Origin of the sequence: Halomonas sp. B23F22_20, assembly GCF_043496985.1 — a bacterium.
Taxonomy (GTDB): domain Bacteria; phylum Pseudomonadota; class Gammaproteobacteria; order Pseudomonadales; family Halomonadaceae; genus Halomonas.
This window is the reverse complement of record NZ_JBIEKH010000006.1, coordinates 112,082-167,855: the sequence shown is the minus strand read 5'-3', so window position 1 is coordinate 167,855 and position 55,774 is coordinate 112,082. Positions and strand designations below refer to the sequence as shown.

General features: G+C 68.1%; 50 protein-coding genes (2 of these 50 cut by a window edge). 20 read left to right on the top strand and 30 right to left on the bottom strand.

Features of this window, described 5'->3' with window-relative positions; genetic code table 11:
* From ACGTN6_RS06635 to ACGTN6_RS06610, 6 genes are all read right to left on the bottom strand, one after another.
* Positions 1–1,717: the 5' portion of a CocE/NonD family hydrolase gene (locus tag ACGTN6_RS06635; protein ID WP_394590566.1), read on the bottom strand. It extends 311 nt beyond the left edge of the window; only the first 1,717 of its 2,028 coding nucleotides appear in the window; its start codon is at positions 1,715–1,717; its stop codon lies off the left edge, out of view.
* A gap of 15 nt (positions 1,718–1,732) precedes the next feature.
* Entirely contained in the window at positions 1,733–3,040 is a 1,308-nt protein-coding gene (locus tag ACGTN6_RS06630) for an ATP-grasp domain-containing protein (protein WP_394590565.1), read from the bottom strand.
* 218 nt (positions 3,041–3,258) lie between these two features.
* Positions 3,259–4,746: a PAS domain S-box protein gene (locus tag ACGTN6_RS06625; protein ID WP_394590564.1), complete on the bottom strand. Its 1,488-nt coding sequence runs from the start codon at positions 4,744–4,746 to the stop codon at positions 3,259–3,261.
* 236 nt (positions 4,747–4,982) lie between these two features.
* Positions 4,983–6,164 carry a toxic anion resistance protein gene (locus ACGTN6_RS06620; protein ID WP_394590563.1) on the bottom strand — a complete coding sequence of 394 codons (1,182 nt, stop codon included), beginning with the start codon at positions 6,162–6,164 and terminating at the stop codon, positions 4,983–4,985.
* 33 nt (positions 6,165–6,197) lie between these two features.
* Positions 6,198–7,133, bottom strand: coding sequence for a cobyrinic acid a,c-diamide synthase (locus ACGTN6_RS06615; protein WP_394590562.1), 936 nt, complete (start codon positions 7,131–7,133; stop codon positions 6,198–6,200).
* 135 nt (positions 7,134–7,268) lie between these two features.
* Entirely contained in the window at positions 7,269–8,366 is a 1,098-nt protein-coding gene (locus ACGTN6_RS06610) for a cache domain-containing protein (protein ID WP_394590561.1), read from the bottom strand.
* 98 nt (positions 8,367–8,464) lie between these two features.
* On the opposite strand from ACGTN6_RS06610, the gene ACGTN6_RS06605 reads away from it, so the two are divergent.
* Positions 8,465–9,316: a helix-turn-helix transcriptional regulator gene (locus ACGTN6_RS06605; protein WP_221195655.1), complete on the top strand. Its 852-nt coding sequence runs from the start codon at positions 8,465–8,467 to the stop codon at positions 9,314–9,316.
* 64 nt (positions 9,317–9,380) lie between these two features.
* On the opposite strand, the gene ACGTN6_RS06600 is transcribed toward ACGTN6_RS06605, so the two are convergent.
* Both ACGTN6_RS06600 and speB read right to left on the bottom strand, forming a co-directional pair.
* Positions 9,381–10,793: an APC family permease gene (locus ACGTN6_RS06600; RefSeq protein WP_394590560.1), complete on the bottom strand. Its 1,413-nt coding sequence runs from the start codon at positions 10,791–10,793 to the stop codon at positions 9,381–9,383.
* 52 nt (positions 10,794–10,845) lie between these two features.
* Entirely contained in the window at positions 10,846–11,760 is a 915-nt protein-coding gene (gene speB / locus ACGTN6_RS06595) for an agmatinase (RefSeq protein WP_394590559.1), read from the bottom strand.
* A 134-nt stretch (positions 11,761–11,894) separates the two neighbouring features.
* Here speB and ACGTN6_RS06590 point away from each other — a divergent pair, with 134 nt between their 5' ends.
* Positions 11,895–12,827: a LysR family transcriptional regulator gene (locus tag ACGTN6_RS06590; protein ID WP_394590558.1), complete on the top strand. Its 933-nt coding sequence runs from the start codon at positions 11,895–11,897 to the stop codon at positions 12,825–12,827.
* 98 nt (positions 12,828–12,925) lie between these two features.
* Here the strand turns inward: ACGTN6_RS06590 and ACGTN6_RS06585 are convergent, their stop codons facing one another.
* The 6 genes from ACGTN6_RS06585 to ACGTN6_RS06560 all read right to left on the bottom strand — a co-directional run bounded on the left by ACGTN6_RS06585 (position 12,926) and on the right by ACGTN6_RS06560 (position 21,337).
* The gene (locus ACGTN6_RS06585; RefSeq protein ID WP_394590557.1) at positions 12,926–14,149 is read right to left on the bottom strand and encodes an MFS transporter; all 1,224 of its coding nucleotides are present in this window, start codon (positions 14,147–14,149) and stop codon (positions 12,926–12,928) included.
* A gap of 164 nt (positions 14,150–14,313) precedes the next feature.
* Complete coding sequence (gene aguA / locus ACGTN6_RS06580; RefSeq protein ID WP_394590556.1) at positions 14,314–15,432, bottom strand: agmatine deiminase; 1,119 nt, start codon at positions 15,430–15,432, stop codon at positions 14,314–14,316.
* 70 nt (positions 15,433–15,502) lie between these two features.
* On the bottom strand, positions 15,503–16,414 hold the full coding sequence (locus ACGTN6_RS06575) for a LysR substrate-binding domain-containing protein (protein ID WP_183385974.1): 912 nt from the start codon (positions 16,412–16,414) through the stop codon (positions 15,503–15,505).
* A gap of 196 nt (positions 16,415–16,610) precedes the next feature.
* Entirely contained in the window at positions 16,611–18,506 is a 1,896-nt protein-coding gene (locus tag ACGTN6_RS06570; protein ID WP_394590555.1) for an amidohydrolase, read from the bottom strand.
* Between the two features lie 62 nt (positions 18,507–18,568).
* Complete coding sequence (locus tag ACGTN6_RS06565) at positions 18,569–20,083, bottom strand: aldehyde dehydrogenase (protein ID WP_394590554.1); 1,515 nt, start codon at positions 20,081–20,083, stop codon at positions 18,569–18,571.
* Between the two features lie 15 nt (positions 20,084–20,098).
* Positions 20,099–21,337 carry a M20 family metallo-hydrolase gene (locus ACGTN6_RS06560; protein WP_394590553.1) on the bottom strand — a complete coding sequence of 413 codons (1,239 nt, stop codon included), beginning with the start codon at positions 21,335–21,337 and terminating at the stop codon, positions 20,099–20,101.
* Between the two features lie 139 nt (positions 21,338–21,476).
* Between ACGTN6_RS06560 and ACGTN6_RS06555 the strand changes: the two genes are divergently transcribed.
* The 4 genes from ACGTN6_RS06555 to ACGTN6_RS06540 all read left to right on the top strand — a co-directional run bounded on the left by ACGTN6_RS06555 (position 21,477) and on the right by ACGTN6_RS06540 (position 25,975).
* Positions 21,477–22,895, top strand: coding sequence for an aminotransferase (locus ACGTN6_RS06555; protein WP_394590552.1), 1,419 nt, complete (start codon positions 21,477–21,479; stop codon positions 22,893–22,895).
* A 209-nt stretch (positions 22,896–23,104) separates the two neighbouring features.
* Positions 23,105–24,448, top strand: a complete 1,344-nt coding sequence (locus tag ACGTN6_RS06550) for a Na+/H+ antiporter NhaC family protein (RefSeq protein ID WP_394590551.1) — start codon at positions 23,105–23,107, stop codon at positions 24,446–24,448.
* 14 nt (positions 24,449–24,462) lie between these two features.
* Positions 24,463–25,578, top strand: a complete 1,116-nt coding sequence (gene aguA, locus ACGTN6_RS06545; protein ID WP_394590625.1) for an agmatine deiminase — start codon at positions 24,463–24,465, stop codon at positions 25,576–25,578.
* Between the two features lie 157 nt (positions 25,579–25,735).
* On the top strand, positions 25,736–25,975 hold the full coding sequence (locus tag ACGTN6_RS06540) for a hypothetical protein (protein WP_394590550.1): 240 nt from the start codon (positions 25,736–25,738) through the stop codon (positions 25,973–25,975).
* Between the two features lie 6 nt (positions 25,976–25,981).
* On the opposite strand, the gene ACGTN6_RS06535 is transcribed toward ACGTN6_RS06540, so the two are convergent.
* The gene (locus ACGTN6_RS06535) at positions 25,982–26,683 is read right to left on the bottom strand and encodes an extensin-like domain-containing protein (RefSeq protein WP_394590549.1); all 702 of its coding nucleotides are present in this window, start codon (positions 26,681–26,683) and stop codon (positions 25,982–25,984) included.
* A gap of 62 nt (positions 26,684–26,745) precedes the next feature.
* The gene (locus tag ACGTN6_RS06530; protein ID WP_394590548.1) at positions 26,746–26,922 is read right to left on the bottom strand and encodes a hypothetical protein; all 177 of its coding nucleotides are present in this window, start codon (positions 26,920–26,922) and stop codon (positions 26,746–26,748) included.
* A 208-nt stretch (positions 26,923–27,130) separates the two neighbouring features.
* Between ACGTN6_RS06530 and ACGTN6_RS06525 the strand changes: the two genes are divergently transcribed.
* The gene (locus ACGTN6_RS06525) at positions 27,131–28,132 is read left to right on the top strand and encodes an LLM class flavin-dependent oxidoreductase (protein ID WP_394590547.1); all 1,002 of its coding nucleotides are present in this window, start codon (positions 27,131–27,133) and stop codon (positions 28,130–28,132) included.
* Positions 28,133–28,173: 41 nt separating this feature from the next.
* Here the strand turns inward: ACGTN6_RS06525 and ACGTN6_RS06520 are convergent, their stop codons facing one another.
* Genes ACGTN6_RS06520 through ACGTN6_RS06510 form a run of 3 tightly spaced genes read right to left on the bottom strand, consistent with a single transcriptional unit; the run spans position 28,174 to position 30,571 of the window.
* Positions 28,174–29,517: a sensor histidine kinase gene (locus tag ACGTN6_RS06520; RefSeq protein ID WP_394590546.1), complete on the bottom strand. Its 1,344-nt coding sequence runs from the start codon at positions 29,515–29,517 to the stop codon at positions 28,174–28,176.
* On the bottom strand, positions 29,514–30,188 hold the full coding sequence (locus ACGTN6_RS06515; RefSeq protein ID WP_394590545.1) for a response regulator transcription factor: 675 nt from the start codon (positions 30,186–30,188) through the stop codon (positions 29,514–29,516). Before ACGTN6_RS06515 ends, ACGTN6_RS06520 begins: the two co-directional genes overlap by 4 nt.
* Positions 30,185–30,571, bottom strand: coding sequence for a PepSY domain-containing protein (locus tag ACGTN6_RS06510; RefSeq protein WP_394590544.1), 387 nt, complete (start codon positions 30,569–30,571; stop codon positions 30,185–30,187). Before ACGTN6_RS06510 ends, ACGTN6_RS06515 begins: the two co-directional genes overlap by 4 nt.
* 211 nt (positions 30,572–30,782) lie before the next feature.
* On the opposite strand from ACGTN6_RS06510, the gene ACGTN6_RS06505 reads away from it, so the two are divergent.
* Together ACGTN6_RS06505 and ACGTN6_RS06500 are read left to right on the top strand one after the other, a co-directional pair.
* Positions 30,783–31,259, top strand: coding sequence for a PepSY domain-containing protein (locus ACGTN6_RS06505; protein ID WP_394590543.1), 477 nt, complete (start codon positions 30,783–30,785; stop codon positions 31,257–31,259).
* Positions 31,252–31,632 (top strand): FxsA family protein, encoded by a 381-nt coding sequence (locus ACGTN6_RS06500; RefSeq protein ID WP_394590542.1) that lies wholly within the window; start codon positions 31,252–31,254, stop codon positions 31,630–31,632. Before ACGTN6_RS06505 ends, ACGTN6_RS06500 begins: the two co-directional genes overlap by 8 nt.
* Here the strand turns inward: ACGTN6_RS06500 and ACGTN6_RS06495 are convergent.
* The 4 genes from ACGTN6_RS06495 to pobA form a co-directional block, all read right to left on the bottom strand.
* Entirely contained in the window at positions 31,629–32,414 is a 786-nt protein-coding gene (locus tag ACGTN6_RS06495; protein WP_394590541.1) for an ion transporter, read from the bottom strand. The genes ACGTN6_RS06500 and ACGTN6_RS06495 overlap by 4 nt on opposite strands.
* Before the next feature lie 71 nt (positions 32,415–32,485).
* Positions 32,486–33,280: a M48 family metallopeptidase gene (locus ACGTN6_RS06490; protein WP_394590540.1), complete on the bottom strand. Its 795-nt coding sequence runs from the start codon at positions 33,278–33,280 to the stop codon at positions 32,486–32,488.
* A gap of 21 nt (positions 33,281–33,301) precedes the next feature.
* Entirely contained in the window at positions 33,302–34,255 is a 954-nt protein-coding gene (locus tag ACGTN6_RS06485; protein WP_394590539.1) for a Gfo/Idh/MocA family oxidoreductase, read from the bottom strand.
* Between the two features lie 142 nt (positions 34,256–34,397).
* Positions 34,398–35,594 (bottom strand): 4-hydroxybenzoate 3-monooxygenase, encoded by a 1,197-nt coding sequence (gene pobA / locus ACGTN6_RS06480; protein WP_394590538.1) that lies wholly within the window; start codon positions 35,592–35,594, stop codon positions 34,398–34,400.
* A gap of 149 nt (positions 35,595–35,743) precedes the next feature.
* On the opposite strand from pobA, the gene ACGTN6_RS06475 reads away from it, so the two are divergent.
* Positions 35,744–36,655 (top strand): helix-turn-helix domain-containing protein, encoded by a 912-nt coding sequence (locus ACGTN6_RS06475; RefSeq protein ID WP_394590537.1) that lies wholly within the window; start codon positions 35,744–35,746, stop codon positions 36,653–36,655.
* 175 nt (positions 36,656–36,830) lie between these two features.
* On the top strand, positions 36,831–37,739 hold the full coding sequence (locus tag ACGTN6_RS06470; RefSeq protein WP_394590536.1) for an MBL fold metallo-hydrolase: 909 nt from the start codon (positions 36,831–36,833) through the stop codon (positions 37,737–37,739).
* A 102-nt stretch (positions 37,740–37,841) separates the two neighbouring features.
* Here the strand turns inward: ACGTN6_RS06470 and ACGTN6_RS06465 are convergent, their stop codons facing one another.
* From ACGTN6_RS06465 to ACGTN6_RS06450, 4 genes are all read right to left on the bottom strand, one after another.
* Positions 37,842–39,131 (bottom strand): TRAP transporter large permease, encoded by a 1,290-nt coding sequence (locus ACGTN6_RS06465; protein ID WP_394590535.1) that lies wholly within the window; start codon positions 39,129–39,131, stop codon positions 37,842–37,844.
* On the bottom strand, positions 39,121–39,651 hold the full coding sequence (locus ACGTN6_RS06460) for a TRAP transporter small permease (RefSeq protein ID WP_394590534.1): 531 nt from the start codon (positions 39,649–39,651) through the stop codon (positions 39,121–39,123). The genes ACGTN6_RS06465 and ACGTN6_RS06460 overlap by 11 nt, the downstream gene beginning before the upstream one ends.
* 3 nt (positions 39,652–39,654) lie before the next feature.
* A complete protein-coding gene (locus ACGTN6_RS06455) occupies positions 39,655–40,680 on the bottom strand; it encodes a TRAP transporter substrate-binding protein (protein WP_394590533.1) in 1,026 nt (341 codons plus the stop codon).
* A gap of 152 nt (positions 40,681–40,832) precedes the next feature.
* The gene (locus tag ACGTN6_RS06450) at positions 40,833–41,513 is read right to left on the bottom strand and encodes a GntR family transcriptional regulator (RefSeq protein WP_394590532.1); all 681 of its coding nucleotides are present in this window, start codon (positions 41,511–41,513) and stop codon (positions 40,833–40,835) included.
* Between the two features lie 142 nt (positions 41,514–41,655).
* Between ACGTN6_RS06450 and ACGTN6_RS06445 the strand changes: the two genes are divergently transcribed.
* The 9 genes from ACGTN6_RS06445 (at position 41,656) to ACGTN6_RS06405 (ending at position 52,318) form a co-directional block, all read left to right on the top strand.
* Complete coding sequence (locus tag ACGTN6_RS06445; protein ID WP_394590531.1) at positions 41,656–42,723, top strand: aromatic ring-hydroxylating dioxygenase subunit alpha; 1,068 nt, start codon at positions 41,656–41,658, stop codon at positions 42,721–42,723.
* Positions 42,720–43,700 (top strand): PDR/VanB family oxidoreductase, encoded by a 981-nt coding sequence (locus ACGTN6_RS06440; RefSeq protein ID WP_394590530.1) that lies wholly within the window; start codon positions 42,720–42,722, stop codon positions 43,698–43,700. The genes ACGTN6_RS06445 and ACGTN6_RS06440 overlap by 4 nt, the downstream gene beginning before the upstream one ends.
* A 47-nt stretch (positions 43,701–43,747) precedes the next feature.
* Positions 43,748–44,758 (top strand): TRAP transporter substrate-binding protein, encoded by a 1,011-nt coding sequence (locus ACGTN6_RS06435; RefSeq protein ID WP_394590529.1) that lies wholly within the window; start codon positions 43,748–43,750, stop codon positions 44,756–44,758.
* 278 nt (positions 44,759–45,036) lie between these two features.
* The gene (locus ACGTN6_RS06430) at positions 45,037–46,899 is read left to right on the top strand and encodes a feruloyl-CoA synthase (RefSeq protein ID WP_394590528.1); all 1,863 of its coding nucleotides are present in this window, start codon (positions 45,037–45,039) and stop codon (positions 46,897–46,899) included.
* A 31-nt stretch (positions 46,900–46,930) separates the two neighbouring features.
* Positions 46,931–47,701, top strand: coding sequence for a crotonase/enoyl-CoA hydratase family protein (locus tag ACGTN6_RS06425; protein ID WP_394590527.1), 771 nt, complete (start codon positions 46,931–46,933; stop codon positions 47,699–47,701).
* A gap of 81 nt (positions 47,702–47,782) precedes the next feature.
* Complete coding sequence (locus tag ACGTN6_RS06420) at positions 47,783–48,565, top strand: 3-hydroxyacyl-CoA dehydrogenase (protein WP_394590526.1); 783 nt, start codon at positions 47,783–47,785, stop codon at positions 48,563–48,565.
* Between the two features lie 182 nt (positions 48,566–48,747).
* Complete coding sequence (locus ACGTN6_RS06415; protein WP_394590525.1) at positions 48,748–50,535, top strand: acyl-CoA dehydrogenase; 1,788 nt, start codon at positions 48,748–48,750, stop codon at positions 50,533–50,535.
* Between the two features lie 26 nt (positions 50,536–50,561).
* On the top strand, positions 50,562–51,335 hold the full coding sequence (locus tag ACGTN6_RS06410) for an electron transfer flavoprotein subunit beta/FixA family protein (protein WP_394590524.1): 774 nt from the start codon (positions 50,562–50,564) through the stop codon (positions 51,333–51,335).
* Between the two features lie 29 nt (positions 51,336–51,364).
* Positions 51,365–52,318, top strand: coding sequence for an electron transfer flavoprotein subunit alpha/FixB family protein (locus ACGTN6_RS06405; RefSeq protein ID WP_394590523.1), 954 nt, complete (start codon positions 51,365–51,367; stop codon positions 52,316–52,318).
* A 262-nt stretch (positions 52,319–52,580) separates the two neighbouring features.
* Here the strand turns inward: ACGTN6_RS06405 and fabG are convergent, their stop codons facing one another.
* The 3 genes from fabG to ACGTN6_RS06390 all read right to left on the bottom strand — a co-directional run.
* Positions 52,581–53,321 (bottom strand): 3-oxoacyl-ACP reductase FabG, encoded by a 741-nt coding sequence (fabG, locus tag ACGTN6_RS06400; RefSeq protein ID WP_394590522.1) that lies wholly within the window; start codon positions 53,319–53,321, stop codon positions 52,581–52,583.
* Positions 53,322–53,632: 311 nt separating this feature from the next.
* Entirely contained in the window at positions 53,633–54,697 is a 1,065-nt protein-coding gene (locus ACGTN6_RS06395; RefSeq protein WP_394590521.1) for a hypothetical protein, read from the bottom strand.
* 152 nt (positions 54,698–54,849) lie between these two features.
* On the bottom strand, positions 54,850–55,774 hold the 3' portion of the coding sequence (locus tag ACGTN6_RS06390; protein ID WP_394590520.1) for a thiolase family protein. 266 nt of this gene lie beyond the right edge of the window; only the last 925 of its 1,191 coding nucleotides appear in the window; its start codon lies beyond the right edge, outside the window; the stop codon is at positions 54,850–54,852.

The window sequence follows — 55,774 nt, the reverse complement described above, 5'->3', positions numbered from 1 at the left end:
TGGCCAGGTCGCGGATCACCCGCCAGCTCTCCTGGGTCGGCTGGATCAGGGTCTTGGCGATCGGTGCCGCGCCCTCCGGCTCGAGGAAGGCCGGCAAGGCGGTCTCCTCCACCGGCTGCGGCGCGCGCACCGGCAGCACCAGCCGGCTGCGCCCGGGACACAGGGTCAGCTTGACCGGCCGCGGCGCCGGCCAGGCCAGCGGCCAGTAACTGGTGGACAGCGCCAGGCGAATGGCATGGCCAACCGGGAACTGCTGGGCGATGTGCTTGAGCGTGACGGTCACCCGGTAGCGACGGCCCGGTTCCAGCGGCTCGGGCTGCTCATCGCTGTCGCGATGGGTGAGGTTCAACAGGCCGTAGGAGACCCGGGTGGCCTTGTCGTCCTCGGCGACGTCGATCAGCCGCAGCGCCACCATGGCCACCGGCTGGTCGGCCTCGAGCTCGAGCTCGACGGAAGGCGCCCCGCAGATCTCCACCGTTTCCTCGAGGCGCGGGGTCTGGAAGATCAAGGCCCCGCCGTCCTCGTCGCGCTGATCGTGGGGCAGATCGGGAGGAGCGTTGTAGGAACACCACTTGCCGGCGTAGAGCCCCACCGAGAGCGGCGAGCGAATGGCGAGCTCGGCCGCGTCATCGACGCCCTCGGCCTCCGGCAGCAGGTCGTGGCCGGCGGTGAGCCGGAAAGAGGCGGGCACGATGCGCGGCGACGGCCAGCTCGGCTCGGCCACCCAGCGCCCGGGGCGCATCTCATAGCGCGCCGAGGGCGGCACCGATTCTTGCATCCACACTCTCAACATGGGCTCGTCCATGATCCCCGTGTCGCGGCCCTTGAGCCACTGATCCCACCAGCGCAGCGACTCCTGGAGGAACCCGATGGCCGGCCCGGGCACGCCCAGGTGCGGGTACTTGTGGGCCCATGGCCCGACCAGCCCCTTGCGCGGCACGTCGAGGCCGGCCAGCAGCCGGAATACGGCGTTGCAGTAGCCGTCGGCCCAGCCGCTAATGGCATAGACCGGGCAGCGGATGGCGGCGAAGTCCTCGCACACCGAGCCATGCCGCCAATAGGCGTCGCGGCGCTGGTGCTCGAGCCACTGGGCCAGCCACAGGCCGCTGCCGTCGAGTCGCTCGAGCCACATCTCCCGCCAACGCTCGCCGACCAGCGCCGGGTCCGGCGGGCAGGCGTTGCCATCGAACATGGTCGAAGCCCAGGACAGGTTGTCGCCCAGCAGGCAGCCGCCCATGTGATGGATGTCGTCGGCGTAGCGATCGTCGGTGGAGCACAGGGTAATCACCGCCTTGAGCGCCGGCGGGCCCAGAGCGGCGATCTGCAGGCCGTTGAAGCCGCCCCAGGAGATGCCCACCATGCCGACCTCGCCGCTGCACCAGGGTTGGGCCACCAGCCACTCGATGATCGCCACGCCGTCGGCCAGCTCCTCAGGCAGGTACTCGTCGGTGAGCACGCCGTCGGACTCCCCGGTGCCGCGAATGTCGACCCGTACCCCGGCATAGCCGTGGCCGGCCCAGTAGGGGTGGCTCTGGACATCGCGGGCGGCGGTGAGGTCACGCTTGCGGTACGGCAGGTACTCGAGGATCGCCGGCACCGGGTGTGCATCGGCATCCACCGGCCGCCAGATGCGCGCCGCCAGCCGGGTGCCGTCGGGCATCGGAATCCAGGTCTCCTCCTCCCGCACCACGCGGGGAAAATCAACGACGATGCGCATCCCTGTCCTCCTCGTTCAGCCCTCGATATCGTCGAACTCGAACGTCAGCCGGGCCGCCAGGCGCTCGTAGTCCTCGAGCAGGCGTTCCGCGCTGTCGGCCCCCATCCAGATGTAGGCCAACGCATAGCTGTAGCTGTCCTGCTCGGGCAGAGTCGACAGCCGCTGGCCCGCCGCCACCTGCAGAGCGATCACGCTGCCCGGGAAGTCCGCCTCCAGGGCGGCGATCTCATCGTCGCTCGGCACCCGGGCGGCCACGGCGTCGACGAAAAACACCCGGTAGAAGAACTTGGCCGCCACCGCATAGTCGCCCTGGCGATGGGGCATGTCGGGGCGTCGACCGAGCGCCAGGTCGATGGTGACCTGCTGGTTGCTGACCCCGTCGACCTTCTCGAAGAGGTCGCAGTGGGACTGGGAGATGCGAGTGTTGATCTCCAGCAGCCAGATGCGGTCCTGCACCTCGTCCCAGAAGTACTCGATGTTGAAGGCCGAGTTGTCGAAGCCGATGTGGCGCATCACCGTGTCGGTGAGTTCGCGCATCTTGGCCTGGACGGGGTCCGGCAGTCCCGAGGGGTAGCGGTAGTGGAAGAAGCTCAACACCTGAGGGTAGCGCAGCGAGTCGACGATGCCGTAGCTGACCACTTCGCCCTCGAAGACATAGCCCTCCACGGTGCACTGCCAGCCGCCGATGATCTCCTCGGCCATGCAGAAGTGGCCGTCCACCGCGGCGATCTCTTCCGGCAGCCTGGCCTGCTCGAGCACGGTGTTGAAGGGATCGGCGATCAGGCCGATCTCGTCTCGCAGACGCTCGATGGCATGGTAGAAGTCCTCCGGCGTGTCGATGCGAAAGCCCAGCCGCGAGCCGGAGGACTTGATCGGCTTGACGAAGAACGGGAAGTAGAGCCCGGCCTCGCCGATGCGGGTCAGGGCCTCGTCATCGAAGGGATCGAAGGCCGTGAAGCCGGGGATGTACTCGGGAATGACCTCCTTCTGCACCCGGCGGCTCCAGTACTTGTGCTCGCACTTGAGCAGGCTCGCAAGCGTTGGAGAGCGGGTGCCGAAACGCTCGCAGAGGATCGGCAGCATGGTCGAGACGGGAAAGTCCATGTAGCCGACGATGGCATCCACGCTGCCGTCGAAGGTCTCCAGCTGCGCGGTAGCCTCCTCGAGCATGGCGTCGATGTCGAAGACCTCCGTGTCGTAGACGGCCGAGGGGGCGATGACGCCATGAAAGCGGCAGCCGCCGGCCCCCCTCAGGTTTTCGAGTCGCTCCCGGTTGAAATCGTTGAGCCCCACCACGAAGACATTGCGCACGTCATCGCTCATGATCGCCCCTTGCGGCCAGCCGACCGCGTCATCGAGGCATCGCGGGCGCACCCCGGTTGCCTCCTCGGCGACAGCGCTGCCGCCTCCTTGGCAGCATAGTCCAGTCGGGGCGAGCTGGATCGACATCCCGGCATGCGGGACGCCTCGCCGCCTTCAGAACTGGGCCGGTCAGCCAGGATTCGGCACCGCCCCGTGCCGAGCCAGGCAGAATGCCGCTTTCACTGGCCTCGGGCGGTATCCTCGATGGCCTGGAGGGCGTCCTGCAGTTCCTGGAACAGCGACTGGGAGTGCTGGACCACCTCGCCGATGTCCTTGGCCGACGCCGAGGCGCGCTCGGCCAGCGCCCTCACCTCCTCGGCCACCACCGAGAAGCTTCGCCCCGCCTCGCCGGCCCGGGCCGCCTCGATGGAAGCGTTGAGCGACAGCAGGTTGGTGCGCATGGCGATCGCCTCGATGTCCTCGGCGAAGCGGGTGACCCGCTGGTTGGCAGTGGCGAACTCCTCGGTGCGCCTGGCCATGTTGTCGCGATGGGCGACATCCTCGGAGGCATCGCGCAGGAAGGCGGTATAGACGATGGCGTCGTCGATGCGAATGCGCGCCAGCGACAGGCTGGCCCATCCCGAGGTGCCGTCCTTGCGTACTACCTCGACCTCGCGAGTCTTGCCGACCAGACGATCCTCGTTAGTGTCGCGATTGCGCTGCACGTAGCCGTCGTGATGCCCACGGATGGCATGGGGCACCAGCATCTTGACGTTCTCACCCAGCACCTCGTCTCGCTGGTAGCCCCACAGCCGCTCGGCAGCGGCGTTGAAGAAGGTCACCCGGTTATGTTCGTCGATGGTCACCACGGCGTTGATGGCCTGCTCCAGGGTGCTCTCCATCAGGGTGCGGTACTGCCGCTGCTCGGTGATATCGCGCACGAAGGCCGTATAGCACTGGCGACCCTCGACCACGAAACGCGACAGCGCCAGGTTGACCCAGCGGACCTCGCCGTCGGCGCGCTCCAGCTGGACGTCGCGGCTGGTGCCGACGATGCGATCGTCGCCGTGGCGTCGATGGCGGTCGACGAAGCCGTCGTGTCGGTCGCGGATCGCACCGGGTACCAGGCGATTGACGTTCTCCCCCAGCACCTCATCGCGGCGGCGGCCCCAAAGCCGTTCGGCGGCGGCATTGAAGAAGGTCACCCGGTTGTGCTCGTCGATGCTGACCACAGCGTCCAGGCACTGTTCCAGCGCCTGGCGAGGCCCCTGCTCCGCTTCTCGCGCGGCCCCGACGTCGCGCACCACGGCGGCATAGCCCTCGCCGCCGTCGAGCATCACACGCGACAGGGCGATGCTCACCCGGCGCCGTCCCCCATCGGCTCTCTCCAGCCGCACCTCGCGATGCCGCCCCACCTGAACGTCATGGCCGGTCGTTCGGCTGGCCTGAAGATGATCCTGGTGTTCGTCGCGAAGCAGCTCGGGCACCAGCCGATCTACCGGCTGGCCAAGCACCGCGGCCCGGGACAGCCCCCAGAGGCGTTCCGCCGCCGCGTTGAAGCGAATCACCCGGTCCTCGGCGTCGATCACCACCATGCCGTCCACGGCCGACTCCATGACCGCCTCGGCAAGCCCCGCGTCGGCCTCGCTTTCCAGTACCGCCGTCCCTGTCTCGCCTGTTTGCCGATGCTGAACCGGCTGAAGCCATTTCTTGTAGTTCAGTTGCATGAGTCCCCCTGCGTCCTCCTGACGCTTTGTTATGTCATTCGACGTCGACCACGATCCGCCAATCACATGACACTTCTGCCACTTTAGTCCCAGCGATGGAGGTCCAACGTTTAATCGTGTCGCTAAAGTGCCATGAAGATCGGCCGAGGGGACCAAACGGCGGGAAAACAAAACCCCGGCATCGATCGATACCGGGGCAGGCAGGAAGCACGTCTCCGAGGCACGGCGACGATCGCCTAGAACGAGCCGTCGCGGTCTCCGCCGGTCTCGCGGCCAAGGCGTTCGACGGCGCCATGCCCTTCTCGAGTCAGGGTCTCCAGGCGCTCGATCTGCTCGCCTAGCCGCGGCAGAGCCTCGCGGCGATAGCTCGCCAGGTCGTCGACCGCCGCCATGACGTCGGCGAAGGCGCCCTCGAGGGCCTTCATGTCGAGGTTGGCCGAGGCGGCACGGGTCTGGATATCGACGCCCTGCTGGCGCAGCGCCCGAGCGGTACCGGCGATGGTCTCGCTGGTGGTGGCGTTGAGCGACTCGACCCGGTCCAGCACCAGCCGCTGGTTGGCTAGCGCCAGGGCCACGGTGGCGGCCACGCTCAGCGCCGAGACCGTGACGTTGAGTGCCCGGTCGACGCCGCGCATCAGCTCACGGTTGTTGCGGATGATCACCTCCAGCGCCAGCACGCCCTGCTGGCACACCGCCTGCTGCTGCTGGAGGTCGAGGATGCGCTGGCGCAGCGGGAACAGCAGCTCCTCCTCGACGAAGGCCCGCCGGTCGTCGTCGACGATATCATCGCGAGCCGCCGCCAGGCGTTCGTCGATCAACCGACCCAGCGCCACCTGGCGCTCGAGCTGGTCGAGTGTGCCCCGCATGGCCTCCTGATCGTCGGCGAGGGTCAGGTTGTCACGCTGGAGCATGTCGCGACCGCCCTGGAGATCGGCGATGATCGCTTCCAGCGCCTGCTGGGCGGTCTCGAAACGGTGAAAGTAGCGCTGCAAGCGGCTGCTCGCGCCCGGCAGCAGGCGGCGCACGCGGTCGAAGCGGCCGGGCTCCAGCCGATGGTGGCGCGGGTCCAGGGCATCCATGCGGCCACGCAGCGCGACCAGCGCCTTGGCCACCGGCCCGCCCTCTTCGCCGTGGCGGGCCAGCTGACGCAGCGGCGTCTTGAGCATCTCGCTCTGGCGAGCGGCCTGCTGCTGGAGCTCGAGGCCCATCTCGTCTACCGCCCGACGCTGGCGGGCGGTGGCCCCTTCGGCATCGTCGCCCAGGGTCTGGGCCACGAAGGCCTCGGCCATGGCGGCAAGTTCCGGATCCGCCTTGGCACGCCCGGCCTCATCCGCGGCCGGATGTTCCAGCTCCTCGGCAATGCGTTCCACGGGGGGCAGCGACAGCGGGCTGCCCTCGGGGCGAGGCGTATCGGTCATGGGGCTCTCCTGTTCAGGCGGCTTACTCGCAGTCTATCGCGTCTCGCGGCCGTAGCGCCCGGCGCCGTCGATGAAGCGGCGCAACTCCTCGCAGGCCTGATCGGCGCCGATCCGGGCCTGCGGACGGTCGGTGACGATCCGCGACAGCGCCACGCTGGTGTCATCGAGCGCGGTCAGCGCCGCCTCGTTGCGGGCGGCGAGCCGGCGCAGCGAGCGCTCGGTGTCCTCAATCAGCGCCAGCCGGCGGCGCAGGGCACTGGTCTCGTTGGCCGACAGCTGGTCGGCCTCCTGGCCGAGTCGACGGCGGATGAAGTCGATGTCGAGGCCGGCCACCCCGCGGACCTGGGAAGTCATGGCGGTGAAGTTGTCCACCGCGCCCAGGCACACCTCGACCACCAGCGATCGGGCCCGCTCATGGGCCAGCTCGCCAGCCGTGAAGCGCGAGGCCATCACCTCCAGCACATGTCGGTAGCGGCTGTAGAGACGGTCGACCTGGGCGGCATGGTCGGCACGGCCAGCGTCCAGCAGCCCCTTCTTGGCACGGCAAAGCGCCTGGATCACCTCGTCGGCATCGTCCGGAGGATGCGCAGGATCGAGCTCGCTGACGCCGGCCTCGCGGGCGTCTTCATGGCGTCGACGGTCCGCCTCGGCGCGCAGCATCTCCTCGAGCCGGCGCTTGTGACGGCGCGCCCGAAAACGCCGCCAGCGGCGTTCCAGCGGCAATTCCACGGCGATGGCGGCGAGCCCGGCCAACCAGCCGCCGAGGCTGGGGTCGAAGCCGCCCCACAGCGAGGTCAGCCACATCAGCAGGCTGATGAAGGGCACCAGGAAGACGTAGCGTACCGCCACCTGGAAACGGGTGGGGTGCTCGTTGGCCAGCGCCAGTCGCGGACTGGCCAGGCCGACCAGGCACCAGGGCAAGCAGGTCAGGAACAGGCCGTAGGCGGCTCCCTGAAGGAATCCCAGCATGGCGTCGTCGTGGCCTCCCTTCGAACGATCGCGTCGGTGTCGGCCTCATGATGAGGCCAGCGAGGCCATCCCGCCACCCCGACCCGCGCTTCACGACTCACCACTCACCACTCACCACTCACCACTCACGCACCATCATGATGCAACCGCCACCAGATCGCTCACCGCTGAGGCGCGCTTCCCATCGGCCCGGTCATGTCGCGGCTCGGCCTCACGGCGGTACTCGATGACCCCGTACCAACCCAAGCCCTCGTAAGTCTCGTATCCCGGCGTCTCGGCGAAGGCGACCAGGCGCCCGGCCTCGAGGTCATAGCCACGCTCCCGCCCCTCGGGCGCGAACTCGTAGGTCTCGCCCAGCGCCGCCTCGCCCCGGGAGTCGGCGATGATGCCGTGGCGGGCGTCGACCAGCATCACCCGGCAGCGCTCACGCTCTTCCTCTGACAGCCCCACGCCCTGCACCACGTCCATGGACTGGGGCGCCCAGTCGAAGAAGATGCCCAGCACGCCGACCACCTCGCCGTCCTCGCGGCCACCCTCGCGGATCGCGGTGGCGTAGGTGGCCACCGCGGCGTCCTCCAGGGACGGATTGCGCTCGATATCGGCGACGATGAAGTCGTCACCCGAGTCGGTGCGCAGCGCCCGGCGAAACCAGTCGTCGCGGGCGACGTCGGCGCCGATGGCCCCGGGATAGCGGTCGGGCCGGCCGGTCGAGATCACCCGCCCGTCACGGTCGGCGATCCACAGGTCCAGATAGACGGTGTAGGAGCGCAGGATGGTGGCCAATCGGTCGCTGGCGTGGGCCTGGCGCGCCGCGTCATCGGGCGCTTCGGCCGCCTCTACCACGGCGCTGTCGGTGGCCCACCAGCGCACGTCGCAGGAGCGCTCGAAGAGATTGCGGTCGATGATCTCCACCGCGTTCAGGGCCAGGTCGGTCAGGCGCTGGCCGCGGAAGTCGTCGACCATGGCCGTGCCCGCCTCCTCCAGCTCAGCGGTCTGGCGCGCTACCTCGTCGCGGAAGGTCCGGGCGATGCGCTGGATGTCGCTGGACACCTCGCCCATCTGCTCGGCGACCACGCCAAAGGCGGCCCCCGCGGCGCCGGCCCGCGCCGCCTCGATGCGCGCGTTGAGCGCCAGGATCTCGGTCTGGCGGGTGATGCTCTCGATGCGTCCGATCTTGTCGCGGGTCGCGTCGGACATGCCGTAGGCCAGGTCGAGGATGCGGTTCTCTTGCATGGACAGACTCCTTGGTGGCGATGGACCTCGCGGGACTTCAGTCATTGCTGATGCAATAAGCGGGCCTACCCCGTGGTATGCTCGACCCGCCGAGGAACATGACACGCCTTCAGGACCGCCCCATCGTGATCTCCGCCGACACTCTCGCCACCGCCGCCAGCCTGGCGTGGCACCAGCGCCTGGCCCAGCTGATCCGCAGCGCCGGCAGCACCGCCTTTCCGGCCATGCTGGAGCGGACCCTGCACGAACTGACCGGGTTCGACACCATCCTGATCAACACCTACAAGGGCAGCCATCGGCCGCTGCTGATTCACGACAACTATCCGCCGGGGCGTCGCGAGCAGGGCATCGAGCGCTACCTGAGCCAGGCCTACCTGCTCGACCCCTTCTTCAAGGCCGTCCACGACGGCCTCGACACCAGCGCCTATCGGCTGCGCGAGCTGGCCCCGGACCGCTTCGAGAGCAGCGAGTACTACCACCACTACTACCGCGCGCTCGGCCTGTCCGACGAAATCGGGCTGTTCGCCCGGGTCGACGCCGACGTGGTGATGGTGGTGTCGCTGGGCTTTCGCGGCGACGGCCCGCGGGTGACGCGTCGCGACATGCTGGCACTGCGCCATATCGCCCCGGTGGTGGATGCGCTGCTCGGCGAGTACTGGAAGTGGCAGGGGCACGGCTTCCAGGCCAGCCTCGAGGAGCGCGAGCCGGTGGAGGCGGCCTTCGACAGCTTCGGCCAGGAGGCCCTGACCCAGCGCGAGCGTGAGATCGTCCGGCTGCTGCTGGCCGGCCACTCCACCAAGTCGGCGGCCCGCGAGCTCGACATCAGCGACGGCACCGTCAAGGTGCACCGCAAGCACATCTACCAGCGCCTCGAGGTCTCCAGCCAATCGCAGCTGTTCCGGCTGTTTCTCGACCACGTGGCGCTGGTCTCCCGCCAGCAGGGCGGCTGACCCACGAGGCAAGGCCACTGCCGCCCCGATGGGCGGCAGTGGCCGCGGGCACGCCAGTCTTCGATTAGGCGGTTCGGGAGGCCGGACAGACAGCCGTGGCGAGCCGGCGCCGCTCGCTGCGATAGACCAGCACCTCGCCGATCGTCAGCGAGACCAGCACACCCCCGCCCACCTGAAGCGAGAACAGCGAATCGAAGGGCTCGCCCGGCACCCAGAAGAACAGCAGGATCGCCGCCGCGAGGATAGCGATGCACAGCGTGGAGAGCGGATAGCTGACCCAGCGTCCGCCGGGCAGTCGAAAGACTTCCTTACGGCCAGCATCGCGCCCGCGCAGGCGCAGGAAGGCCAGGTGCATGGCGATATAGGGCATCAGGAACAGGATCGCCCCGAAGGCGAAGATGGTCCAGAACAGCGCTTCGGCGCTGGTGGCCATCAATCCGTAGGTCAGCAGGATCAGCGAGGCGATCGCGCTGGTGGCCAGCGCCGCGCCGATGGGGGCGCGATGCGTGCGATGCTGTCGGGCCAGGAGGGCCGGCATCTCGCCCGCCTGGGCCGCCTCGGCCATCGACCGGTTGCCGCCCAGCGTCCAGGTCACCATGGTCGAGAAGAAGGTGAACAGCGCCGCGCCGCCGACCCCCAGCGCCAGCCATTGACCGGCCGGAACATCGCCGAACAGGCGCTGAACGCTCACCGCGATGATCGTCACGGTATCGATCTGATCGCCTGGCACCGCGGCGAGCACTCCCAGGGTCCCGAAGATGTAGAGCACCGCGGTGAGCAGGGCGGCCAGCAGCATGGCCCGCGGCACGTTGCGCGACGCGTGGCGGATGCGCTCGCTCTCGGCGCTGACCAGCTCGATCCCCAGGCAGCCATAGACGATCACCGGCAGGTAACCGAGTCCCGCCAGCGGATCGTCCAGCGCCGACAGGAAGCCGACGTCGTTGGCGAAGCCGTGGCGCACGCCCTGCCACAGGCCGCCGGCCCCCAGCGCGAGCACCACGAAGAACTTCAGCGGCGTGCCCAGGTTGGGAATCCACTTGCTCGCCGAGAGCGGCAGACAGTTGATCGCGGCGGTCAGCCAGCACAGCGCCACGCCGAGCGCGATCTGCCCCCACAGGGACAGGTCGGGCACATAGAGCGCGCCGACGATGCCGGCGAACATCAGGTAAATCGCCGGCATCCACAGCGCGATGTTGATCCAGTACAGCCAGGTGATCCGCGCACCCCAGCGTGCGCCGAAGGCGTTGCGCACCCAGGCATAGATGCCGCCCTGCTCCGGGTAACGGGTACCCAGCTCGGCGGTGACCAGGGTGTTGGGCAACATGAAGCACAGGATCACCACCAGCCACCAGAAGATCGCCGACTCGCCGACCGCCGCCGACAGGGCAATCTGATCGACCAGCAGGATCGCCGAGATGGCATAGAGCGTCACGTCCATCCCGGACAGGGTCTTGGAGGGAATCGTCGTCGGGTTCATTGCATGGCTCTCGTTCGTTATTGTCGTATGAGCGTCGCTGCGGTGCAGCCCCTCAACGTTGGTTGGCGGCCAGCACGTAGAGGTACTCCAGCGCCAGGGTGGCGGCCGTCAGGGCGGTGACCTCGGCGTGGTCGTAGGCAGGACTGACCTCCACCAGATCCATGGCCACCGGATTCATCCCCACCAGCCCGCGCACCAGTTTCAGGGCGCAGTCGCTGGTCAGGCCGCCGCTGACCGGGGTGCCGGTGCCCGGGGCGTAGGCCGGATCGAGGCCATCGATGTCGAAGCTGAGATAGGCAGGATGCTGGCCGACCCGAGCGCGGATCCGCTCGACCACCGCCGCCGGACCATGCTCGTTGACCCAGGCGGCGTCCAGCACCTCGAAGGGATGGTCGTCACGGTCATAGGTGGTGCGGATGCCGACCTGGATGGAGCGTTCGGTGTCCAACAGCCCCTCCTGCACCGCATGGAAGAACATCGAGCCGTGGTCGTAGCGGGTGCCGCCGGAATAGGTGTCGGTGTGGGCATCCACGTGGATCAGCGCCAGCGGCCCGTGATGGCGGGCATGGGCGCGCAGCGACGGCAGGCTGATGAAGTGGTCGCCGCCGAGGTTGAGCAGGCGCTTGCCGGCGCCCAGCAGCCGGGCCACATGGGCCTCCAGATTGTCCACCAGGCTCTGGGGCTCGCCATAGTCGAAGCCCAGGTTGCCGCAGTCGACCACCTTCAGCGCTTCGTCCAGGGCGAACCCCCAGGGCCAGCGCTCGCCCTCCCAGGCCAGGTTGGCCGAGGCCAGGCGGATGGCGTTGGGTCCCATGCGGGTTCCCGAGCGCCCCGAGCAGGCCAGGTCGAAAGGCACTCCGGTCACCACGACCTCGGCATCCGAGTCCAGCGGATCGGCAGCGGGAAACTGCATGAAGGTGGAGGCCAGGGTGGCATAGATACTGGGGGCCGCCTGTTGGTGGGACATCGTCGATCTCCTTGCGGGTGTCGGGTGTGGAATCGACGATAGGCAGCCGCCACCAATAAATGAAATGCATTGTCATCATGTGATGATTCATGCAACGAATGATCCATGTAAAACGGTTACCTGAGAGTCCTGCCATGCCCTCGCTGCATCACTTCGACCTCAACCTGCTGCGGGTCTTCGAGGCGCTGATGGCCGAGCGCCACGTCACGCGCGCGGCCCAGCGGCTCCACCTGAGCCAACCGGCCCTGAGCCATGCCCTCAAGCGCCTTCGCGAAGCCCTGGAGGATCCCCTGCTGGTCCGCACCGAAGCCGGCATGCAGCCGACGCCTCGCGCCCTGGCGCTGCTGCCGGACGTCCAGCGGGCCCTGGCGCTGCTGCATGACACCCTGGAGCCACCGGCCCCCTTCGATCCCGCCTCCAGCTCCCAGCGGTTCACGATCGCCACCACCGACTACTTCGAGGAAGTGCTCTATCCCCCCTTCCTGGCCCGACTCCGGGCGCTGGCCCCTCGGGTGACCTTCCAGATCGAGCTGATCACCCTAGAGGTGCTGCGACGAGGGCTCGAGGAGCGGCGGGTGGACCTGGTGGTCGGCCCGGAGGCCGGCGAGAGCATTCCCAAGGGACTGCTGCAGACCGCCTGGCTGACCGAGGAACTGGTCTGCCTCGCCGCCGACGACAATGCCGCCGTGGGCAACCGGCTGGGCCTGGAGCAGTTCGTCGATCAGCCACAGGTAAGCCTCTCGGACATCAGCGGCTTCCGCCACGGACGCGTCGACGCCTGGCTCGCCGCACGGCACCGGCAGCGGCGGATCGTCTCCCGCAACCTCAACTACATGGCCGCCGCGCGGGTGGTCGCGCAGAGCGATGCGATCATGGTGCTGCCGCGTCGAATGGCCAGGATGTTCGCCCACATGCTGCCGGTGAGGCTGGTCGCGCCGCCGCCGGGCATGCCTGACCTGGAGATGAGCCTGGTGCGACACCCCCTCTATGCCGCCGAGCGGCCGATCGCCTGGCTGCACGAGCAGCTGCTGGCGTTCGCCCATCATGTCGATGCCGCGCCCGCCTGAGCGCGAGCGGCGCGCCGCCCTGCGTCGGACGCAAGACGCCCCGGGGCCAGTGAATGAACCGGGCCCCGGGGCGTTCGCGCGACAGGTGACGGCGGCGACTACTCGGCGTCGGCCATCTCGGGCACCAGCCGGCGCAGCCGGGCGTAGACGACGGCATAGAGGCACAGCGCCGCCAGCGACCCCGCCGCGCCGAGCAGCATCACCGCGCCGTAGCCCAGCTCCCGGGCCAGCAGGAAGCCGGCGATCGCCGGGGCAGCGGTCTGGGCGAGCCCCTGGGCAGCCGGCACCAGCGCCGCGTAGCGGCCCGAGGCGTCGATATGGCTCAGGGTGCCGAGCTGGAAGATGTCGGTGAACAGCCAGGCGATGCAGAAGCCGAAGGTGCCGATGACGAAGGTGGTGGCCGATATCTCCATGGCCAGCAGCGCCAGCACCCCGGCCATGCCCACCAGTGCGGCCATCAGCACCCGCGACTGGCCGGCACGACGACTCAGCCACACCGCCGCGACGCAGCCGGCCAGGGTGAAGACGTTGCCCAGGGTCAGCACGTTGGCGATGAAGGTATCGCCCAGCCCGGCGTCGACTCCGGCGCGCTCGATGAACGCCCAGAACGAGCCGATGGTGATGTAGAAGCACGAGACCGCCAGCAGGCAGCACCACGGCAGCAGACGGGGCAGCCGCATGTCGGTAATCGCTTGGCGCTCGCCGGTCGCTTTCGCGGTGCCGGCCGGGGTGTGCGGGTAGAGGCAGGGAATCACCGCCAGGCACAGCGCGAAGGCCACGCAGAAGGCCAGGAAGATGCCGTCGATGCCCCAGGCCCCGGTCAGGTGGGGAATGGTGTAGAGCTCGATGGCGTTGATCGCCACCAGGCCGAACATCATGATGCTGAAGTTGCGCCCGGTCCGGGTGGTGATGGCCAGGCAGGCGATGCCGGTGGAGTAGCAGATGCCGCCGCCGAAGCCGGCCAGCACACGCATGGCCAGCAGGGGCTCATAGTCGTGGTACTGGGTCGACAGATAGTTGCCGGCAATCGCCACCAGGATGCCGAACAGCGCCAGGTGGCGCCGATTGAGGCGCGACACCAGTGCGGCGGTGGCCAACGAGGCCAGGAACATGCCGCCCAGGTCCGCCGAGGCCAGCCAGCCCACCTGCTGCTCGTCGAAGTGCAGGAAGTCGGCCCATGCACCGACCATCAGCGGCATGCCCATGACCACGGCATTGCCGACGAAGCTGATCGCCACGGCGGCGGCGATCGCCAGCGGATGGTCGACGCCGATGCGGGGCAGTCCCCGGGCTTCGCCCGGGACGGTGGTGGATTGCGTCATCGTGGATACCTCACTCGCTTGTTGGTTGTTGTCGAGTCGGTTCCGGCCGCAGGGGCCTCTGGCGCCCCGCACAGGCGGGGCACCGGCGGCCGCTGGGGCCGACTGTCGAGCTGGAGAGGAAAGGGCCAAGGCCGCCGCCGAGGGCAGCGGCCGGGCGCGCCGGGTCAGCCGCCGCTCGGCGTCGGGGCGGCGTACTGGGGCATGGTGATGCAGGCGACGTTGCCGCCGCCGAGCAGGATCTCGCGGGAGCCCTCGATGCCGACGATGCGGTGACGGGGGAACAGCTCAGCCAGGGTGGCCTGGGCGACGCGATCGTTGGGATCGCCGAACAGCGGCACCACGATCACCGAGTTGCCGGCGTAGTAGTTGATGTAGGAGGCGCAGATGCGGGTGCCAGCCTGGCGCGGGTGAGTGCCGTCGACCTGGTCCAGGCCTTCGGCCTCCTCGGCCGTCCACTCCAGGGCGCGCGGCTGGGGCATCTTGTGCACGGTGAGCTCGCGGCCGCGCGCGTCGCGGCTGCTCTTCAGCACCTCGTAGGCCTCCTGGTAGATCTCCCACTGCGGGTCGTCCCGGTCGTCGGTCCACTGCAGCAGCACCTCGCCGGGGCGCACGAAGCAGGCCAGGTCGTCGATGTGGCCGTCGGTCTCGTCGAACTTGCAGCCCCGCGGCAGCCAGATGACCCGCTCGGCGCCGAGGTAGTCCTCGAGGTGTCGGGTCACCGCTTGCTTGCCCAGGTGGCCATTGCGGTTGCGGTTGAGCAGGCACTGCTCGGTGGTCAGCAGGGTGCCCTGGCCGTCGCACTGGATGCCGCCCATCTCGGCGATGAACGGCGCCCGGTAGCGGTCCAGGCCTTCGATCTCGAGCACCTTCCGGGCGATCTGGTCGTCCTTGTCCCAGGGGAAGTACAGCCCGCCGTCGAGCCCGCCGTAGGCGTTGAACTCGAGGTCCACGCCGCGCACCTCGCCGGTCGCGTCGTTGACCACGAAGGCCGGGCCGCTGTCGCGGAACCAGCTGTCGTTGCAGGTCATCTCCACCACCCGCACCGAGGGCGGCAGCAGGCGCCGTGCGTTGGCGAACTGGGCCGCGGAGGCACATACGGTGACCGGCTCGCTCTCGGCGATGGCGGCGGCGATCTCGGCCCACACCCGCTGCGCCGGCTTGCCGCCGTTGCGCCATACGTCCGGGCGCTCCGGCCAGCCCAGCCAGCAGCCGGCCTTGGGTTCGAACTCACCGGGCAGCCGGAAGCCATCGGCCTTGGGCAGGGAGGTCAGCAAGCGCGCCATGGAACACCTCTTTCTCGTTGTTGGGGTATTCCGATGCTAGGCGCGGCCTCTTGCGACGCACCAACGACGATTATTGCGCGACCCTTGAATGGAATTCAGGAGTCTCGAGACGCTCGACGCACCAGTCGATGAAATTTGCGACCGCCGACCGCTCGAGGCGCTGGCGGTCGCAGACCAGCGCGTACTGGCCGAGCGAGCCCACGCTCGCGGCAAAGGGCCGCACCAGCCGCCCCCGCGCCAGGTCTTCCGAGGCCGTCAGGGCATCGCCGAGCGCCACGCCCAGGCCGTTGGCGGCGGCTTCCAGGGCCAGGCCGGCGTGCTCGAAGTAGAGGTTGCGCCCGGCACGGGCGTCGCCGGCATGGGTGGCCAGCCAGGCGGCCCAGGTGCCGCCGTCCTGGTCATCGTGCAGCAACCGGCAGCGGGCCAGGTCCGCGGGGCGGGTCAGGCCGCCCGCGTTGAACAGTCCCGGACTGCACACCGGGAAGAAATGCAGCGCCGGCAGGGGGCGCACGAAGAGCTCGTGGGCATCCGCCGGCCCGGCGCCGTAGATGATCGCCAGGTCGAGGTCGGGATCGAGGCTCTGGACGTCGTAGGCCCGGGCGTGCAGGTGCAGATCGATATGCGGATACCGGCGGCAGAAATCGTCCAGGCGCCCGACCAGCCACTTCTGGGCCAGCTCGGCGGGCACGGCCACCTGCAGCGCGGCCTGGGTGTCCGGGGCGGCGATCGCCTCGCAGGCCTCGCCGACCCGCTCGAAGGCCTGCTGCAGGCTGTGCAGCAGGCGCCGGGCCTGGGGCGTGGGCTGCATGTGGCGACCCCGACGCACGAACAGCGTCGCCCCGAGCTGTTCCTCCAACTGGCGGACCTGGTGGCTGACGGCGCTGTCGGTGACGCACAGCTCCGCCGCCGCGCGGCCGAAGTGGGCATGGCGTGCGGCGCACTCGAAGGTGCGCAGCGCGGTCAACGAGGGTAGACGACGCATGGCGGGAGCCTCCTCGGGCGCTCTCTCGACGGGGCCGACAGGATACGCGATTCCCGCCCGCCGCACGTCGATCTGCGAAGAATCAAAAAAGCCGGCCCGAAGGCCGGCAAACGACGTGGAAAACGTTCCCCAATGGCACGTCGATGAAGCTCGAGGGCACCGCTGGCGGCGCCCCGACGGGCCGAGGTGTCAGCGCCTAGGGCTGGAAGGCCTCGGCACGATGGACGACGTCGCCGCCGACCATGGTCATCAGCACTTGGGTCTCGGAGATGTCTTCGGCCGGGATCTCGAACAGGTTCTGGTCGAGGACCAGCAGGTCGGCGAGCTTGCCGACCACCAGCGAGCCGGTGACCTCGTCCTGATGCATGGCGTAGGCGGCATTCAGGGTGATGCCGCGGATCGCCGCCTCCAGCGACAGGGCCTGCTGCTCGGCGTTGAGGTCACCGGCGTAGGCCGGGAACTCCGGCCCCCAGTCGGCCTCGCGCAGCACCGCCGCCTCGAGGGCGAACCAGTGGTCGAGCGGGTCCACCGGGTAGTCGCTGCCGTAGGCGATCTTCGCCCCCGCCGCGGCGAGCTCGCCCTCCGGCTCGTAGCCGGCCCAGCGCTCGGCGCCGAGGTAGGGCTTCACCGCATCGGTGGAGTCCGGTGCTGGCTTGGCCCATTGGTAGGACATCACCGGCACCACCCCGAGCCCTGCGAAACGCTCGTGATCGGCGGCGTCGACCAGCTCGGCGTGGGACATCAGCGGTCGCGAGTCGCCGCCCCGGTCGTAGCCGCTGGCCTGCGGCGCGGTGGCGTCGGCCTCTCGCAGCATGGCAAAGGCATCCAGGGTGTTGCGCACCGCGCGGTCGCCGATGGCGTGAATCTGCGTCTGGTAGCCGCGCTCGGCAAACCGGGTGGCCATCTCGCCCAGGGTCTCGGCATCGATGTAGGCCTCGCCGCGGTTGTCGCCGGGCTGCCAGTCCGGCGCCGCCACGCTGCCGGCGTTGACACGGTAGGGCTCGAGCAGCGCCGCGGTCTGGGTCGGCGCCTGCAGGATGCCGTCGGCCATCACCTCGCCGACGCCGGCCACCGCGACTCCGGGCTCGGCCACCAGGCGCTCGCCCTGCTGCTCGCCGGGCCGCCAGGCGCGCACCTGCAGCGGCAGCTGCTCGGGACGCTCGAAGGCCTCGCGTATGACATCCAGCTCGTCGATGAAGGCCGCCAGGTCGTCGCCGGTCCTGGCGCCGGAGTCGATCAGGAAATGGGCCCGGGCGGTCAGGCCGTGGGCCTCGCGCAGCCTGGCGAAGGTCTCGACCGTGTCCCGCGATTCGCTCTGGGCCTGGAAGCTGGTGATGCCCTCCTCGGCGAGCACCGCCAGGCCGCGACGGGCCGCGTCGAGCGCATTCAGCGGCGGCCGCTCGGGCATCGCCTCGTCCACCAGGAACTGGGCGTCGTCGTAGAGCCAGCCGTTCGGCTGGCCCTGATCATCGTGCTTGATGACCCCGCCCTGGGGGTCAGGGGTGTCGGCGTCGATGCCGGCCAGCGCGAGGGCCCGGGAGTTGGCCAGGGCCGCATGGCCCCAGACGTCATGGACGATGATCGGCCGCTCGGTGTCGATGGCGTCCAGCACCGCCTTGTCGATCTCGGTGCCGCGGGGCTTGAGGAACTGCACGTACCAGTGCTCGACCGTCAGCCAGTCGTCGGGCTGCGCACCGAAAGCAGGGTCGGCGAGGCAGCCTTCGAGGTGCGCGGTGAACTCGTCGACGCTCAGCGGCCGGTAGTCGAGGTCGCACTGGGCACGGCCGGCGGTGATGCCGTGGATATGGGCATCCTGCAGCCCCGGCATCACCATCCTGCCGTCGAGGTCGATCACCCGGGTATCCGGGCCGACGTAGGCCTCCACGCCGGCCTCGTCGCCGACGTAGACGATCACCCCGTCGCGCACCGCCAGCGCCTCGGCGCTGGGGTGCTCGGCATCGACGGTATAGAGGCTGCCGTCGCGCAGCACGGTATCGGCCGGCGTCGACGGCTCGGCGACGGCGCCGACGCTCAGGGTAGACAGCGCGCCGGCCAGCAGGACGCGATTCGGCGTCGAAGTCTTGATGGGCATTGTTGTTATCCTTCCGTTGGTGGTGCTGGGTTCACGCCCCCGCCTCGGGGACCAGACGACACTCAAGTGGCGAGCGTCATCCATACGCTCTTCAGATCGGAATACTCCTCCAGCGAGTGATGCGACTTGTCGCGGCCGTTGCCCGACTGCTTGACGCCGCCGAAGGGCACCGTCTGGTCCATGTCCGCCCAGTTGTTGACGAACACCTGCCCCGAGCGCAGCCGGCGCGTGACGCGCATGATGCGGTCGATGTCCTGGCTCCACAGCCCGGCGGCCAGGCCGTAGTCGCTGTCGTTGGCCAGCCGCACCGCCTCGTCCTCGCCGTCGAAGCCGAACACCGACAGCACCGGGCCGAAGATCTCCTCGCGGCCGATCGCCATGGCGTCGGTGACGCCGTCGAACACCGTCGGCGGAATAAACAGCCCGGGACCGTCCAGCGCCTTTCCACCTGAACGCAGGGTCGCGCCCTCCGCCACGCCGCGGCGGATATAGTCGAGCACCCGCTCGTACTGGGCCTGATCGACCATCGCGCCCATGAAGCTGTCCGGGTCCAGCGGGTCACCGGGCTGCATGCGTTCGGCGGCGGCCAGCACCTTGTCGACGAAGGCCTCGCGAATGCTGTTCTCGACCAGCAGCCGCGAGCCGGCGATGCACACCTCGCCCTGGTTGTGGAAGATCGCCCCGGCGGCGTGCTCGGCGACCCTGTCGAGATCCTTGCAGTCGGCGAACACCAGGTTCGGGCTCTTGCCGCCGCACTCCAGGAACACCTTCTTGAGGTTCGACTGGCCGGCGTACTGCATCAGCTGCTTGCCGACCCCGGTGGAGCCGGTGAAGGCCAGGCAGTCGACGTCCATCGACAGCGCCAGCGCCTTGCCCACGGTGTGGCCGAAGCCCGGCAGCACCTGGAACACGCCGCGCGGCAGGCCGGCCTCGCGGGCCAGGCTGGCCAGGCGCAGCGCCGACAGCGGCGACTTCTCCGAGGGCTTGAGGATGACGCTGTTGCCGGCGGCCAGCGCCGGGGCGATCTTCCAGGCGGTCATCATCAGCGGGAAGTTCCACGGCACGATGGAGGCCACCACCCCCAGCGGCTCGCGCAGCACCAGGCCCAGGGCATCGTCGCCGGTGGGCGCGACCTCGCCGTAGAGCTTGTCGATCGACTCGGCGTGGTGGCGCAGGCAGCCGATGGCACCGGCCATGTCGCCGAGCGAGCTCGTCACCGGCTTGCCCATGTCCAGGGTGTCGAGCAGCGCCAGCTCGTGCTGGTGGGCCTCCATCAGCGCGGCCAGGCGCAGCAGCACGGCCTTGCGCTGGCCCGGGGCAAGGCGCGACCACTCGCCGCCCTCGAAGGCGCGCCGGGCGGCCGCCACCGCGGACTCGGCGTCGGCGGCGTCGCAGCTCGCCACCTCGGCGAGCACCTCACCGGTGGCCGGATTGGCGGTGGTCAGGGTCGCGCCGTCGGCGGCGTCGACGAAGGCGTCGTCGATATAGGCGCGGGTCTCGAGGCCTCGCTCGATCAGCGAGGCGGCCAGCGCCTGCCAGTCGGCGCGGGTCTGGGGAATTCGGCGATGTTCGGTCATAGGGGACTCCCGTGATCAGGCCGGACGGTCGGCGCGGGCGACCATGGCGTCGCACAGCACCTGGGCACCCAGGCTGCAGTGCTCCGGGGTGGCGTACTCTGCCTCGTTGTGGCTGATGCCGTCGCGGCAGGGGATGAAGATCATCGAGGTGGGGGCGACGCGGGACACGTAGACGGCGTCGTGCCCGGCGCCGCTCATCATGCGCCGATAGGGCACCGCCTGGGCCCGGGTCGCGGCTTCCACTGCGGCGATGCACTCGGGGGCGAACTCCACCACCGGCGAGGCCCAGATCCGCCGCTGGGAGACGGCCACGCCGAAGGTCTCGCCGGCGACGGCCAGCTCGCGCTCGAACAGCGCCTGGAGGGCATCCAGCTCGGTTTCCACCACGTGGCGCAGGTCGACGGTGAGGCGCACCTCGCCGGGGATGACGTTGCGCGAGGCCGCCTCGATGTCCAGGCAACCGCAGGTGACCTTGGTGTCGCCGCTGGCGTCGGCCAGGGCGTGGGCCTGCAGGCGGTCGATAAGGCGCGCCGCCGCCGCCAGGGCGTCGTGGCGCAGCCGCATCGGGGTGGGGCCGGCATGAGCCGACTGGCCGGCGAAGGTTACGTCGAACCAGCGCATGCCCTGCACGCCGGTGACCACGCCGACGGATTCCCCGGCGTCCTCGAGCACCGGCCCCTGTTCGATGTGCAGCTCGAAGAAGCCGTCCAGCCGCGGCTCGCCCACCGGCAGGTCGCCGGCGAAGCCACAGGCCTCCAGGGCCTCGCCGAGGGTCACGCCGTCGGCGTCGCGGCGGTTCAGGGTCTCCTCGACGGCGAATTCGCCGGCATAGGTGCCGGAGGCGACCATCGCCGGGGCGAAGCGGCTGCCTTCCTCATTGGTCCACACCACCAGCTCGAGGGGGCGCTCGGTGACGATGCCCTGGTCGTGCAGGGAGCGAAACACCTCAAGCCCGGCCAGCACGCCGAGGATGCCGTCGAAGCGGCCACCCTTGGGCTGGGTATCCAGGTGGCTGCCGGTGGCCACCGGCTCGAGGTCATCGCGCTTGCCGGCGCGGCGGATAAAGAGGTTGCCGACTCGGTCGACCCGCCAGGTGCAGCCGATCGCCTCGCACCAGTCGAGCAGCAGGCGCCGGCCGGCGGCGTCCTCGGGGGTCAGCGCCAGGCGGCAGCTGCCGCCGTTGGCGGTGGGGCCGATCTCGGCCATGGACATCAGCGTATCCCACAGCCGCTGGCCGTCGATGGAAATCGTCATGGTGCGCCTCTCCGGTCGTTGTTCGTCATGGCAGCGACCTTACGAGGACGGCGCAAGTCCCCGATATACCCCAATCAGGATATGTTCCCCTCTGGCCGGGGCTGGCTAATCTGACTTCCACTCGACAGGAGGTATTGCCATGACCACAACAAGCACCCGTCCGACGACCCACCGCCCCGTCCTCGATGCCGAGACCCTGTGGCAGAAGGACAAGGATCACTTCATCCACCCCTTCACCGACTTCAGCGTCTTCCACGAGGAAGGCTGCGACCTGATCACCGACAGCGAGGGCATCTACGTCCAGGATGCCAAGGGCAACCGCTTCATCGACGGCATCGCCGGGCTGTGGTGCGTCAACGTCGGCCACGGCCGCGCCGAGATCGGCCAGGCCATGGCCGACCAGGCCACCCGCATGGCCTACTTCTCGACCTTCAACAACCTGTCCAACGCCCCGGCTGCGGAGCTCTCCGCCAAGCTGGCCGAGCTGGCGCCGGCGCATCTCAACCACGTCTTCTACAGCTGCGGCGGCTCCACAGCCAACGACGCCACCATTCGCCTGGTGCACTACTACTTCAACCGCCTGGGCAAGCCGAACAAGAAGCGCATCATCTCGCGCAACAATGCCTACCACGGCACCACCTATCTCGCCGCCACCCTGACCGGCATCGAGAGCAACAACTGGGACTTCGACACCCTCGACCACCTGGTGACCCATCTCAGCGAGGCCAATTGCTATCGTCGCCCCGAGGGCATGAGCGAGGCCGAGTACTGCGATCACCTGGTGAAGGAGTTCGAGGACACCATCGCCGAGATTGGTGCCGACAACATCGCCGCCTTCATCGCCGAGCCGATCATGGGCGCCGGCGGCGTGCTGGTGGCGCCCGAGGGCTACCACAAGCGCATGCAGGCGGTGTGCCGCGCCCACGAGATCCTGTTCATCGCCGATGAGGTGGTGACCGGTTTCGGGCGCCTGGGGCACTTCTTCGCCTCCGAGGCAGTGTTCGAGACCCAGCCGGACATCATCAACTGCGCCAAGGGGCTGTCCTCCGGCTACGCGCCGCTGGGCGCCACCCTGATCTCCGACGAGATCTATGAGGTGCTGGGCACCCCGCAGCGTAAAGGCGGCGTGTTGAGCACCGGCTTCACCTACTCAGGCCATCCGGTGAGCTGTGCCGCGGCGCTCAAGAGCATCGAGATCATCGAGCGCGAGGCCATCTGCGAGAATGTCCGCGAGGTCGGTCCTTACCTCGAGCAGCAGCTCAAGACGCTCTCCCACCACGCCACCGTCGGCAACGTGCGGGGCAGCCACTTCATGATGTGTCTGGAGAACGTGGCCGACAAGGACACCAAGGAGCTGCTGCCGGTGGAGGCCCGGGTCGGCGACCGCATCGCCTTCGAGGCCCAGAAGCGCGGCCTGATCATCCGCCCGGTGGGCCACCTGAACGTGATCTCGCCGACGCTGATCTGGAGCCGCGAGACCGTCGACACCGCGGTGGCGATCCTCGACGAGGCGCTGACGGCGGCCACGGAGTCTCTCAAGGCCGACGGCTACCTCTGAGAAGGCCCGATTTATTGCTGCGCTCGATATCCTGGCCGCCGGCGGTGCCGAAGCGTCGGACCGTCTCAATCCTCATTGAGCAAACTGTCAACTCCGGTTGCTGTGCGCCGGCGGCGACCAGGCTAGGCGCCCCCGCCTCTCATCGCTCGCGACATAAATCGGCGCCTTCTCAACAGACAACCACCACAACGACAATAGAGACTTTCCCCATGGATACTTATGGCGCTTGGAGCCTGATCCCTACCCTGGTGGTGCTGGGCATGGCTCTGATCACCCGACGCACCATCGAGTCCCTGCTGGCCGGCACCGTGGTCGGTCTGCTGATGATCGACCCGACCACCGTGGTCACCCAGGGCTCCGATATCCTGCTCGGTGTGCTGGGCAACGACACCGTGACCTGGATCATCCTGGTCTGCGGCCTGTTCGGCAGCCTGATCGCCCTGCTGGTGAAGACCGGCGGGGTGCTCAGCTTCGGCGACGTGATGACCCGACGCATCCATCACAAGCACCACAGCCTGCTGACCACCTGGGTGCTGGGCCTGGTGATCTTCGTCGACGACTACCTGAATGCGCTGACCATCAGCGCCTCGATGAAGAAGATCACCGACCGCTTCGGCATTTCCCGTGAGAAGCTGGCCTACATCGTCGACTCCACGGCGGCCCCGGTATGCATCCTGGTGCCCTTCTCCACCTGGGCGGTGTTCTTCGCCGGCCTGCTGGAGGAGAACAACGTCACCGGCAACGGCATGGGGCTGTACATCGAGGCCATCCCCTACATGTTCTACGCCTGGGTGGCAGCGGCCATCGTGCCGCTGGTGGCGCTCGGCTGGATGCCCGACATCGGCCCGATGAAGGCCGCCGAGGCCCGCGCTGCCGGCGGCCAGCCGATGCCTTCGGGCGTCGACGACGCCGCACTGGAAGTGGACGAGGACAAGCCGCGTCCGCACCTGATCAACTTCCTGCTGCCGATCGCCACCCTGATCTTCTTCACCTGGTACTTCGACATCGACATCCTGCGCGGCGTCATCGTGTCGCTGGCCGTGCTGCTGGTGCTGATCGGAGCACAGCGGCTGCTGAGCTTCCACGAGACCTTCGACACCGCCCTGGACGGTTTCAAGGCGATGATCATGCCGCTCGGCACCCTGGTGGCCGGCTTCACCCTCAAGGAAGTCAACGACGTCCTGGGGCTGACCGACTTCGTGATCGCCACCGTCCAGCCGCTGATGACCGCCGGCCTGCTGCCGGCAGTGGTGTTCGTCACCATGGCCTTCCTGGCCTTCGCCACCGGCTCCTTCTGGGGGCTGTTCGCCGTGGCCATGCCCATCGTGCTGCCACTGGCCTCAAGCGTCGACGCCAGCATGCCGCTGGTGGTGGGCGCGCTGATCTCGGCCAGCGCCTTCGGCAGCCACGCCTGCTTCTACGGCGACTCCACCGTGCTATCGGCCCAGGGCAGTGGCTGCACGCCGATGGCCCACGCCCTGACCCAGCTCCCCTACGTGCTGATTGCCGCCACCATCGCCACCGGTGTATTCCTGGTGGTCGGCTACCTGTGAGAACTGCCATGACGATGACATCTGCCCAAGGCGCCCAGGCGGGCGCCACTCCCGAGAGCCCGGCGGCCCAGGGCTTCGCCATGCCGGCCGAGTTCGCCCCCCATGACGCCTGCTGGATGCTGTGGCCGCAGCGTCCCGACACCTGGCGCTATGGGGCCAAGCCGGCCCAGCAGGCCTTCGTCGAGGTAGCCACGGCCATCGCCGAGAGCGAGACGGTGTTCGTCGGCGTCAACGACGAGCAGTACGAGAACGCCCGCATCCAGCTGCCCGACCACGTCCGGGTGGTCGAACTCTCCAGCAATGACGCCTGGATGCGCGATGTGGGCCCGACCTTCCTCACCCATCCGGACGGCCGCCTGGCCATGGTCGATTGGGAGTTCAACGCCTGGGGCGGCCTGCAGGGAGGGCTCTATTTCCCCTGGGACAAGGACCGCCGCATCCGCACCAAGATCGCCGAGATGCTCGGCATCGAGCGCTTCGTGGCGCCGGTGGTGCTGGAAGGCGGGGCCATCCACGTGGACGGCGAGGGCACCCTGCTGACCACCGAGGAGTGCCTGCTCAACGCCAACCGCAACCCGGGCCTGTCGAAGGCCGAGATGGAGCGGGTGCTGTGCGACACCCTGGGGGTGGAGAAGGTGATCTGGCTGCCCCGCGGCTGCCATCTCGACGAGACCGACGGCCACGTCGACAACCTTGCCTGCTTCGTGGCCCCCGGCGAGGTCGCCCTGACCTGGACCGACGACGAGGCCGACCCCCAGCACGCCATCTCCCGGGAGGCGCTAGCCGTGCTGGAGAGCGCTACCGATGCCCGCGGCCGCACGCTGACCGTGCACCGGCTGCCCCAGCCCGGCCCGCTGCATATCGGCGAGGACGAGGCCAGCGGCATCGACCGCCTGAGCCACTCCCATCCGCGGCGCCCCGGCGACCGCATGGCCGGCTCCTACGTGAACTTCTACATCGGCAACTCGGTGGTGGTGATGCCGCTGCTCGACTCGGCTCGGGACGACGAGGCCCGCGCCCTGCTCCAGACGCTGTTTCCCACGCGCCGGGTGATCGGCGTGCCGGCCCGGGAGATCCTGCTCGGCGGCGGCAACATCCACTGCATCACCCAGCAGCAGCCCCGACCCTGAGCCCTCTTCCCGTCGTCGCCGTGTTCGGCGACGACGGCCCCTGCTCCTTCCAGCCCTGCCCCATCACGTCTTTTTGGTCGAAATAAAAAACACCGTTTCGAAACTTATCCGCCCGGCACGCCTCCAACTCGGGGAATGCCACTGTGAGGAGACCACCATGCAACGACTGATGATGATTCTGGCCGGCACAACCCTGGCGATCGCTCTGGCCGGGTGCGGCACCACGACCGGCGAAAGGGCGCTGAGCGGGGCCGGCGTCGGGGCCGCAGTGGGCGCCGGGGCAGCGGCCGTGACCGGCGGCAGCATCACCCGCGGGGCAGTGATCGGCGGCGGCGTGGGGGCGGCTACCGGCGCGGCCACCGACTCGGACGATATCGACCTCAACCGCTATCGCTGAGCGCGCTCAGCGGCAGACTCGATAGCCGCCCATGGCGAGATGGAAGTGATCGGCATGGGCGGCGTTGTAGTCGGGGCCCAGCACGGTGCCGAAGACGTCGCAGGCGCCCTCGCGGGCTCGCCGCAGGAACGCCCCCGCGGCGTCGTCGTCGCCCCAGTCGCGGCGCAGCTCAATACGCCGGCCGTCGTCGAGCCGGTAGGCCGCCACGTCCAGCGCCTCCGCCGTGGCATGCTGGCTGCGCCGCCCCTGCTCGCGCCCATAGATATTGCGGCAGGCGAAGCTGCCGTAGTGCTCGACCGCGGCCACGGGCTGGCCGAACAGCGCCCGGGCGGCGGGCTGCAGGCGATGATGCTCGTAGCGTAGCCAGGCCACCGCCAGCGGGCAGGTGGCCACGAAGCTCGAGCCGAAGGCGACCCCCGCCCGCTCGAGCCGCACCACGTTCTCGAGCGGGCAGCCCGCTACCGGGGTGTGATCGTCCAGCGGCACATAAGAGAGCGCGGCCTCGGGCGCGCGCGCCAGCACCGCCAGACAGGCCTCACGGTCGCCCTGCAGCCGCCCGAGCTTCCAGCGCGTCACCGGGGTCAGCGGATCCTCCACCGCCAGCGGCCGCCAGGGATCCCAGCCAACGGGCAGCGTCCACACGCCCTTGTCGAAGGCAATGCTGACGCCGACTAGCCCCAACAGCAAGACCAGGCCCCTCCCTCGCATACCGCTCTCCCATAACGCTCATGTCCCGATGGCGGCGTCAGCCTCCTCGCCGCGCTATCGGGCTACAGCACCAGGCTGACGATCAGCGCCGAGCCGCCGACCACCAGGGCAGTGACCACGGCCAGGGCGACCAGGCGATCCAGCCAGCGATCGAGGCCCGTCCAGTCGAAGCGCCGTCGCGCGCGACGACGCGTAGCCCCCCGGCGGCGTGTCGGAGGGCGGGTGCGGGGGGAAGCCATCAGCGCAATCCGTTTTGCATCCTGTGCCCTGAGCTTACGGGGCCCAGTGATGCGAGACCAGTACCCCATTGTGCCGGCGATCGATCGTCCCCATATCACCCTTGAGCAAGCTAACGAAATGTCGATCGAATCGGCATCCGCAGCGGAAGCGCAAGGCGCTCGCCGCGCAGATCTTCATGCCGCGTTTCCCCAACGACTGGAGCCCCCCATGCCCCGCCTCAAGGACATTCCCCTCTCGGTGCTCGACCTGGCGCCAATTCGCCAGGGCGGCAGCGCCGCCGACAGCTTCCGCGACAGCGTGGCCCTGGCCCAGCTGGCCGAGCGCCACGGCTTCGAGCGCTTCTGGCTGGCCGAGCACCACAGCATCGATGGCATCGCCAGCGCCGCCACCGCGGTGCTGATCGGACATGTCGCGGGGCAGACCTCGCGCATCCGCGTCGGCAGCGGCGGCATCATGCTGCCCAACCATCCGCCGCTGGTGGTAGCCGAACAGTTCGGCACCCTGGAAACGCTCTACCCGGGGCGCATCGACCTGGGGCTGGGTCGCGCCCCGGGCGCCGACGCCGCCACCATGGCGGCGCTGCGCCGCGATCCCTTCGCCGGCGTCGACGACTTTCCCCAGCGCCTGGCCGAACTCCAGGGCTTCCTCGAAGAGGAGCAACCTGGTCAGCGAGTGCGCGCCGTGCCCGGTCAGGGCACCCGGGTGCCGCTTTGGCTGCTGGGTTCCAGCGACTACAGTGCCCGACTGGCGGCCCGCGAAGGCCTGCCCTTCGCCTTCGCCGCCCAGTTCGCACCGGCCCAGCTGCATCAGGCGCTGCGCGTCTACCGCGACAACTTCCGCCCCTCGGCGGTGCTCGACGCCCCCCATGCCATGGTCGGCCTGCCGGTGATCGCCGCCGACAGCGACCTTCAGGCCGAGTACCTGGCCACCACCGCCTACCAGAAATTCCTCGGCATGGTGCGCGGCCGCCGCACCCAGGCGCTGCCCCCGGTGGAGCGCATGGACTGGACGCCGCTGGAGCAGTCCCAGGTCGAGCAGTTCCTGGGGGCGGCGGTGATCGGTAGCCCGGAGACCGTGCGCGAGGGCCTCGAAGCCTTCCTCGAGGCGACCGGCGCCGACGAGCTGATGCTGCACACCGATGTCTACGGCCTCGAGGATCGCTTGAGGAGCTACGAGATCGTCGCCGACCTATGGCAGGCCGACGCTTGAGGTGATACCGGGAACGGCGTGAAGGGCGCCGGCGGGGTGACTTATGCCGCCCCGCCGAGCGGCAGCCGAATACGCGCCGCCAGGCCACCCAGCGGCGCCGCCTCGAGGCTCAGTCGGCCGTCGTAGAGCGCCATCAGGTCCTCGACGATGGCCAGCCCCAGGCCGCTGCCCGAACGTCGCTCGTCGAGTCGCGCGCCCCGCGCCAGCGCCGCCTCGCGCTGCTCGGGCGTCATCCCCGGGCCGTCGTCCTCGACGTCGAGGCAGGCCTCGCCGTCGGCGACCACCACCCGCAGCGTCACCCTTTCCCGAGCCCAGTGCAGGGCGTTCTCGAGCAGGTTGCCGACCATCTCCTGAAGGTCCTGGGCGTCCACGCGCAGCCTGAGCGAGGGCGCCAGCTCGGCGTCGAGCGCGATCCCGCGCCGCTCGGCGAGCCGGGTCAGGCCATCGACCACCGGCGCCAGGACCTCGGCGACCGGTACCGGTCCGGCCAGCGAGGCGCCCCCCGCGGCTGAGGCCCTCGCCAGGTGATGACGCACCGCCTCGTCGAGCCTCGCGAGCTCGTCACGGACCCGCTGGCGCTGCGGTTCGGGATGACGATCGGCCAGGGTGCGCAGCACGCTGATCGGCGTCTTGAGGGCATGGGCCAGGTTGCCGGCGGCGGCACGACCGCGCTCGATCAGCCGGCGGTCGCGGGCCAGCACCTCGTTCATGGCGCCGGCCAGCTCGGCCAACTCGGCGGGCAGTCGGGTGCCGAGGCGCTCGGCTCGGCCGGTCTCCACGGCGCGAAGATCGGCGTGCAGCCGGCGCAGCGGCGCCAGCCCCCAGCGAATCTGTACCGCCAGCCCGCCCAACAGCAGAATACCCAGCGCCAACAGCGACAGCCACAGCAGCCATTCGAAGCGGGCCACCTCGGCGTCGAGCTCCTGGCGTGACACCGCCAGGCCGACCCGCAGCGGCCGCGGGTGGCCCGCCAAGCGGATGCGCCGCTCGATCAGCCGCAGGGGCTCGCCCCGGGGCCCGCGGATGTCGCGACGCACCACCCCCGCTGCCGCCTCCTGCAGGGGCAGCCGCTGGTCCCAAAGCGAGCGCGAGATCCGGGTGAAGGCCTCGCCGTCGCTGACCTGCCAGTACCAGCCCGAGAACACCCGGTCGAAGCGCGTATCGCCGAGTGTCGGTGACACGTTCAGGCCGCCGCCCAGCGGGTCGCGCTCCACCGCCGCCAACAGTACGCGCATCATCGAGTCCAGACGCTCATCGAAGGACGCTGTCACCGTCTCGCGGAAGGTATAGGCCAGCCCCCCGCCGGCCAGCGGCAGCACCACCAGCACCAGTACTCCGGCGGCCAGCAGCAGGCGCCGCGCCAGGCTCCAGCGGGTCGGGATCACGCGCCTTCGTCCTCCACCGCCACCAGGCGGTAGCCCTGGCCGCGCCGAGTCTCGATACGCTCGCCGCCGAGTTTGCGACGCAATCGGCTGATCTGGACATCGATGACGTTGGAGTCGGGCTCGTGGTCGCGGTCGTAGACATGCTCGGCCAGCTCGCTGCGGCTGACCACCCGCGGCGCGGCGTGCATCAGGTAGGCCAGCAGGCGCGTCTCCTGGGCGGTAAGCGAGACCGGCCGCCCGGCCAGGGTCACACTACCGGTATGGGTATCGTAGGACAGGGTGCCCGCCGAAAGCACCGGATGGGCATGGCCGTGGCTGCGGCGCACCAGGGCATGCAGGCGAAACAGCACCTCGGCGGTCTCGAAGGGCTTGGTGACGTAGTCGTCGGCGCCGGCGGAGAAGCCGGCGGCCTTGTCGGACCAGCGCTCGCGGGCGGTCAGCACCAGCACCGGCAGGTCAATGGCGTCTTCCCGCCACTGGGCCAGCCAGCGGGTGCCGTCGCCATCGGGCAGGCCAAGGTCCAGCACCACGGCATCATAGCGCTCGGTGCGCAGCAGATAGTCTCCCTCGCCGCCGGTGCCGGCGGTCTCGACCAACAGGCCGGCATCGCCCAGCGCCTCGCCGAGCGCCTCGGCCAGGGCCCGATCATCCTCGATCAGCAGTACCTTCATCGGCGTCGCATGCCCTCGATGTTCACTCCCTCGATTCCCACCAGCTCGCCGGTCGCGGCATCGAATTCGAACTCGACCAGTTGGCCCTGGGGTCCCAGCATCTCGATCTCGTAGCGGCGCTCGCCGTCCTCGCTATCCAGCTCCACTTCCAGCACCTGGCCCTCATAGTGCGCCTCGAGCCAGTCAAGCACCTCGGGCAGGGGCACGATGCGACCGTCACGCACCGCCTCGTGCAGCGACTGCCACGTCTCGTCGTCATCGGCCCACACGCTGGCCGCCGGCCCGCTCAGAGCGGCAACCAGCAGGCCGGCTGCGAGCAGCCAGCGGCCCGTCAGCCATGGCACGGCCGCCTTGGCGGCGCCTCTTGGGAACAGCATCTTCATGTGGCAAGACTGCCAGAAGCGGCATGAACACACCATGAACGCTCCCGTCAGCCCTGGGACAGACGCATCGCGGCAGGCTTGTCGGGCGGGCATCACAGATGCGCCGCGACATGAACCGAGCATGAACGGGGCCGTCAGGCCACAGCAAGCTGCACGGTGCGATAACGATACCCGAGGCAATGAGGCCTCGCTCACGTCAAGGAGAGCCGCAATGAAAACGCTGACCCAATGGATCGCCCCCCTGACCCTGGCCGGAATGACCGGCATGGCCGGCACCGCCATGGCCGACGACGGCAGCCTGAGCCAGGATGACCTGCTGCGCCTGCTCGATGGCGCCGAAGCGTATGGCTTCAGCCACTATGAGGAGTTCGACCTCGACGACGGCCATCGGCTCGAGCTGGAAGGCTGGCGCGACGACGGCTGGAGGCTCGAAGTCGACATGCGAACCGAGGATGGTAACCTGCTCCATGAGGCCCAGCGCCAGAGCCAGATTCCCGACTGGAGCCTGACCGGCGACCAACTTCGCCAGGCGCTGGCCAACGCCCACCGGGCCGGCCTGCAACGATTCTCCACGCTGGATGTCGATGACGGAGGCACCATCGAGATCGAAGGCCGAGACGCCGACGACCGCGAGATCGAGCTGCGCCTCGATCACAACATGAAGGTCACGGGAGTGGAAAATGACTGATCGACGCCAAGGGCGCGACCAAAACACCGCCTGGATGGCGGCCGAGCAATGGCGGGAGCGGGCGCGCCGGGCGCGCCCCTCTCGGGGCATGAGCGGGCCGCGCATGATCCTCACCTGGCTGCTGTTCGGCGCCATGATGATCGTCGGCACCCTGATCGGCCTGGTGTTCCTGGTGATCGGCTGGCTGATGCTACCTTTCCTGCGTCATCGCATGAAGAAGCGCATGGAACGCATGCGCGCCGACCAGGCCCAGGACTTGGGGGGCGCCACCTACCGGGAAGGCCGTGCTCGGGAACATCAGGCCCGGCAAAGCCGCGCCGGGGAACGCGACGTCCTTGAGGGCGACTACGAGGTCAAGGATGACGAGCGCTAATCCACTTCCCGCCGCTCGCCGCTGACCTCCCTTTCCCGACCGACGAGCTCGCCGCGCAGCGCTCCGACTTCTTCGCGCAGGGCACGCACCTCGCCATGAAGATCGCGAATCAGATCGCGATTGGCCCGGTGCAGCCGCGCCTGCTCGTCTTCCTGGTCGTCGACGAACAGCGAGCCCACGTAGGCGGCGAAGCTGCCGAAAAGCCCCACCCCAGCAATCATCAGCGCCACGGCCACCACCCGCCCCAGGGTGGTCACCGGGAAGTAGTCGCCGTAGCCCACCGTGGTCACGGTCACGAAGGCCCACCACAGCGCCTCCTCGGCGGTGTCGATGGAGCTCTCGGGATTGGGTCCCTCGACCAGCAGGATGGTCATCGAACCGAAGGCCACCAGCAGCAGGGTCGCAGTGGCAGCCGAGGCGAAGATCCCCTTGGCACGATTGCGAAACAACAGCCGCCAGATCATGTGCATCGACTTGATCGCCCGCAGCAGGCGGATCACCTGCACCACCCGTACCAGGCGGCCGGCGAACAGCAGGCCGGCGGGAATGCACGCTATCAGGTCGATCCAGCCCCAGCGCATGAAGCGCCACTTGTTCGGCGCGGCACGAAAGCGAAGGCAGAAATCCGCGAAGAAGAACAGGCAAGCCACCAGATCGAGGTAGTGCAGTAGCCTCGACATCTCCGGCGGCAAGGCGAACAGCACATCCACGGCCAGCGCACCGAGGACATAGAAGGACAGCACCAGGATCAGCAGTTGGAAGGGCGTGAGACGATCGTTCATGGCATCTAGCTCGAGTTCCGGAGCACAAACTTCTGGACCTTACGCCCTCATGGCCCGCTTGTCGCTCAGCGCTAACCGCAACTCGGCGAAGGAGATTGCCGCTGCAACGCTCGCGCCGCATCGAGATGCTCCTCCAGCAGGGCGATGCGCGAGGCATGAGCGGGATGGGTGGAGAGAAACTCCGGCGGCTGGCCGCCCCCCGCCGCGGCCATGTTGCGCCACAGCGCGACGCTTTCACCGGGCTCGAACCCCGCCGCCGCCATGATCTCCAGCCCCATGAGGTCGGCTTCCTCTTCATGGGTGCGGCTGAACGGCAGGCTGATGCCCAACTGGGCGCCGATGCCCAGCGCCCGCATCAGCGGTTCCCCGGCCAGTTCGCCTTCGCTGACCAGGCCCACCACCAGCAGCGCGGCCTTGATGCCCAGCTGCTGGGTGAGCCGCTCGTTGCCGTGGTCGGCCAGCACGTGGGCGACCTCGTGGCCAATCACCGCCGCCAGCTGATCCGGCGACTCGGCCACCCGCAGCAGGCCGCTATGCACGCCGATGCGCCCGCCGGGCAAGGCGAAGGCGTTGGGCGAGGCATCGTCGAACACCACCACCTCCCAGGCTTTGGGCATCTCGACTTCGGGATAGTGGCGCCGAGCGGCCTCCACCACCGCGTCGGCCACGCACTGCACTCGCCGGTCGAGGGCCGGGTCTTGAGCGGCGGGCCGGCGTTCGCGCAGCTGAGCGAAACTCTGCTCGCCCAGCTGCGCCATCAGGGTGTCGGGCACCAGCGCCAGCTGCGAGCGCCCGGAGGGCGTTTCCTCGCAGCCGGCCAGCAACAGCACCAGCAGAATCCAAGGCAGTATACGTTTCGCGATCATTCGTCTCTCGGCTTGGCAGGGTCAGGCCAGAGAGGATGCCATGCTCTGCTGCAGGCGATCGAGCACCCGCATGCTCGGCAGGCAGCTGGAAAAGGAGGCCTCGGGCACGCGACCCTCGCGGATGGCGGCGACGAACTCGCGATCCTGGTCGAGGAAGCCACTGCCGCTCAACGGAACCGACTCGCCCCGATGGTCCTCGAGCTCATCTCGGAAGGCTCGAAAGGTATCTTCCTCGCCGATGTAGCGATAGAAGCCGCCGAAGGGGCCGCGGTTGTTGAACGACAGCGCCAGGGTCGCCAGCACGCCGCGACGCGAGCGCAGCCCGATGCTCATGTCCATGGGAATGCCGAGCTCGGGATGGTCCGGCCCCCGGCTGCCCCAGGCCTCGATCTCGGGATCGTCGAGCAGCCAGGCGAAGAGGTCGACGCTGTGGCAGGCGTGGTGCCACAGCAGGTTGTCTACCCAGCGACGCGGCTGGCCCTGCATGTTGAGGTTCTCGCGGCGGAAGAAGTAGGTCTCCGACACTAGGTGCTGAAGGTGAAATTCGCCGGCGGCCAGGCGCCGCCTGAGCTCGCGGTGCGGCGGATTGAAGCGCCGGGTGTGAGCCACCATGCAGACCCTGCCCGAGGCCTCAGCCCGGGCGGTGATCCGCTCAGCATCGGCGAGGCTCAGCGCCATGGGAATCTCGCACAGCAGGTGCTTGCCGGAGGCGATGACCCGTTCGGTCTGCTCCGCATGCCGAGGGCTCGGCGTGGCCAGGATCACCGCATCGAGATCGTCCCGGGCCAAGGCGGCATCGAGATCCAGGCTTACCTCGGGAATCCCCCACTCCGCGGCAAAGGCGCGGGCATCGGCTTCGTCGCCACCCACCAGGCAGGCCACTTCCACGCCCGGGATCTCGCCGAGGGCCCGCATGTGCACGCCGGCAATGCCACCCTCGCCGGCCAGCAACAGACGCAGCGGTTGCTCGCTCATGGTGTTCTCCCTGCTTGAACGTCGAACGCATGATTCCAGAGACGGCCCTGCGCAGAAAGCCCACAGCTCGTAGCCCTTTGCCTTTAACCCGCAGCCCGCAGCCCGCAGCCCGCAGCCCGCAGCCCGCAGCCCGCAGCCGAGGCTATTCCAGCGGCTCGTAGGGCAGTCCCACGTAGTTCTCGGCGATGGTGGTGAGCCCCGCCTCGGAGCCGGTGACATAGTCGAGCTCGGCCTGCTGCATGCGACTGCCGAAGTCTTCCTCCTCGGAGAACTTGTGCAGCATCGAGGTCATCCACCAGGAGAAGCGTTCAGCCTTCCAGATGCGCTTGAGGCAGGTCTCGGAATAGCGCGGGATCAAGTCGGTGCGCCCTTCCCAGTAGACCTTGACCAGCAACCGATAGAGGGTATTCACGTCGCTGGCCGCCAGGTTGAGTCCCTTGGCCCCGGTGGGCGGCACGATGTGGGCGGCATCGCCCACCAGGAAGAGCCGGCCGTATTGCATGGGCTCGACCACGAAGCTGCGCAGCGGCGCGATGCTCTTCTCCAGCGACGGGCCGGTGACCAGCTGGGCCGCGGTCTCCTCGGGCAAACGGCGCTTGATCTCTTCCCAGAAGCGCTCGTCCGACCAGTCCTCGACCTTCTCGTCCAGCGGCACCTGAATGTAGTAGCGGCTGCGGGTCTCGGAGCGCATGCTGCACAGCGCGAAGCCGCGCTCGTGGCGGGCATAGATCAGCTCGTCGGCGACCGGCGGGGTGTCGGACAGCAACCCCAGCCAGCCGAACGGGTAGACCCGCTCGAATTCCTTGATGCGGTGTTCGGGAATCGAGCGCCGCGACACGCCATGGAAGCCGTCGCAGCCCGCCACGTAGTCGCAGTCCAGGCGATGCGTCTCGCCGTCCTGCTCGAAGGTGACGTAGGGCTTGGCATCGGGGCTGTCACTCTCGAGATCGTGGGGCTGGACGTTGTCGGCCTCGTAGATCGTCGTGCCGCCGCTGGCCTCACGGGCCGCCATCAGGTCGCGCGTCACCTCGGTCTGACCGTAGACCATCACCCGCTTGCCGCCGGTCAGCCCGGCGAGGTCGATGCGCACTCGGCGATTGTCGAAGGCAAGCTCGACCCCGTCGTGGGGCAGGCCCTCGGCATCCATGCGCTCGTCCACGCCGGCCTCGCGCAGCAGGTCGACCATGCCCTGCTCCAGCACGCCGGCACGGATGCGGCTCAGCACGTATTCACCGCTCTTGCGCTCGAGAATGACGTTGTCGATACCCTGACGCTGCAGCAGCTGGCCCAGCAGCAGCCCCGAGGGGCCGGCGCCGATGATCGCGACCTGTGTTTTCATGGCGTGCTCCGTGATGATGCGTTCGCAGTTGATGAGTTGTATTTTTCACTGAAACTGCGACCCGGATAAGGCAATATCCGCATCACGTCTTGGACATTTCCGGCATCCACCACCTACCTTAGTCGTAGCATCCCCGTTCAGGAACCGCCATGGCCGACTCCCTCGTTCCCGTCTTCCAGCTTTACGGCGAGACCCGACAGTGGCCGACGCCCGACCTGCTGCACTGCGAATCGATCCCCGAGCGCAGCCGTCGCCACGACTGGCGCATTCGCCCCCACCGCCATGCCGACCTCTACCATCTGCTGCATCTCTCAGCGGGCGGCGTGAACCTGGAGCTTGAGGGCAGCGAGCGGACCTTCGACGCCCCGCTGCTGATCGTGGTGCCGGCCATGAGCATCCATGGTTTTCATTTCTCGCCGGACACCCAGGGCCATATCGTCACCCTGTCGCGGCCGCTGGCCGAAGGACTACAGCAGCGCCTGGCCGACCAGGCCGGCGTGCTGGCACGATCCGAGGTACATCCGCTGAGCTCGCCGCGTCAGCGGGCACGTATCGCCACCCTGATCGACCAGATCGACGACGAGTATCGGCATCCGGCGCTGGGCCGTAGCCACCTGCTGGAGGCTCTGGTGGAGGCACTGACCGTCGAGGTGGCACGGCTGGCAGAGCCGTTGCCCGGCTACGCCGCGCGCTCGCGCCCTCGTCAGCGGGGCGAGGCCAGGGAACACCTTCAGGCCTACCAGGCCTTGATCGAAGAGCACTGCGCCGAGCAGCCCGGCATCGAGTGGTTCGCCGAACGACTGGGCATGAGCAGCGCCCATCTCAATCTGCTGTCCCGGCGCCTGGCCGGTCGCAGCGCCCTGCAGCTGCTCCACGAACGCCTGCTGCTCGAAGCCAAGCGCCAGCTCACCTATACCAACATGACGGTGGGCGAGGTGGCCGACGGCCTGGGCTTCTCCGAGCCGGCCTACTTCACCCGCTTCTTCAAGCGCCTCACCGGCATGCCGCCCCGCGACTTCCGGCATCAGCACAAGGGCACCGAACAGCCAGAGACGCCGTGATGCGCTTCTCTCTCGCGGACGATATTCGCCTCCGTGCAGGCCCACATTCGTCGAATTGCCGTGCCCGAGTTGAATGCTAATCTCCCTGAGCAAATAACAAACATTAATTCGCATAACGAACCGCATTCGTGAGGAATGCCCTCTGCGGTCCTTCTCTCCCCGGGAGCCCCACACCATGAAAAAACGTCTCTTCTACCTGGCCGTGCTCGGCCTCTCGGCCAGCGCCTCCGGCATGACACTGGCCGATACACAGGTGGTCATGCTCGGCACCGGCACCCCCGTGCCCGACGGTGAACGCGCGGGGGCCGGCGTCGCCGTCATCCACGACGGTGAAGCCTACGTCTTCGATGTCGGGGCGGGCGTCGTCGAACGGGCGACCCAAGCGGCCGAGCGATTCGATATCGAGCCGCTGAGCCCCATCAACATCGATCACCTGTTCCTGACCCACCTGCACAGCGACCATGTGCTGGACTATCCGGAACTGTTGGCCACTTACTGGTGGCGGCGCAGCAATCAGCTCCAGGTCTTCGGCCCGCCGGGCACCCAAGCGATGAGCGAAGGCATCTACACCATGCTGGCCGATGACACCGAAACGCGCCTGAAGGACAAGAGCCCGGTCACCAATCCCGAGGCGGCCCATGCCGCCGTCACCGAGATCAGCGGTCCCGGCACCGTGTACGAGGCTGGCGAGATCCGGATCGACGCCTTCCCGGTGTCGCATGGTGACTGGGACGAGGCCTACGGATACAAGGTCACGACGCCCGACAAGACCATCGTCATCTCCGGCGACACCTCGATCGACGACGAGGTCCAGCGCCAGGCCGAGGGCGCCGATATCCTGATCCATGAGGTGATCAGCCGCCGCGGCTGGGAAGAACTCCCGGAGCAATGGCAGGACTACCATCAGTATGCCCACACCCTGAGCAACGAGCTGGCCGGCCTGGCAAACGCCGCTCGGCCGGACCTGCTGGTGCTCTACCATGTGTTGCACTACGGTGCTCCGATCGAGTCCGCCCTCGAGGAGGTTCAGCAGCAGTACGACGGCGAAGTGGTGCTGGCCGACGACCTCGACGTCTTCCGCTGATCCCCGCTCCCTTCTGCCCATCGCGCTGAAACGACAAGGCCGGCCCTTGGGCCGGCCTTGTCCTGGCCTGTTGCCAGTCCAGGGGAGAGAAACGCTCCCGGCCTACAGCAGAAACAAGCCGGTCAGCGCCGGGAACAGGATCAGCAACGCCAGGCGCACGAAGTCCGAGGCGATGAACGGCGACACCCCGCGGAAGATCTCGCCCAGCGAGACGTGGGGCGCCATCGCCTTGATCACGAACACGTTCATGCCCACCGGCGGGGTGATCAGCCCCAGTTCCACGGTCAGCACCGTGACGATACCGAACCACACCGGGTCGATGCCCAGCGACTGGATGATCGGGAACACCACCGGCACCGTGATCACCAGCATGGCGATGGCGTCCATGAACATGCCCAGCACGAAGTACATCAGCAGGATGCACAGCACGACCACGATCGGCGCCAGGTCCATGCCATACAGGACGTCGCTGATCGAGAACGAGATCCGCGACACCGAGATGAAGTAGCCCAGGGTGTCGGCCCCCACCAGCATGAAGAACACCACCGTCGACAGGGCCAGGGTCTCCTGCACCGCCCGCCACAGCTCGCGCCCGCGCAGGCCCTTGGCCAGGGCGTAGAGCAGGGTGGCGAAGGCGCCGACGCTGGCCCCCTCGGTAGGGGTGAAGATGCCGAAGTAGATGCCCAGGATCATCACCAGGAACACCGCGAAGAACGGCACCAGCCCGGACAGCGAGGCCAGCTTCTCGCGCCACGTGGTCGGCTCGCCGGCCACCGCCAGCGACGGCTTCACGCGCATCACCACGGTCACGGTGAGCGCGTACATCACCAGCCCCATCAGCCCCGGCACCAGCCCGGCCATGAACATGTCGCCCACCGACTGCTCGGTGAGGATGGCGTAGATCAGCAGCGCGATGGACGGCGGGATCATGATCCCCAGGGTGCCGCCGGCGGCCAGCGCTCCAGTGGCCAAGCCGCGGTGGTAGCCGTAGCGCTCCATCTCCGGCAGCGCCACCCGGGTCATGGTGCTGGCAGTGGCCAGGGACGAACCGGAAATCGCCGAGAACACCCCGCACGAGCCCACCGCGGCGATCGCCAGGCCGCCCTTCCAGCCGCCGCAGATCACCCGGGTGGCCTGGAACAGCTTGCCGGCCATGCCGGAGTGGGCCGCCAGCACGCCCATCAGGATGAACATCGGCACCGCACTGAAGCTGTAGTTGGACAGCACCTCCACCGGCACCGTCTTGAGCTGGGAAATCGCCGCGTCCCAGCTGATCACCTGGGCGAAGCCCACCACCCCGACGATCAGCATGGTCAGCGCCACCGGCACGCGCAGGATCATCAGCACCAGCAGCCCGCCGAGGCCAAGCGCCCCGATCATCTCACTCGCCATGGGACACCTCCGCGTCGCGACCGAACAGCGCGCCGAGCAGCGCCTCGATCAGGCTGCGCACCCCGAGCAGCAGGCTCAGGGCCGCGGCCGCGTAGTAGATGGGGCTCATCGGCAGGCGCAGGTCCTGGGTCACCTCGCCGTGGCCCGCAGCGCTCTGCGCCGAGTCGATCAGGCCGAGGAAGAGCACCAGGCCCAGCGCCGCGAAACCCAGCAGGTAGACGCCGTGCAGACGGTTCTTGAGCGCCGGGGCGAGGCCGTGGGAAAAGGCCTCGACCACCACCTGGCTCTTCTCGACGTTGGCCGCCATGGCGGCCAGCAGCGAGCACAGCATCAGGTAGCTGACCAGCTCGACGCTGCCGGTCACCCGCAGCGCGATGGCCCCCTCGGTGAGCCGATACAGGTAGCGGGTGCTGACGTCGGCGATGGTCACCGCCAGCAGGGCGACCAGGGCGACGCCGGCCACCACTCGACAGACGAGGGCCAGCGCGTGGCTGGCCCGTTCCAGATAGGTCGTCATCATGGCTTATTCCTGGGCGGCGCAGGCATCGCTGGCCGCCAGCGCGGCCTCGTAGACCTCACGGCCCGGCAGGCCGCGCTCCTCGAGGCGAGCCAGATAGCCGTCGATGCCGTCCTGGAGCGGTTTCTGCCAGTCGGGATCGTTCAGCGGGTCGTCGATCTCGCGGATGGTATGGCCGGCCTCGATGGCCTCCTGCTTGCCCTCGCGATCGAGCCGATCGAACACCGCCCCGGCGTTCTCGGCCCACTGCATGCCCGAGTTGGCATCGATGACCGCCTGCTGCTCGGGGCTCAGGCGATCGTAGGTGCGCTGGCTCATGGTGGCGACGAAGATCAGGGTGTAGAAGGGCACCTCGGTGTGGTGGCTGACCAGCTCGTTGATGCGGAAGCCCTTGAGCCCCTCCCAGGGAAAGCTCAGGCCATCGATCACGCCGCGCTGCATGGCGGTGTAGATGTCCGGCGCCGGCATGCCGACCGGCGTGGCGCCCATGTTCTCGAGCATCTCGCCGGCCACCGCGGTGGGCCGGCGGATACGCAGGCCATCCAGGTCCGACGGCACCTGGACATCGGTGTCGATGGTGTGGATGCCGCCCGGCCCGGTGGTGAACATGAACAGCGGACGCGTATCCTCATACTCCGCGTCCAGGTGGCCCTCGTCGTAGAGGGTCTGCAGCACGCAGGCACCCTGGGTGGCGTTGTCGGCGACCCCGGGAAGCTCGACGACCTGCGACAGCGGGAAGCGTCCCGCGGTGTAGCCCTGTGCCGTGGCGCCGATATCGGCGATGCCGTTGGCCGCCGCCTCGTAGATGGCATCGGGCTTGGCCAGGGTGCCGGAGGGATACATCTCGACGCGCAGTTCACCGCCGGACTCCTCCTCGACGGTCTCGGCCCAGGCCTCGAAGATGTCCTGGTTGATGCCGGAGGCGCCGGGCCAGAAGTGGGCCATACGCAGGGTGGTGGCGGCCTGGGCGGACGTGGCGGCCAGGCCGGCGATGGATGCCGCCAGCAGGCAAGCGGTGACCTGGGTCTTCATGGGTTCCTCCGAGCGTTCTTGTCTTGGTCGTATGTCACCCGCGGTTCGCATGGTGAACATCTGTTCGTTATAACGAGGAAAGGTAAACCACCCGCCGCCGAGGGGGAAAGCGACTTTGGTCGTAGACGGGATCCAACGGTGCTCGCCGGCGCTCAGCGAGCCTCTCCCTCCAGCACGTCAGCGTAGCGCAACCCCACCAGGGCATGTTCGCGCATCAGCATCTCGGCTCGGGCGCCCTCGCCGTCGCGCAGGGCCTGGAGCACCAGCTCGTGCTGGATCTGCGCCAGCTGCAGCTTGCGAAACTCCCGCGCCAGCGCCCCAGTATCGAGGATGATCGAGTCCGCCGCCGCGAAGGGCAGATGGTTGTTGCGGGCGATCGCATCGCCAATGACCTCGCTGCCGGCCGAGGACACGACCGCTTCGTGAAAGCCCCGATTCAGCTCGCCCCAGTCGACGACATCGTCTTCGACGAGATAGCCCTTGGCGAGCAGATCGCGGCCCTTTTGGATCCAGAACTCCAATTGACCGAGCAGCTCCGAGGAGAGTCCCTGCTCGGCCAGGCGGCGTGCCGCCAGCCCCTCCAGGACGCCGCGCACCTCCACCGCACAGCGCACATCGGTATCGGAGAACTCGCGCACCATGAAGCCGCGCTTGCCGGCCCGCTGCAGCAGTCCCTCCTGCTCCAGGGTGCGAAAAGCCAGGCGGACCGGCGTCCTCGAGACGCCCAGCTGCTCCGCCACCGCGACCTCGCCAAGCCGTTGCCCGGGCGCTAATTCACCGTCGCTGATCAATCGGCGCAGCTGGCTCACCACGCTCTTGCCACTGTTACTCACTTGATTTCCCTACCGTGATCGTTCGATTCATCGCCACAAGACTTTGGATCCAACTAAAGGATGAGTTGACGCCACAAAGCCCAAAAGCCTTAACTTTGGATCCAAAATACAAACATCCTAGACCGGCACCCGAGGAGATCCCATGACCCACCGAGCCCCCTATCCCAAGAATACCTGGTACGTCGCCTGCACCCCCGACGAACTGGAAGACAAGCCGCTGGGCCGTACCATCTGCAATGAACCGATCGTGTTCTTCCGCGGCGAGGAAGGCAAGGTCGCCGCGGTGGAGGACTTCTGCCCCCACCGCGGCGCCCCGCTGTCGCTGGGCTTCGTGCGCGACGGCCAGCTGGTATGCGGCTACCACGGCCTGGAGATGGGCTGCGACGGCAAGTGTTCCAGCATGCCGGGGCAGCGCGTGCGGGGCTTCCCGAGCATCCGCGCCTACCCGGTCGAGGAGCGCCACGGCTTCGTGTGGATCTGGCCGGGCGACCCGGAGCGGGCCGACACCGGGCTGATTCCCGAGCTGCACTGGGCCAACGATCCGGACTGGGCCTACGGCGGCGGGCTATACCACATCCACTGCGACTACCGGCTGATGATCGACAACCTCATGGACCTGACCCATGAGACCTATGTCCACGCCTCCAGCATTGGCCAGCCGGAGATCGAGGAGTCTGCGCCTGCGACCCGCGTCGAGGGCGACGAGGCGATCACCGAACGCCACATGGAGCGCATCCCCGCCCCGCCCTTCTGGCAGGCGGCGCTGCGCGGCAACGGCCTGGCCGACGACGTGCCGGTGGATCGCTGGCAGATCTGCCGCTTCACCCCGCCGAGTCACGTGCTGATCGAAGTGGGCGTGGCCCATGCCGGCCATGGCGGCTACGAGGCACCGGCAGAGGTCAAGGCGGCGAGCATCGTGGTCGATTTCATCACTCCCGAGACCGATACCTCGATCTGGTACTTCTGGGGCATGGCGCGCAACTTCAAGCCGGAGGACCAGGCGCTCACCGACCGCATCCGCGAAGGCCAGGGCCAGATCTTCTCCGAGGACCTGGAGATGCTGGAGTCCCAGCAGCGCAACCTGCTGCGCTACCCCGACCGCCAACTGCTCAAGCTCAACATCGACGGCGGCGGCGTCCAGGCGCGGCGCATCATCGACCGGATCCTCGCCGAGGAAAACGAGGTCTCCGAGAAGGAGGGCGTCTCATGAGCCAGGTTCCCCTGTCGCTGATCGTCGAGGTCAAGGCGCGCCGCGATGAAGCCCGCGACATCGTCACCTTCGAGTTGGCCGATCCCCACGGCCGGCCGCTGCCGGCCTTCGGTGCCGGCGCTCACATCGACGTGCGCGTCCCGTCGCAGGGTCAGGAAAGCCTGGTTCGCCAGTACTCGCTGTGCAATCACCCCGAGGAGCGCGACCGCTACCAGATCGGCGTGCTGCGCGACCCGAACTCGCGGGGCGGCTCCGTGGCCATGCACGACGAGCTCCAGGAGGGCGACCTGATCCAGATAAGCGCGCCCAAGAACCACTTCCCGCTCGAGCCGGCCAAGCGCGTCCTGCTGCTGGCCGGCGGCATCGGCATCACCCCGCTGCTGTGCATGGCCGAACGGCTGGCGCACACCGGCGCCGACTTCGAATTGCACTACTGCACCCGGTCGCCGGAGCGCACGGCCTTCCGCGAGCGCATCGACGCCGCCGGCTTCGCCGACCGGGTGCGCTTCCACTTCGACGACGGCGACGAGGCCCAGAAGCTCGATCTGGCCGGGCTGCTTGCCACCCCGGATCCCGACGCCCGGGTCTATGTCTGTGGCCCCTCCGGCTTCATCGATGCCGTGATGTCGACGGCCAAGGCCCAGGGTTGGCCCGACGACCGACTGCACAGCGAGTACTTCGCCGGCGCCGTGACCGCCAGCGAAGACGATGACAGCTTTGAGGTCAGGCTCGCCAGCAGCGGCGCCAGCTACACCGTGCCCGCCGAAAAGACCGTGCACCAGGTGCTGGCCGAGAACGGCGTCGAGATCATGGTCTCCTGCGAACAGGGCGTTTGCGGCACCTGCCTGACGCGGGTGCTTGAGGGCGAGCCCGACCATCGCGACCTGTTCCTGGAAGACCACGAGCACGCCGCCAACGACCAGTTCACCCCTTGCTGCTCGCGAGCGAAAAGCAAGGTGCTGGTGCTGGACCTCTGATCCCGACCCTCGACTCCCCATAACCACAACGACACGATGAGGATCCCATGCAACTCAAGCCGATCGTGACCGGCCTCGCGCTGGCCTGCACCCTGGCCAGCCAGGCCTCCCTTGCCGAGACCACCACCCTGCGTATCGCCCACGTCTGGCCCGGCGGTTCGCTGATCGACCGCGAACTCTTCCAGGCCTGGGGTTCCAGCGTCGAGGAGGCCTCCCAGGGCCGCCTGGAGGTGGAGGTCTATCCCGGCCAGACCCTGACCAAGTCGGAGCAGACCTATCAGAGCACCGCCAGCGGCATCGCCGACATCGGTGCCTCGGCCCAGGGCTATACCGCCGGACGCTTCCCGCTGACCCAGGTCGTCGAGCTGCCCGGCGTCTCGGCCAGCGCCGCCCAGGGCGCCTGCATCCTGCAGTCGCTCTACGACCAGGGAGCGCTGGACGACGAGTACGCCGACACCCGCCCGCTGTTCCTGTTCACCACCGGGCCGGGCTACCTGCACACCCAGGAACGGGCGATCGAGACGCCCGATGACCTGGCCGGCCTGCGCCTGCGACGCCCCACGCCGCTGGTGGGCGACATGTTCGAGCGCCTCGATGCCCAGGCGGTTGGCATGCCGGCCCCGGACGTCTTCACCGCCATGCAGCGCGGCGTGGTCGACGGGTTGAGCTTCAACTGGGAGGCCATGAAGACCTTCCGGCTCAACGAGCTGGCCGACCATCACACCGAGATCCCGCTCTACGACCTGTCGCTGTTCGCCACCATGAGTCAGCGCAGCTATGAACAGCTGCCTCCGGATCTGCAACGGGTCATCGACGACCATAGCGGGCAGGAGTGGTCACAGCGCGCCGCGGCGGTCTACGACGAACTGATCCGCCAGGGGCGCCAGGAGGCCGTGGCGGCCGGCGACGAGATCCTGGTCATCGACGACGCCCTCGACGACCCCGACTGGGGCCCGGTGCTGCAGGAGACCATCGACCGTTACCTGGGCGAGCACGGCGATCGCGCCGCCGAGGTCTACGAGGACGCCATGGCCCTGAAGGAGCAGTGCCCGGCCTGATTCCCCCTCCCTTTCCTTCCTGAACAACGCGAACGGCGGCCCACGGGCCGCCGTTCGCGTTTTCGTCATCGATCGAGTGGCCGCTGCGTCCGTCGGGGCTGGCCGGTCGTCGTCGCGGATGCGCACCGTCTTCGACAGGCTCCTAGACCAAAGACGTAGGCGGAGAGGGTGACCCGCCGCGAAAGCTGTTGTAATCTCCGAACATAATGTTTAGTACAACAACAGTATCTTAAAACAACATATCTGCCGTGCACGTCGGGAGACCGCTAGGAGCCGTCATGACAGCCTCCACGCTCGAACCATCCGCCGCCCCGTCCTTCACCGAGCCCCGGGTACGACTCGAGGTGCGGGAGGATGGCACCCAGCTGCTGGATTCCGCGATTCCACTGGCCGACGACTACGCCCGCTGCAGCGGCGAATGGCTGGAGCACTGGGCCCACGAGGCCCCGAACCGGGTCTGGCTGGCCGAGCGCGATGGCGAGAGCGGCTGGTGTGAACTCACCTACGGCGAGGCGCATCGTCGGGTGACCGCCATCGCCAGCGCCCTGCTCCGCCGGGAGCTCTCCGCGGCGCGTCCGCTGGTGATCCTCTCGGACAACAGCATCGAGCATGCGCTGCTGATGACCGCAGCCATGCATATCGGCGTGCCCTCCTGCTCGGTCTCGCCGGGCAGTTCGCTGATGTCGAAGGACCACGCCAAGCTCAAGCGTCAGATCGCGCTGCTCGAGCCGGGCATGGTCTACGCCGACCCTATCGAGCCCTTTCGCCCGGCGCTCGAGAACATCGCCGACTGCCACGACGGCGAGCTGGTCGCCGGCGGCCGCAGCCGCGACACCGCAGGCGCCCTGCCCTTCGCCGAACTCGAGGGCGAGCGCGACGAAGCGGCGGTGCAACGCGCCTTCGCGGCCATCACCCCGGACACCATCGCCAAGTTCCTGTTCACCTCGGGCTCGGTGGGCACGCCCAAGGCGGTGCCCAACACCCAGCGCATGCTGTGCTCCAACCAGCGGGCCAAGGCCCTCATCTGGCCGACCCTGGCCGAGCGTCCGCCGGTGCTGCTCGACTGGCTGCCCTGGAGCCACACCTTCGGCGGCAACCACAACTTCAACATCGTGCTGCACTGGGGCGGCACTCTCTATCTGGACGACGGCAAGCCGACCCCGGAGCTGATCGAGAAGACCGCCCGCAATCTCGAGGAGGTCTCGCCGACCCACTACTTCAGCGTGCCGCGTGCCTATGACATGCTGATGCCGCTGCTGCGCGAGGACGCCGCCCTGCGCGAGGCCTTCTTTCGTCGTCTACAGCTGGTGTTCTACGCCGCGGCGGCCCTGCCCGCGCACCTGTGGACCGAGCTCGAGAGCATGGCGCGGCAGACCACCGGCCGCGAGGTGCTGATCGCTTCCTCCTGGGGTTCCACCGAGACCGCGCCAATCTGCACCGACTGCCACTACCCGGCGATCCGCTCCGGGGTAATCGGCGTGCCGGTGCCGGGCACCACCCTCAAGCTGGTGCCCACCGCCGGAAAACTCGAGGTGCGCGTCAAGGGGCCCAACATCTTCACCGGCTACTGGAAGCAGCCCGAGCTGTCGGCCAAGGCCTTCGACGACGAAGGCTTCTACATGATCGGCGACGCGGTGAAGTTCGTGGATGCCGGGCATCCCGAACAGGGCCTGCTGTTCGACGGTCGCGTCAGCGAGGACTTCAAGCTGCTCACCGGCACCTGGGTGCACGTGGGCGCGCTGCGCATGGCCGGCCTCGACGCCCTCAAGCCCATCGCCCTGGACATCGTGGTCGCCGGCCACGACCGCGACGAGATCGGTTTCCTGATCTTTCCGCACCTCGCCGAGTGCCGCCGCCTGTGCCCGGATCTCGACGAGCACGCTCCCGCGGCGCGCGTGCTGTCGCACCCCGCGGTGGTCGAGCGCGTGCGCCAGGGCATGCGGGCCCTGAAGGCCAAGGGCGGCGGCAGCTCCACCTATCCGACCCGCGCCCTGCTGCTCGAGTCGCCGCCCTCCACGGAAGCCGGCGAGATCACCGACAAGGGCTACATCAACCAGCGCCAGGTGTTGACCCGCCGCGCCGATCGGGTCCAGACCCTGTATGCCACCGACACGCCGGCCACGGCCGTCATCACGCTCTGATTCACCACTTTCAACATCGCCGAGGCCCACCATGACCGAGACCCTCGTCAAGACGTCACTGGACGACAGCATCTACACCATCACCCTGGCCCGCCCCGAGAAGCGCAACGCGGTCAGCGATCGCCTGCTCGGCGCCCTGAAAGAGGCGGTGGTCGCCGCGCCGGAAGGCACCCGGGTGATCATCCTCGCCGCCGAGGGCAAGCACTTCTGCGCCGGGCTGGATCTCGCCGAGCACCAGCATCGCGAACCCTTCGGCGTGATGCAGCACTCGCGCGGCTGGCACCGCATCTTCGATCGCCTGCAGAACGGCGGCATCCCGGTGGTCGCCGCCATGCAGGGTGCAGTGATCGGCGGCGGCCTGGAGCTGGCCAGCGCCGCCCACGTGCGCGTCGCCGAGCCGAACACCCTCTATCAGTTGCCCGAGGGACGTCACGGCATCTTCGTCGGCGGCGGGGCTTCGGTGCGGGTCGCCAACATCATCGGCGCCGGTCGCATGTGCGAAATGATGCTCACCGGCCGCCTCATGGACGCCGACGAGGGCCAGCGCCTGGGGCTCTCCCACTACGTGGTCGGCGAGGGCGAGAGCCTGGCCAAGGCTCGCCAGCTGGCCGAGCGGATCGCCGAAAACGCGCCCATGGCCAACTGGGCCATGGTCTCGGCCATTTCGCGCATCGGCGACATGTCCAGCGACGACGGCCTGTTCGTTGAGTCGCTGACCGCCGCCCTGACCCAGACCAGCCCCGAGGTCGCCGAGCGCATCGGGGAATTCCTGACGCGCAAGGACAAGGGCCTGCGCACCTGAGGAAAGGCCGATGGATAGTGACATTCACGACATGAATCAGCGCTTTCCTATCGACGTCGTTTACCGTTTCAGGAGAGAACCATGAAGTGCCAGGACAATACCTTCCTCGTCACCGGCGGGGCCTCCGGCCTCGGCGAAGCCACGGTGCGCGAACTGCACGGCGCCGGCGCCCGAGTGGTGATCGCCGACCTCAACGCCGAGCGCGGCGAGGCCCTGGCGTCCGAGCTGAATGAGAATGGCTCGGGCGAGCGCGCGGCCTTCCAGCGCACCGACGTCACCCGCGAGGCCGACGCCCAGGCCGCGGTGGACCTGGCCGTCTCGCGCTTCGGCGGCCTGCAGGGGCTGATCAACTGCGCCGGCATCGGCGATCCCGCCAAGGTGCTGGGCCGCCAGGGGCCCCAGCCGCTCGAGACCTTCTCGCGGGTGGTGCAGATCAACCTGATCGGCACCTTCAACATGATCCGCCTGGCCACCGCCGCCATGGCCGAGGGCGCACCACAGGCCGACGGCGAGCGCGGGGTGATCATCAACACCGCCTCGGTGGCCGCCTATGACGGTCAGATCGGCCAGGCCGGCTACGCCGCCTCCAAGGGCGGCATCGTGTCAATGACCCTGCCCGTCGCCCGCGAGCTGGCCCGCCACGGCATCCGCGTGATGACCATCGCCCCGGGGCTGTTCATGACGCCGCTGATGGAGACGCTGCCCGAGGAGGTCCAGCAGTCGCTGGCCGCGTCGATCCCCTTCCCCCACCGCCTGGGCCGGCCCGACGAGTTCGCCCGCCTGGCCTGCCAGATCGTCGACAACGCCATGATGAACGGCGAGACGATCCGGCTGGATGGCGCCCTGCGCATGGCCCCGCGCTAGCCATTTGCCTGGCGCCTGACGACGCTTGCCGCTGCTTCAGGCGCCACAGGCAGACGACACCCCCACGGCACTCCGCCCCCCGACATGCTGGCCACCGATGGCGGCCGGGCGGAACGCCTGTGCCATGAACCGGCGCCGCGCCGATGCCGGGCATCTGCTCCATCGGCCAGGAGGACACCACCATGATCGATTACCACGCGCCGCTGCGTGACATGCAGTTCATTCTCGACGAGCTCGCCGGCCTTCCCGACGTGGCCGCGCTGCCCGCCTGCGAGGAGGCTTCCCCCGACCTGGTGGCGGCGATCCTCGAGGAGGCCGGCAAGTTCGCCACCGGCGTGCTGGCCCCGACCAACCGCCAGGGCGACCTGGAAGGCTGCCATATGGAGGGCGAGCGGGTCATCGTGCCCGAAGGCTGGCAGGCCGCCTACGACCAGTTCTGCGAGTCGGGCTGGTTGGGACTGTCGCTGCCGGAGGAATACGGCGGCCAGGGCCTGCCCAAGCTGGTCTCCACCCCGGTGTGGGAGATGTGGTTCTCCAGCAACATGGCCTTCACCATGCTGCCGCAGCTCAACGTCGGCCAGGCCGAGGCGCTGCTGATCGCCGCCAGCGAGGAGCAGAAGGCCACCTGGCTCGAGAAGGTCGTCAGCGGCGAATGGGCCGCCACCATGAACCTCACCGAACCCCAGGCCGGCTCCGACCTGGCCGCCACCCGCATGCGCGCCGAGCCCGATGCCAGCGGCGACTACCGCCTCTTCGGGCAGAAGATCTATATCTCCTACGGCGAGCACGAACTCACCCCCAACATCGTACACCTGGTGCTGGCCCGGCTGCCCGACGCCCCCGAGGGGGTCAAGGGGCTGTCGCTGTTCCTGGTGCCCAAGTACCGCCTGGAGTCAGACGGCACCCCCGGCGAGCACAACGACGTGCGCTGCATCTCCATCGAGCACAAGATGGGCATCCATGGCAGCCCCACCTGTACGCTCAGCTTCGGCGACCACGACGGCGCCGTGGGTCAGCTGGTCGGCGAACCCCACCAGGGCCTCAAGACCATGTTCATCATGATGAACGAGGCCCGCTTCGGGGTCGGCGTGCAGGGCCTGGCGCTGGGCGAGCGCGCCTACCAGGCGGCGCTGGAGCATGCCCGGGAGCGCGTCCAGGGGCGCAACGTGGTCAGCGGCGAGATGGGCCTGCCGATCCTGCACCACCCGGACGTCAAGCGCATGCTGGTGGGCATGCGCGCACGACTGCTGGCCATGCGCACCTTCCTCTACACCGCCGCCGGCTGGTTCGACCTGGCCCGCCACCATCCCGACGCCGAGGTCGCCGACCGGCACCGGCGCTACGTCGACCTGCTGATGCCGGTGGCCAAGGGCTGGTGCACCGAGGTCGGCAACGACCTGTGCGACGAGGCGATCCAGGTATTCGGCGGCATGGGCTTCGTCGAGGAAACGGGCGTCGCACAGCTGTTCCGCGACGCCCGCATCATCACCATCTACGAAGGCACCACCGGCATCCAGGCCAACGACCTGCTGGGCCGCAAGATCCTGCGCGAGAACGGTGAAACGCTGCGCGAGCTGATCGACGACATCCGCGCCTGCGCATGCTCGGTCGGCGAGGATGCCCGCCTCACCGAGCTGGCCGCGAGCCTGGACGAGATGCTCGACACGCTGGCAGACACAGCCGACTGGTTGATCGCCCAAGGCAAGGAGCAGACCGCCGCGCTCTACGGCGGCGCGGTGCCATTACTGCATCTGCTGGGCACCGTTTGCGGCGGCTGGCAGCTGGCCCGGGCCGCCCGGACGGCGCAGCGCCAGCTCGACGCCGGCGAGGGCGACGCCGACTACCTGGCCGGCATCATCGATCTCGCCCGCTTCTACATGGCCAGCGTGGCCCCGGAGGCGGCATCCCACGCCCGGGGCGTGCGCGACGGCGGCAACGTCCTGGCCCAGTTTTCCGAGGCCGGCCTTTAAGTCCTTTCCCCACACAGGAGAAGCCCATGAAAGTCCTCGTCGCGGTCAAACGCGTCATCGACTACAACGTCAAGATCCGGGTCAAGCCGGATCACAGCGACGTCGACCTGACCAACGTCAAGATGGCCCTGAACCCCTTCTGCGAGATCGCCGTGGAAGAAGCGGTGCGGCTCAAGGAGAAAGGGGTGGCGACGCAAGTGGTCGCGGTCACCGTGGGCCCCAAGGCCGCCCAGGAACAGCTGCGCACCGCGCTGGCGCTGGGCGCCGACCGGGCGATCCATGTGGATACGTCGGCGCAGACCGACGAGGCCGTCGAGTCGCTGGCCGCGGCCAAGCTGCTGGCCAAGGTGGTCGAGGAAGAACAGCCGGGGCTGACGATTCTCGGCAAGCAGGCCATCGACAGCGACAACAACCAGGTGGGTCAGATGCTCGCCGCGCTGACCGGCCGCCCCCAGGGTACCTTCGCTTCCGCAGTGGTGGTTGATGGCGGGGCTGATGACAAAAGCCTCAAGGTCACCCGCGAGATCGACGGCGGCCTGCAGACCGTCGCCCTCCAGCTGCCGGCCATCGTCACCACTGACCTGCGCCTCAACGAGCCGCGCTACGCCAAGCTGCCCGACATCATGAAGGCCAAGAAGAAGCCGCTGGACACCAAGACGCCGGACGAGCTGGGCGTGTCGGTTGCCTCCGGGCTCAAGCGTGTGCGCGTCGAACCGCCGGCCGAGCGCCAGGGTGGCGTCAAGGTGGGCTCCGTGGACGAGCTCGTGGACAAACTCAAGAACGAAGCAAAAGTTCTTTGATAACAGTTGCTTTGAAAGGAGCTGATCGGATGAGCATTCTGGTACTCGCGGAGCACCACGACGGCCAGCTGGCCGAGGCCACCGCCCACGTGGTCGCCGCCGCCCGTAAAGTGCAAGAGAGCACCGGGGGCAATATCGACGTTCTCGTGGCCGGCGAGAACGTCGGCGCCATCGCCGAGGCCGCCGCCAGGCTCGATGGCGTGGCCCGGGTGCGCGTGGCCGACGCCGCCGTCTACGCCCACCAGCTGGCCGAGCCGCTGGGTGACCTGCTGGTGGCGCTGGCCGACGACTACTCTCACGTTCTGGCCGCTGCCACCACCACCGGCAAGAACGTGCTGCCGCGGCTCGCCGCGCTCAAGGACGTCAGCCAGATCTCCGAGATCATCGGCGTGGAGAGCGCCAACACCTTCCAGCGGCCGATCTATGCCGGCAACGCCATCGCCACCGTGCAGAGCGAGGACGCGCTGAAGGTGATCACCGTGCGGCCCACCGCCTTCGATGCGGTGGCTGAAGTTGAAACGAAGAGTGCCGGCAGTGCCGCCGTGGAAGCGGTCGAGGCCGGCATCGACAACGCCCTGTCGAGCTTCGTCGACGAGCGGCTCGAGCAGAGCGACCGCCCCGAGCTGGGCGCCGCCAAGATCGTCATCTCCGGCGGCCGCGGCATGGGCAGCGGCGAGAACTTCACGCTGCTCGAGGCCGTCGCCGACAAGCTCGGCGCGGCGATCGGCGCCTCGCGTGCGGCGGTGGACGCCGGCTTCGTGCCCAACGACATGCAGGTCGGCCAGACCGGCAAGATCGTGGCGCCGGAGCTGTACATCGCGGTGGGGATCTCGGGCGCCATCCAGCACCTGGCGGGGATGAAGGACTCCAAGGTGATCGTCGCCATCAACAAGGACGAGGAAGCGCCGATCTTCCAGGTCGCGGACTATGGGCTCGTGGCGGATCTCTTTGAGGCGCTGCCCGAGCTAGAGCAGAAGCTCTAGGTCCAAGGCAAGGCACGACCCCATCGGTCGCGCTCTCGAGAGTCACTGGTCTCTTGGCGGATCTCTTTGAGGCGCTGCCCGAGCTAGAGCAGAAGCTCTAGGTCCAAGGCAAGGCGCGACCCCATCGGTCGCGCTCTCGAGAGTCACTAGCCTCGTGGCGGATCTGTTCGAGGCCCTGCCGGAGCTCGAGAGCAGGCTGTAAGCCACGCCAGAAGGCGCTGACCAGGTGCGGTCAGCGCCTTTTGTATGCCAACCCACGTCGTCACACGTACATCCCGCCGTTGACGTTGAGGGTCTGGCCGTTGACGTAGGAAGCCTCGTCGGAGGCCAGGAAGGCCACCACCGCCGCAACCTCCTCCGGTCGACCGCTGCGGCCCTGGGGAATCCGCGCCAGCAGCTTGTCGCGGACCTTGTCCGGAATCTGCGCGGTCATCTCGCTGTCGATGAACCCCGGCGCCACGGCGTTGATCGCCACGCCCTGACGCGCCAGCTCCTTGCTCAGGCTCTTCACGAAGCCGATCACGCCCGCCTTGGCGGCGGAATAGTTAGCCTGGCCAATATTGCCCTCATTGCCGGACAGCGAGCTGATGCAGACGATGCGCCCAGATTGGCGCTCGATCATGTGCCGAGCGACCTCCTGAGTGCACAGGAACATCGAGGTGAGGTTGACGTCCATCACCGCGTCCCACTGCTCGTCGGTCATCTTGAGGAAGGCGGCGTCGCGGGTGATGCCGGCGTTGTTGACCAGGATATCCAGGCGGCCGAAACGCTCTATCACGCGTCGGATCAACGCCGCCACCTGGGCACGGTCGGCCACGTCGCAGGCAATCGCCAGGCTATCGTGGCCCCGTTCGACCAGCGCCTCGGCCACCCGCTGTGCGGCCTCCCCATCGATGTCCACCACCACGGTGCGCGCCCCCTCGGCGGCCAGACGCTCGACCATGGCGGCGCCCAGGCCACGACCGGCACCGGTCACCACGGCCACGCGTTCGTGCAACTTCATCGCATCATCTCCATTTAGTTGGGTCCCGTGCCCACCATGCTGGAACATTCGAAAATGGCACCAAGCCGACGTCGGCCCCTAAACAAGGGGTCTTCGCATCTTGGCGTGTAATATCATTATGGGAGTGCAAGATCCGGCACCACTGCACGATTGGGAACGCATTCCTAGGCGCCTGACGGCGCCTTCGCGATCTAAAGGTCGCTCCCACGAAGAACACTAAAAAAGAGGCGAATCATCGAGCGCCAGAACGGCCGATGATTCGCCTGACAAGGATCAAAACGCGGAAAAGGAGTTACCCAGAAATCACTGCATCAAAACTTGTACATGGCCATCAGCTCGACTTGCTGGCCGCCCGGGCGCAGCGGCATGGTGAGCGCGTTGCGATCACGCCACTCGATGCCGAGGTCCAGGCCCGGCAGGTAGGTGTAGATCAGGTTGACGTTAGTCACCTGCAGGGTGTCATCCTCCACTGCCGGTGATACCTCATCGGCGGTCACCTGCCCGTAGCGCACGTTGCCACTCAGTCGCTCGGTAAAGCGGTGGCTGACACCGGCAGAAAAGCCTGTGGTGCTGACCAGTTCGCCGTTGGCATCGACTTCACCCTTTCTTGCAATGGTGCCCGGCGATGCCGCGCCGTTATACCCCCAGCCGGCTTGTATGTTATTCCCCTCCCCTGTGTAGCCGCTCAGGGCGACAGAGGTGTCGCCGAAGTTCAGCTTGCCCGCCAGAGAGATCGCGGCACCGAACTCCGAGTCATCCAGCCCGGTTTCGACCTCACGCCCGGTAACGGCCAGGTTGAACGCATGCCCCGCCTGGGTTCGATGGGTGTATGAGGCCACCATGTCCGGAACGTCGGCATCGCTGTAGACCGGGTCCTGGAAGCTGAAACGGAAACCGCCCGTCGTATAATGCAGGACCAGATCGGGGCGAACGACGGCCCCGCTGCCCGCGATGGTGCCGACCCCAGTGCCATAGAAATCCAGAATCCGAACGTCGAACGGCGCCGAGGCATAGAACTGTCCCGTCCATGTCTGGCCAAGCGTCAGGTTGTCGACCTTGACGTAGGCATGGCGCAAGCGCATGGCGTAGCTCGTATCGCTGGTATCGGTGGCATTGTCCCAGAAATCGCCTTCCACGAAGGCCGTGACATCATGCCCCTCGATCTCTCGGTCCACCTTGAAGTTAAGCCGAGACTGACGGGCGGAGCTATCGAAGTACCGGTCTCCACCGTCGGGATCGGTCAAGATGCCCTCGGCCTTGATATAGCCACCGACGCTGAATGTCGTACCGTCGATCTCTGCGACCTCCAGGGCCTGAACCTGGGAAGACATGGAGGCGACGGCCACGGCGAGTGCGAGCTTGTTATTGAATGTCATCGCTGCGTTGCTCCGTATTGTTGTCGTGATGAAAGGCTCGTTTTCCAGAGAGCCATGGAGGGGGAGAGTCCCCTTGGAGAACTGCCGTTCTCTTGTCGTTTTTCTGTGTTGCCCGGCATCTTTCACCGGGCGTGAAGGGCAGCGGTGCGGCCTCAGCCCACCTTGACGACCAGCGCCGCGGCGGAGTCGCCCGCCGCACAGCCGGTCACCAGGGCGTAACCACCACCCTTGAGCGCGGTCTCCTCGATGGCCTCGATCAGCAGCCGCGCCAGGGTCGGCGCCTGGGGGTGCCCATACACCAGCGAGGTGCCGTAGTTGTTGAAGTCGTGGGCATCGATCCCCAACGCCTTGGCCAGGTGCAGGTCATTGGCGATGAAGGGCGAGTGATTCTTGACCGTCTTGATCTGATCGATCGTCAACCCGGCCTGATCGAGCGCCCGCTGAGCGGCGGTGGCAGGTGCCATGGGCATATGTGCCGGCTTGGTGCGGGCGTGCCCGTAGGCCACCACCTGCACCGCCAGCCGGGGATCGGTGCTGAGGTCTCGAGCCCGCTCGCGAGTGGTCACGACGATGCCGGCATTGGCATCGGCCGGATGGGTCTGGGCACCGTAGGTATGAATGCCGTCGGGCTGCACCGTTCGCAGCCTGGCCAGGCCCTCGGCGCTGGTGGCGGTCACCCCTTCGTCTGCCTCGACGAGCTTGGTCTCCTTGCGCGAGACGGGAACCTCCAGCGGGAACATGTAGCGCTTCTGGAAGGCGCGATCGTCGGCCAGGGCCTCGGCGTACTGGGCATAGCGACGCAGCGTCAGCTCGTCGGCCTGCTCGCGGGTGAAGCCGTGCTCGCGGGCCACGTTCTCGGCGGTGGTCAGCATGTCCTTGCCGGTGGCCGGGTCGGCGGCGATGTTGTCCATGTTCCAGTTCTCGGCAATCACCTCGCCGCCCGGACCGTTAGGATTGGGCCAGATGGTGTGGGGGCCGTTGGAAGGACGGTCGGCAAGCAGGCAGTAGGTAGTGGCGAAGCTGCCGCTCTCCACCGCCAGGGCGGCGTTGAACACCGCGGTGGTGGCGGTGGCGCAG

What these genes read in the sequence shown, in the direction of transcription:
- ACGTN6_RS06575 (WP_183385974.1), bottom strand. Translation starts at nt 16,414, where the DNA reads ATGCGTCGTCTACCCTCGTTGACCGCGCTGCGCACCTTCGAGTGCGCC.
- ACGTN6_RS06430 (WP_394590528.1), top strand. Translation starts at nt 45,037, where the DNA reads ATGACAGCCTCCACGCTCGAACCATCCGCCGCCCCGTCCTTCACCGAG.
- ACGTN6_RS06445 (WP_394590531.1), top strand. Translation starts at nt 41,656, where the DNA reads ATGACCCACCGAGCCCCCTATCCCAAGAATACCTGGTACGTCGCCTGC.
- ACGTN6_RS06610 (WP_394590561.1), bottom strand. Translation starts at nt 8,366, where the DNA reads ATGCAAGAGAACCGCATCCTCGACCTGGCCTACGGCATGTCCGACGCG.
- ACGTN6_RS06415 (WP_394590525.1), top strand. Translation starts at nt 48,748, where the DNA reads ATGATCGATTACCACGCGCCGCTGCGTGACATGCAGTTCATTCTCGAC.
- ACGTN6_RS06585 (WP_394590557.1), bottom strand. Translation starts at nt 14,149, where the DNA reads ATGACGCAATCCACCACCGTCCCGGGCGAAGCCCGGGGACTGCCCCGC.
- ACGTN6_RS06590 (WP_394590558.1), top strand. Translation starts at nt 11,895, where the DNA reads ATGCCCTCGCTGCATCACTTCGACCTCAACCTGCTGCGGGTCTTCGAG.
- ACGTN6_RS06475 (WP_394590537.1), top strand. Translation starts at nt 35,744, where the DNA reads ATGGCCGACTCCCTCGTTCCCGTCTTCCAGCTTTACGGCGAGACCCGA.
- ACGTN6_RS06420 (WP_394590526.1), top strand. Translation starts at nt 47,783, where the DNA reads ATGAAGTGCCAGGACAATACCTTCCTCGTCACCGGCGGGGCCTCCGGC.
- ACGTN6_RS06465 (WP_394590535.1), bottom strand. Translation starts at nt 39,131, where the DNA reads ATGGCGAGTGAGATGATCGGGGCGCTTGGCCTCGGCGGGCTGCTGGTG.
- ACGTN6_RS06555 (WP_394590552.1), top strand. Translation starts at nt 21,477, where the DNA reads ATGACCACAACAAGCACCCGTCCGACGACCCACCGCCCCGTCCTCGAT.
- ACGTN6_RS06395 (WP_394590521.1), bottom strand. Translation starts at nt 54,697, where the DNA reads ATGACATTCAATAACAAGCTCGCACTCGCCGTGGCCGTCGCCTCCATG.
- ACGTN6_RS06510 (WP_394590544.1), bottom strand. Translation starts at nt 30,571, where the DNA reads ATGAAGATGCTGTTCCCAAGAGGCGCCGCCAAGGCGGCCGTGCCATGG.
- ACGTN6_RS06515 (WP_394590545.1), bottom strand. Translation starts at nt 30,188, where the DNA reads ATGAAGGTACTGCTGATCGAGGATGATCGGGCCCTGGCCGAGGCGCTC.
- ACGTN6_RS06625 (WP_394590564.1), bottom strand. Translation starts at nt 4,746, where the DNA reads ATGCAACTGAACTACAAGAAATGGCTTCAGCCGGTTCAGCATCGGCAA.
- speB (WP_394590559.1), bottom strand. Translation starts at nt 11,760, where the DNA reads ATGTCCCACCAACAGGCGGCCCCCAGTATCTATGCCACCCTGGCCTCC.
- ACGTN6_RS06500 (WP_394590542.1), top strand. Translation starts at nt 31,252, where the DNA reads ATGACTGATCGACGCCAAGGGCGCGACCAAAACACCGCCTGGATGGCG.
- aguA (WP_394590556.1), bottom strand. Translation starts at nt 15,432, where the DNA reads ATGGCGCGCTTGCTGACCTCCCTGCCCAAGGCCGATGGCTTCCGGCTG.
- ACGTN6_RS06495 (WP_394590541.1), bottom strand. Translation starts at nt 32,414, where the DNA reads ATGAACGATCGTCTCACGCCCTTCCAACTGCTGATCCTGGTGCTGTCC.
- ACGTN6_RS06550 (WP_394590551.1), top strand. Translation starts at nt 23,105, where the DNA reads ATGGATACTTATGGCGCTTGGAGCCTGATCCCTACCCTGGTGGTGCTG.
- ACGTN6_RS06485 (WP_394590539.1), bottom strand. Translation starts at nt 34,255, where the DNA reads ATGAGCGAGCAACCGCTGCGTCTGTTGCTGGCCGGCGAGGGTGGCATT.
- fabG (WP_394590522.1), bottom strand. Translation starts at nt 53,321, where the DNA reads ATGAAGTTGCACGAACGCGTGGCCGTGGTGACCGGTGCCGGTCGTGGC.
- ACGTN6_RS06505 (WP_394590543.1), top strand. Translation starts at nt 30,783, where the DNA reads ATGAAAACGCTGACCCAATGGATCGCCCCCCTGACCCTGGCCGGAATG.
- ACGTN6_RS06530 (WP_394590548.1), bottom strand. Translation starts at nt 26,922, where the DNA reads ATGGCTTCCCCCCGCACCCGCCCTCCGACACGCCGCCGGGGGGCTACG.
- ACGTN6_RS06620 (WP_394590563.1), bottom strand. Translation starts at nt 6,164, where the DNA reads ATGACCGATACGCCTCGCCCCGAGGGCAGCCCGCTGTCGCTGCCCCCC.
- ACGTN6_RS06410 (WP_394590524.1), top strand. Translation starts at nt 50,562, where the DNA reads ATGAAAGTCCTCGTCGCGGTCAAACGCGTCATCGACTACAACGTCAAG.
- ACGTN6_RS06600 (WP_394590560.1), bottom strand. Translation starts at nt 10,793, where the DNA reads ATGAACCCGACGACGATTCCCTCCAAGACCCTGTCCGGGATGGACGTG.
- ACGTN6_RS06615 (WP_394590562.1), bottom strand. Translation starts at nt 7,133, where the DNA reads ATGCTGGGATTCCTTCAGGGAGCCGCCTACGGCCTGTTCCTGACCTGC.
- ACGTN6_RS06490 (WP_394590540.1), bottom strand. Translation starts at nt 33,280, where the DNA reads ATGATCGCGAAACGTATACTGCCTTGGATTCTGCTGGTGCTGTTGCTG.
- ACGTN6_RS06425 (WP_394590527.1), top strand. Translation starts at nt 46,931, where the DNA reads ATGACCGAGACCCTCGTCAAGACGTCACTGGACGACAGCATCTACACC.
- ACGTN6_RS06525 (WP_394590547.1), top strand. Translation starts at nt 27,131, where the DNA reads ATGCCCCGCCTCAAGGACATTCCCCTCTCGGTGCTCGACCTGGCGCCA.
- ACGTN6_RS06470 (WP_394590536.1), top strand. Translation starts at nt 36,831, where the DNA reads ATGAAAAAACGTCTCTTCTACCTGGCCGTGCTCGGCCTCTCGGCCAGC.
- ACGTN6_RS06460 (WP_394590534.1), bottom strand. Translation starts at nt 39,651, where the DNA reads ATGATGACGACCTATCTGGAACGGGCCAGCCACGCGCTGGCCCTCGTC.
- ACGTN6_RS06535 (WP_394590549.1), bottom strand. Translation starts at nt 26,683, where the DNA reads ATGCGAGGGAGGGGCCTGGTCTTGCTGTTGGGGCTAGTCGGCGTCAGC.
- aguA (WP_394590625.1), top strand. Translation starts at nt 24,463, where the DNA reads ATGACATCTGCCCAAGGCGCCCAGGCGGGCGCCACTCCCGAGAGCCCG.
- ACGTN6_RS06540 (WP_394590550.1), top strand. Translation starts at nt 25,736, where the DNA reads ATGCAACGACTGATGATGATTCTGGCCGGCACAACCCTGGCGATCGCT.
- ACGTN6_RS06570 (WP_394590555.1), bottom strand. Translation starts at nt 18,506, where the DNA reads ATGCCCATCAAGACTTCGACGCCGAATCGCGTCCTGCTGGCCGGCGCG.
- ACGTN6_RS06440 (WP_394590530.1), top strand. Translation starts at nt 42,720, where the DNA reads ATGAGCCAGGTTCCCCTGTCGCTGATCGTCGAGGTCAAGGCGCGCCGC.
- ACGTN6_RS06455 (WP_394590533.1), bottom strand. Translation starts at nt 40,680, where the DNA reads ATGAAGACCCAGGTCACCGCTTGCCTGCTGGCGGCATCCATCGCCGGC.
- ACGTN6_RS06560 (WP_394590553.1), bottom strand. Translation starts at nt 21,337, where the DNA reads ATGACGATTTCCATCGACGGCCAGCGGCTGTGGGATACGCTGATGTCC.
- pobA (WP_394590538.1), bottom strand. Translation starts at nt 35,594, where the DNA reads ATGAAAACACAGGTCGCGATCATCGGCGCCGGCCCCTCGGGGCTGCTG.
- ACGTN6_RS06405 (WP_394590523.1), top strand. Translation starts at nt 51,365, where the DNA reads ATGAGCATTCTGGTACTCGCGGAGCACCACGACGGCCAGCTGGCCGAG.
- ACGTN6_RS06565 (WP_394590554.1), bottom strand. Translation starts at nt 20,083, where the DNA reads ATGACCGAACATCGCCGAATTCCCCAGACCCGCGCCGACTGGCAGGCG.
- ACGTN6_RS06630 (WP_394590565.1), bottom strand. Translation starts at nt 3,040, where the DNA reads ATGAGCGATGACGTGCGCAATGTCTTCGTGGTGGGGCTCAACGATTTC.
- ACGTN6_RS06435 (WP_394590529.1), top strand. Translation starts at nt 43,748, where the DNA reads ATGCAACTCAAGCCGATCGTGACCGGCCTCGCGCTGGCCTGCACCCTG.
- ACGTN6_RS06605 (WP_221195655.1), top strand. Translation starts at nt 8,465, where the DNA reads ATGACACGCCTTCAGGACCGCCCCATCGTGATCTCCGCCGACACTCTC.